This window comes from Winslowiella arboricola (assembly GCF_025527015.1).
Lineage (GTDB): Bacteria > Pseudomonadota > Gammaproteobacteria > Enterobacterales > Enterobacteriaceae > Erwinia > Erwinia arboricola.
Genome location: NZ_JAODIM010000042.1, coordinates 519042 through 575558, shown reverse-complemented (window position 1 = coordinate 575558; position 56517 = coordinate 519042). Strand labels below are relative to the sequence as shown.

Genomic DNA, 56517 nt, shown 5'->3' with positions numbered 1-56517 from the left:
ACGAAATGCCTCAACTAATGCTGAAGGCATAGCAATAACCCCGTCATTTTGACGCTCCTCACCTAACAGGCTTTTAGCTCTTTGATGTTCAAGCGATAACTCAGAGGCAACGCTCACCGTATTTTGTTGAAAAACCTGCATATTGGTTGACGCACCAGGCACACCACTTATATCTGACATAAGTTCTGCTCTCTGAAGATAATTAGAAAACAGAAAATGTCATGATTATTCATCGTATTCTTCTAAATTTTGACTTTTCTGAATGGTTATTGATGAGCAGCACAGTGTTTTTTGGCAATAAAAAAGCCCGGACTTGCGTCCGGGCTTGCGGCTACATACTAACTCAACTAACTATAAGCATGCAGCGTGCGCTGACAGAGCATCGAGCGCACACAATCATCTTTACCAAAACGTACGATTCCAATCATCTCATCTTCCTCGAAGCGCGCTAAGGCATCGCTGAGGCCCGATTGCACATGGGACGGCAAATCACACTGGGTGATATCACCGTTGACGATAACCGTCACATTTTCCCCAAGGCGTGTCAGAAACATCTTCATCTGGGCGGCGGTGACGTTTTGCGCCTCATCAAGGATCACCACGGCGTTTTCAAAGGTGCGTCCGCGCATATAAGCAAAGGGCGCGATTTCGACCTTACCGATTTCAGGTCGCAGACAGTACTGCATAAAGGAAGAACCCAGACGTTTAACCAGAACGTCATACACCGGCCGGAAATAGGGCGCGAATTTCTCTGAGATATCACCTGGCAAAAATCCCAAATCTTCATCCGCCTGCAGTACCGGGCGCGTAACAATAATCCTGTCGACATCCTTATGTATCAGGGCCTCGGCCGCTTTCGCGGCACTGATCCAGGTTTTACCGCAACCTGCTTCGCCGGTCGCGAAGATCAGTTGTTTCTTTTCTATGGCATTGAGATAGTGCGCCTGAGCTTCATTTCTGGCTTCAATCGGCGAATGGTCACGGGTATCACGCGCCATACCAATTGAATCCAACCCACCCATCTGCACCAGCGAGGTGACCGATTCTTCTTCACGCTGACGATGACTGCGTGAATCGCTACGAAGCACACGTTTTGCTTCACGACGCGCTTTGATCACTGCTTTCTGTCTTCCCATAGTGGCACCTTACAGTTGGTTTCATTTCCCGCCGCCCTTAACATTAAGAGAAGCGATTACGTGAACGCTTTAGAGGTCGTGGCTTCCTTTTAAGCCTTGAATAGCCGTTGAGAAAAGTGCGTACAGAGGCCATAGCGTATTACGCACAGGGTAATGCATATCGATTTGAATGAGGCGTTGGAAACGGAAAAGAGAAGGAAATATTGTTGAGGAAGAGACACCCTCGCGAGGAAAAGCGATTAAACACCAGCTAACACTTAATTGTCCTGATACGGCTTTTCCCATTCGCGATCTCCATGGTAATTCATAAACAGATCTGACTACCGCTAAGATTAAAGTGCATCAAACCGCGATCGGATTGCAACAATATTTTCACTTCTTAGTGCAGAAAAAAGCATGGGTTTAATCAGGTAATTAAGCGCTAAATACAATTCTCCCTATAAATCAACGGGTTTAATCAGGCCGGTACCGGGGGAATAAATCAGACGATTCGCAGCAAATAAGCACAGCAGGATCATTAATAGAAATTACGATTAAAATCTGACCGCCAGTTCCACGCCGGAAGCGACGGCCAGAGTGACTATCCCACTTCGAGTAAACTTTGCGCCAGATAATGTTTATCATCCGGCACACCTGGCAAGGCGAAAAAATAACCGCCGCCGACAGGTTTGATATACTCTTCCAGCGCTTCGCCATTTAATCGCTTTTGCACCGTCAGAAAGCCTTTTTCTAAATCATGCTGATAACAGACAAATAACAGCCCCATCTCCAGCTGGCCGGAATTTGACACCCCCAGCGAATAGCTATAGCCACGACGCAGCATCAGGCTATTACTGGTTTCCGTGGTACGCGGATTTGCCAGACGAATATGCGCATCCAGCGGGATCAGATTGCCATCCGGGTCTTTACTGTAATCCGGCACATCATGCTCATGCCGCATTCCCAGCGGCGCACCGCTGTGCTTTTCACGGCCAAAAATGGTTTGCTGCTCACGCAGTGGCGTCCGGTCCCAGAACTCGACGCGGAACTGGATAATGCGCACCGCCTGATAACTGCCGCCCTGCGTCCAGGCGGGTTCGTCCTGGGCGGCGTTAACCCACAGAATGCGATCCATCAGCGGTTGATCGCCGGTATCCGGATTTGCCGTGCCGTCTTTAAAGCCCAGCAGGTTAATCGGCGTCTCTTTACCCCGGCTGCGCGCCGCATGGTCGGAAATAAACCCTTCCCTGCGCCAGCGCACGCTCAGCAGATCCGGCGAGTGCTTAATAATATCGCGCAGCGCGTGGATCACCGTATCGTTGGTATTGGCGCAAATCTGCAACAGCAGGTCGCCATGACACAGTCGGGCATCCAGCGCATCATTGGGAAACCGCGTCATGGTTTGCAGCTTGCTGGGTTTCAGCTGCTGCAAACCAAAACGCTCATCAAATAGCGACGAGCCGAGCGACACGGTGATAGTCAGATTATCGGGACAGATCTCTTCACCCAGGATGCCGGAATCGAGCGGCGGCAGTTGCGGATTGCTGACCAGCGGCGCTTTGCCGCCTTTGGTTAAAAACGCGATGCGCTGAGTCAGCAGGGTAAACAAACGTTGCAGGTCGTTTTTATCCGCCGCCAGCACATCAAAAGCCACCAGCATCATGGCAGCCTGTTGTGGGGTGACGATACCAGCCTGATGCGGGCCGTAGAAAGGCTGCTCTTCCTGCCGCGCATTCGGCGGCAATGCGCCTGGCGAGAAGGATTTTTCCTGCGCAGCACTGGCGGCGGCCACCGGACAGCCGCCTCCCACCACCAGGGCACCGCTGAGGATGCCCATCCCTTTCAATAATCGCCGACGCGACGGCATCGCCGCATTATCCTGTTTTACCATTTCAGCTTAATCCAGGCCTAACGTACCGCGCAGCAGAGAGAGATCTTCAGCCAGGGAAGTAATCGGTCCTTTCAGCGCATTACGGTCGGCAGCAGTGAGTTTATCGTAGGACTCATAGCCCTCTTTGGTACGATACTTATCAAGGATGGTATCCACTTTTTTGAAGTTGCCATCCACTTTCGCCAGCAGTTCAGGATTGGCTTTGACCAGCAACGGACGCAGCAGGTTAACGATTTTCTGCGCACCGTCGACGTTAGCGCGGAAGTCCCACAGGTCGGTACGGCTGTAACGATCTTCTTCGCCGGAAATCTTACTGGATGCCACTTCTTCAATCAGGCCTGCCGCGCCGCCCACCACTTTGCCCGGCGGGAATGCCAGCTCATTGATGCGGGTTTGCAGATCCAGCGTGTCTTTATACAGACGGTCAGCAAACGCTTCCTGCCCTTTGGTGGTGTTGTCAGCAAACAGCGCTTTCTCCAGACGGTGGAAACCGGTGAAGTTAGGATCCTCGGCTTTCTTTTCGAAGTCATCTTCGCGCGCATCAATGCTGCCATCAAGATCGGAGAACAGCTCAGCGATCGGCTCAATGCGCTCATAATGCTGACGGGTTGGCGCGAACAGCGCTTTGGCTTTATCGAGATCGCCCGCTTTCACCGCATCGGTAAAGGCTTTGGTGCCGATCACCAGCTGATCAACTTCTTTAGTGACATACACTTTGTACTCAGCAATCGGGCCGACCAGCTGCAACACATCCGGTTTACCGTCATTCACTTTGCCGCCGGTATCTTTGACGATCAGCTTGCCTTTCGGATTGCTCAGCAGGCCACAGGTCATATCATACTCACCGGCTTCCAGACTGGCGGTCATCTTCTGGGTGAAACCAGGGGCGATATTCTCACGCTCCTCCACCACCATTACCCCTTTCAGGATCTCCCACTCCAGTCCTTTCTGGCTGTCATTTTTGATAATAAACTGGGTTTTACCGGCGTTTACCGTCAGGGTCATCGGCTCACACTGTTTGTCGTTAACGCTAATCTTTACCTGTGGAACATCAGCAGCCTGCGCAGCGGAGGCGGCGGAAATCGCCAGCAGCGCGACGTACAGCGCCTTACGGCGAAAACGTGTAGTCATACAATTTCCCTTTTAGGTCGTTTAAATGCACGTCGTAAGACGCACTGTCACTTAGCTTAACGCGTAGTTTTCGCCGCCGAAGCCGCCGGACGTGATGGCATCACAAACAGCAGCAGCGCCGGTATCAGATAGATAAAGTACACCGCCACTTCACTGACGGTTGGCGTCTCCTGGTAACCCAGAATCCCTTCCAGCAGCGTGCCGAACAGGGTATGGGTGGAGAGTGAATCACTCAGATCGAAGGCGATATCCTGGAAGTGGTTCCACAGACCGGCTTCATGAAATGCGCGGATGGCGCCCGCCGCCAGACCGGCGGCGACAAACAGAATAAACAGGCTGCTCCATTTAAAAAATTTCGCCAGGTTAAGGCGCACACCGCCCCAGTAAAGCAGCATGCCGAGGATCACCGCCAGCGCCAGGCCGAGCATCGCGCCAATCGGCGGTGCCATACCGACATCCTGCTGAAAAGCCGCCAGCAGGAAAAATACCGACTCCAGCCCTTCGCGCGCCACGGCGAGAAACACCATCAGCACCAGCGCCCAGCCATTGTTGTTACCTTTCTGCAGCGCATTGTCGACGGCGTCTTCCAGCTGTGCTTTCACATTGCGCGAGACTTTGCGCATCCAGAACACCATCCAGGTGAGGATTGCTACCGCAATCAGCGCCACAATGCCTTCAAACAGCTCCTGCTCTTTCTGCGGAAATTCACCGGTGGTCTCATTGATAAATACACCGACCGCCAGGCAGAGTGCTACCGCGATAAACACGCCAATCCACATGGCGCCAAACCATTTCGCGCGTTGAGTACGTTTCAGGTAGCTGGCGATCAGGCTGACAATCAGCGCCGCCTCTAATCCTTCACGTAACATAATAAGAAATGGAACGAACATGCCTGACACCTCAAGTGTGAAACGCGGTCAACGGGGGTAAAGAAACGTAAATCAGAACGATATCGATTATCATTATCGCCATTAAAAATACAAGAGGGGGGTGCGGTATTTTGCGCATTTGCCCGCTTTTCAGCGCTAAAAAAAACCGCACGAGGTAATGCTGGTCAGTGAAGAGAAATACCGTTGAAGGTGGCCGTTTACGACCGCGCTTTCATGGTGATATTGGTGATTCAGGGGTGGCGAGAACGCCACCCCTACATAAAGCTATGAATTTTCAGCACGGGCGGCGTTCTCACCGCCCGTGCTGATGATATGCACCATGCCGAGGCGCCAGACGGTCGGAACAGCGTTAATCAGCGTTAAACTCTGCCTCAGCAGCGGCAAAACGCTGCTGTGCAGTCTGCGACGGCGCACGTCCCAGCAGACTGAACAGCACAATCGCGATACTGGCAAAGATAAAGCCAGGGATAATCTCGTACAGTCCCAGCCAGGCGTACTGCTTCCACACCAGCACGGTAACCGCACCAATAATCATCCCGGCCAGCGCACCGTTTCGCGTGGTGCGTGACCAGCAAAGTGAGAACAGCACTACCGGACCAAAGGCGGCGCCAAAACCTGCCCAGGCATAACTGACCAGGCCCAGCACGCGGTTATCCGGGTTAGCGGCCAGCGCAATGGCGATCACCGCCACCAGCAGCACCATCAGGCGCCCTACCCACACCAGCTCACGCTGGCTGGCATTTTTACGCAGGAAGTTTTTATACAGGTCTTCGGTCAGCGCGCTGGAACAGACCAGTAGCTGACAGCTCAGCGTCGACATCACCGCCGCCAGAATCGCCGACAGCAGAATACCGGCAATCCACGGGTTAAACAGAATACGCGCCAGTTCGATAAACACCCGCTCGCCGTTTTCGCTGACCCCCGCCGCCTGATCCGGGTTATTCTGGAAGTAAGCGATACCGAAGAAGCCCACCGCCACCGCGCCCGCCAGACACAGAATCATCCACGCCATCCCGATGCGACGTGCGGTGCGGATAGAACGGTGCGAATCCGCCGCCATAAACCGCGCCAGAATATGTGGCTGACCAAAGTAACCCAGCCCCCAGCCCAGCAGCGAGATCACCGCGACAAAGTTCAGGCCTTTCAGCATATCGAGGTTCTCAAGGCTTTTCGCCTCGATCACCTGTAACGAATCACTGACGCCACCTACCGCAAAGATAACAATCACCGGCGTCAGCAGCAGGGCGAAAATCATCAGACTCGCCTGCACGGTATCGGTCCAGCTTACCGCCAGGAACCCACCGACAAAGGTGTAGATAATCGTGGCAGCCGCGCCGGCCCACAGCGCAGTTTCGTAGCTCATACCAAAGGTGCTTTCGAACAGACGCGCGCCGGCGACAATACCGGAAGCACAGTAGATGGTGAAGAACACCAGAATAATCACTGCAGAGATCACCCGCAGCAACTTGCTCTTATCTTCAAAACGGCTGGAGAAGAAGTCCGGCAGCGTCAGAGCATTGTCATGATGCTCAGTTTGTACCCGCAGGCGTCCGGCAACAACTTTCCAGTTAAGCCAGGCGCCGAGCGTCAGGCCGATGGCAATCCAGCTCTCTGAAATCCCCGAGAGGAAGATCGCCCCTGGCAATCCCATCAGCAGCCAGCCGCTCATATCGGAAGCGCCCGCCGACAGCGCAGTCACTACGCTGCCAAGACTTCGCCCACCTAAAATATAGTCATCAAAGTTTTTGGTCGAACGGTAAGCGAGAAAACCGATCAATACCATGCCAAGAATATAAACCGTAAAGGTCACCATCATCGGTGTACTTATCGTCATCCAGGATCTCCATTTTTTATCAATTTTTATCCGGGGGATACTCCCCCTTTGTTACCGCCGGAACGTAGCGGTATCACCACCTCAACCCCGAGGCGCAGTATCCTGCCGGAAACCGGTTATGCGCACAATGGATTTAACACATTCATTACTGCTACTTCACCTTCGGCATAAGAAAAAAAGCCAACAGGTTGCACCCGATCACAGAACTCGCGGTTACACCTGATAACAACCCGAATAATATTACGGATTTACAGGACATTAAGAACTGGCGAGGATCTTGCAGCAATAACCATGCCGCTTTTATAGCGTTAACATTTAGAGGGATTATCAGCTTGCTAACCCCGTCACAATTAACAGGGTTGCACAAAGTTGCAACATCAGTGATATTGCTGCTGATTATCATCATTTTTCATTTTGAGGAGTGTATCTGGCATGGCAACAACCACGATGGGTGTCAAGCTTGATGAAGCTACGCGCGATCGGATTAAACTGGCCGCACATAAAATCGATCGCACACCGCACTGGCTAATTAAACAGGCCATTTTCAACTATTTAGCCCATCTTGAAGCGGATGATGCCCTGCCGGAACTGGCGTTACTGAGTACCGGAAATGAACAGGATGAGCAGCCGGTTGAAGAGTTCCACCAGCCGTTTCTCGACTTCGCCGAACATATTTTGCCGCAGTCGGTCACCCGGGCAGCGATCACTTCCGCCTGGCGTCGGCCGGAGAGCGAAGCGGTGGCAATGATGCTGGAGCAGGCGCGCCTGCCTGCCCCGCTGGCAGAGAAAACGCATCAGCTGGCGCATAGCCTCGCAGAGAAGCTGCGGCACCAAAAAGGGGCAACCGGACGCGCCGGCATGGTGCAAAGCCTGTTGCAGGAGTTCTCCCTCTCTTCGCAGGAAGGGGTGGCGCTGATGTGTCTGGCGGAAGCGCTGCTGCGTATCCCGGATAAACCGACGCGCGATGCGCTGATCCGCGACAAAATCAGTAACGGTAACTGGCAGTCGCATCTGGGCCGCAGTCCGTCGATGTTTGTCAATGCCGCCACCTGGGGATTGCTGTTTACCGGCCGGCTGGTTTCCACTCATAACGAAGCCAGCCTGTCGCGCTCGCTGAACCGCATTATTGGCAAAAGTGGCGAGCCGCTGATCCGCAAAGGCGTTGATATGGCGATGCGCCTGATGGGCGAACAGTTTGTTACCGGCGAAACCATTGCCGAAGCGCTGGCCAATGCGCGCAAGCTGGAAGAGAAAGGCTTCCGCTACTCGTACGACATGCTGGGTGAAGCGGCGCTGACCGCGGAAGATGCGAAAGCCTACCTGCACGCTTACCAGCAGGCGATTAACGCCATTGGCAAAGCGTCTAACGGTCGCGGCATCTACGAAGGACCGGGTATCTCCATCAAACTGTCGGCACTGCATCCGCGTTACAGCCGCGCGCAGTATGATCGGGTGATGGAGGAGCTCTATCCGATCCTGAAGTCCCTTACCCTGCTGGCGCGCAGTTACGATATCGGCATTAATATCGATGCCGAAGAGGCGGACCGCCTTGAGCTGTCATTAGATCTGCTGGAAAGACTCTGCTTTGAGCCGGAACTGGAAGGCTGGAACGGCATCGGCTTTGTGATTCAGGCCTATCTGAAACGCTGCCCGTTTGTCATCGACTCGCTGATCGATATGGCGCAGCGCAGCCGTCGCCGCCTGATGATCCGTCTGGTCAAAGGCGCTTACTGGGACAGCGAAATCAAACGCGCCCAGATGGAAGGCCTCGAAGGCTATCCGGTGTATACGCGCAAGGTTTACACCGATATCTCCTATATTGCCTGCGCACGTAAGCTGCTGGCAGTGCCAAATCTGATCTACCCGCAGTTCGCCACCCATAACGCCCATACGCTGGCGGCGATTTACCAGCTGGCGGGCAATAACTACTATCCGGGACAGTATGAGTTCCAGTGCCTGCATGGCATGGGCGAACCGCTGTATGAACAGGTGGTCGGCAAAGTCGCCGACGGCAAGCTGAACCGCCCGTGCCGTATTTATGCCCCGGTCGGCACCCACGAAACGCTGCTGGCTTATCTGGTGCGCCGCCTGCTGGAAAATGGCGCCAACACCTCGTTTGTCAACCGCATCGCCGATGCCACGCTGCCACTGGATGAGCTGGTCGCCGATCCGGTGCTGGCGGTGGAAAAACTGGCGGCCACTGAAGGTGCGGTCGGGATGGCGCATCCAAAGATCCCGCTGCCGCGCGATCTGTATGGTGCTAAACGTCAGAACTCTGCCGGGCTGGATCTGGCCAACGAACATCGTCTGGCCTCACTTTCCAGCGCCCTGCTGAACAGCGCCAGTCAGTCATGGCTGGCGCAACCAATGATTGACGGCGAGCTGGCTGGCGGCGCGACGCAACCGGTGATCAACCCGGCAGAACCGAAAGATATTGTCGGTGAAGTGCGCGAAGCCACTGAGCAGGAGGTTTCCGGCGCGCTGGCGGCGGCGGTGCTGGCCGGTTCTATCTGGTTCGCCACGCCGCCGCAAGAGCGCGCAGCGATCCTTGAACGTGCAGCGATGCTGATGGAAGGTCAGATGCAGCAGCTGATGGGTATTCTGGTGCGTGAAGCCGGAAAAACCTTCAGTAATGCGATTGCCGAAGTACGCGAAGCGGTGGATTTCCTGCACTACTATGCCGGTCAGGTACGTGATGACTTCGACAATGAAACCCATCGTCCGCTGGGACCGGTGGTCTGTATCAGCCCGTGGAACTTCCCGCTGGCGATTTTCACCGGCCAGATTGCTGCCGCGCTGGCGGCGGGCAATAGCGTGCTGGCAAAGCCTGCTGAACAGACGCCGCTGATTGCTGCGCAGGCAGTACAGATCCTGCTGGATGCCGGGGTGCCAGCGGGCGTATTGCAATTGCTGCCAGGCCGCGGTGAAACCGTCGGTGCGCAGCTGACTGGCGACGACCGCGTGCGTGGCGTGATGTTTACCGGCTCCACCGCTGTCGCTACCCTGCTGCAACGCAATATTGCCGGACGTCTCGATCCACAGGGCCGCCCGACGCCGTTAATCGCCGAAACCGGCGGGATGAATGCGATGATTGTCGACTCCTCCGCCCTGACCGAGCAGGTGGTGACCGATATCGTCGCCTCGGCGTTCGACAGCGCCGGACAACGTTGCTCTGCGCTGCGTCTGCTGTGTATTCAGGAAGATGTCGCCGGACATACGCTGAAAATGCTGCGCGGCGCGATGGCCGAATGCCGGATGGGTAACCCGGAACGCCTGTCGACCGATATCGGCCCGGTGATTGATGCCGAAGCCAAAGAGAATATCGATCGTCATATTCAGGCGATGCGTGCTAAAGGCCTGAAGGTTTACCAGGCAGCACAGGAGAACCCGCAGGACAGCAAAGAGTGGTCACAGGGCACCTTTGTGATGCCAACGCTGATTGAGCTGAATGCAGTGGGGGATCTGGATAAAGAGGTGTTTGGTCCGGTGCTGCATGTGGTGCGCTTCCAGCGCAGCCAGCTGCCGTCACTGGTGCAGCAGATCAATGCTTCCGGTTATGGTCTGACACTTGGCGTGCATACCCGTATTGATGAAACCATTAACCAGGTTACGCAGAGCGCCAAAGTCGGCAACCTGTATGTGAACCGCAATATGGTCGGCGCGGTAGTCGGCGTGCAGCCATTTGGTGGCGAAGGCCTCTCCGGTACCGGGCCGAAAGCCGGTGGTCCCCTGTATCTCTATCGTCTGTTGTCGCACCGCCCGGATGGCGCGCTGCGTGTAACGCTTGATCGTCAGGATGCTGAACGCCCGGTTGATGCCGCGCTGCGTCCGGCACTGCAGGCGCCGCATCAGGCGCTCAGTGAGTGGGCGGCGGATAAACCGCAACTGGCGGCAATCTGCCAGCGCTATGCCGGGCTGGCGCAGGGTGGCACGTTGCGCCTGTTGCCGGGCCCGACCGGTGAACGCAATAGCTTTGCCCTGCTGCCGCGCGAACGCGTGCTGTGCCTCGCGGACAATGATGACGATCGCCTGGTGCAGCTGGCCGCGGTCACCAGCGTCGGCAGCCGCGTACTGTGGCCGCAGGACAGCGCATACCGCGCGCTGTTTGACACGCTGCCGCCGCTGGTGCAGACGCGTATCGACTTTGCCGCCGATGTGCTGAATGAGGATTTTGATGCGGTGATCCATCACGGCGATGCCGACCAGCTGCGCGAGTTGTGTGGCCGTGTGGCGGCGCGCGACGGCGCGATTGTCTCGGTGCAGGGCTTTGCCCGCGGCGAAAACAATCTGCTGCTGGAACGCCTGCTGATTGAACGTTCGCTCAGTGTTAATACCGCCGCTGCTGGCGGTAATGCCAGTCTGATGACCATCGGTTAGCGCTCATCACTGACCGCCAGCTATCAGGCTGGCGGTCAGCCCCACTCAGTGGTTAAACTTCATACGCAATAATTTCGGGTAGATAAACAGCGATTTCCCCATACCACGATTCAGCAGCGTCCACACCGCCATCGAGCAGGCGGAACAGAGCGCGACCATTGCAACCGGGAAGCCAATCGCCCATACCAGCGAAAACAGATGATGGCTGAACAGCTGATGTTGCAGCGCAAACAGAATGGCCGTCATACCAAAGTATTCAATAAAAATGCGGTGCAGCACGTAAATCTGCAACGTATTCTTGCCCATCCAGTTCAGCAGCGACAGATTAAAATGCTGGTTCAGCTTACGGGTAATGGCGATACAGCAGACGATAGCCAGCACGCAGAGAAAGATACTCTTATCCAGTCCGAGCCAGATATGCACTGCCGCCAGCGCCAGTAGCAGCAACCACGGCAGGATATTGCTGCGATGCCACTCACTGAGGCGGATCATCGCTGAACTGTAAAAGGCACCCAGCAGGAAATAGATAAAATATTGCGACAGACTCTCCGGGCCCCAGCCAGGAATAATATTATCGACCGCGGCATAGTTCAGTAGCAACGCCCCCGCCATTAACGGCAGACGTTGCTGGTGGAACAGTTTAGCCAGCAGGAAAAACAGTCCGAGCGCATACAGATACCAGGAGCTGCTCATCGCCAGCAGCATCAGTTTGATAAATTCCAGCGGCGACTGCGAGTAGGATGAATTAAGGTTCTGCGAAATACGCTGCCCGGTAATACCGGTAGAAATACTGTAGATCGACAACCACTGAATCACGCCCCATAAAATATAGAGATAGAACAGATTGGTGACGCGACTGGTGAACACCTCTTTCCACGGTTTATTGATAATTGCATTAGCTGCCAGCAAGCCGGAAACAAAAAAGAAAGCCGGCATCCGCAACGGCGATAACACCGTATTAAATTCAATCCACAGCCGCGCAGGAATAATTCCCGCCGTCAGATATTGCACTGTGCCCTGATATCCCGGCAATACGACATGATAAAGAACCACCAGTAATATGCAGGCGCCTTTCAGCGTGTTGACCCACAGAATTTCTTCTGTTTTGTTATTATTCATGGTGTTAACTCCGGCTGTGTGTAGAGCAAAGTGCGCAGATAAATGCGCAGTTATTATTTTAATTATTCAGGGGATTATTAGCGAAACGCGAAACAAATAGCTTTAGCGTTTATCTTAAAGAGGATTGACTGGCCCTGAGGATGGAACAAAACGGGCGGCGATAACGCCGCCCCTGCAGCTCGCAGGGGAGCCGTTATCGGCTCCCGCGCAGTGACGGGCGGCGAGTTTTTTCAGATTTACCGGGCGGGCGGCAGACCAGTTAATTATTGAGAAATTTTTCCAGAAACTGACGGGTTCGCGCATGCTGCGGATTGGAGAACAGCGCTTTTGCCGCTCCCTGCTCGACAATCTTACCCTGATCCATAAAGATGGCGCGATCCGCCACATCGCGGGCAAAACTCATTTCATGCGTCACGATCACCATAGTGCGCTTCTCTTCCGCCAGCGCACGGATGGTGCTGAGCACCTCGCCGACCAGCTCCGGGTCCAGTGCTGAAGTCGGTTCATCAAACAGAATCACTTCAGGACGCATCGCCAGCGCCCGGGCAATCGCCACACGCTGCTGCTGGCCACCGGACAGACGGCGCGGATAGCTCTCTTCTTTGCCCTGCAGACCGACCTTTTCCAGCAGCTGGCGCGCACGCGCCACAGCTTCGGCCCGGTTTTCACCTTTAACGATCACCGGCCCTTCAATAATATTCTCCAGCACCGAGCGATGCGGAAACAGATTAAAGCTCTGGAATACAAAGCCCACCTGCTGACGCAGCTGGCGCACTTTCTCTTTCTGCTTGCCGATCGGAAAAGCGGCGTCAATCAGGATATTGCCGACCTTAATGGTGCCGCTGTCGGGCACTTCCAGCAGATTGATGCTGCGCAGCAAGGTGGTTTTACCGGAACCGCTCGGGCCGATAATCGCCACCACTTCGCCGGAACTGACTTCCAGATCGATGCCATGCAACACCGTCTGACCATTAAACTGCTTCACCAGTTTACTGACTTCGATGGCGCTCATTTTGACTCCCGATCCTGACGATTAACATGATCTTCCAGCTTGTTTTGCAATGCCGACAGCAGTGTCGCCATCACCCAATAGATCAGCGAGGCCGCAAGATACATGGTGAACACTTCCAGCGTACGCGAGGTGATTAACTGCGCCTGACGGAACAGTTCCGGCACCTGAATAGTGGCCGCCAGCGAAGTATCTTTCACCAGACTGATAAAACTGTTGCCCAGCGGTGGTAACGCAGTGCGCGCCGCCTGCGGCAGGATAACCCGGCGCAGGGTTTGCCACGGCGACATGCCGATACTGGCCGCGGCTTCCCACTGACCGCGCTCAATAGCGGCAATCGCGCCACGCAGCGACTCGGAAGCATAAGCGGCGGTATTCAGCGACAGGCCGATCATCGCCGAGGGAATCGGATCCAGCTCAATGCCAAACTGCGGCAGGCCGTAATAGATCATAAACAGCTGGGCGATAAGCGGTGTACCACGGAAAATCGAGACGTAAAAACGTGCCAGCCAGGAGACGGGCCAGAAGGCCGACAGCCGCATTAATGCCAGAATAAAGCCGAGGATCAGGCCAAAGAACATGCCGCCAATACTCAGTTGCAGGGTAAAGACGGCGCCTTTCAATAAAAAAGGTGCTGAATCCAGCACCAGTTGAATACTCTCTTGCATTATTTAGTGACGTCCGCGCCAAACCACTTATCAGAAAGTTTAGTGAGGGTTCCGTCTTTTTGCATATCCGCAATCGCGCCATCAATGGCTTTCACCAGATCTTCATTGCCTTTGCGTACCGCTACGCCCGCTTCCTGACGCGAGAAGGCCGGACCCGCAACCGCCAGCGTCGCACCGGTTTTCTTCACCAGATCCAGCGCCGCAAGGCGATCCACCAGAATGGCGTCAATACGGCCAACACGCAGATCCTGATATTTGGTTGGATCATCATCATAGGTGCGAATATCGGCATCTTTCACGTTTTCACGCAGCCACTGCTCGTAGTTAGAGCCAAGGCCTACGCCGACTTTCTTACCGTTCAGATCTTCCGGTTTGGTGATGCTGCCCGCCTGATCTTTTTTGGTCAGCGCCTGAATCCCGGAGACGGTATATGGCGTGGAGAAATCATATTTCTTTTTACGCTCGTCAGAGATGGTGACCTGGTTGATCACCACATCAATACGTTTTGAATCTAATGACGCCAGCATACCGTCCCATTTGGTCGGTTTCAGGTTCGCTTTCACCCCCAGATGCTGCGCCAGCGCATTGGCGAAATCGACCTCAAAACCGGCCAGTTTGCCATTTTCGTCCTGGAAGCTGAATGGCGGATAAGTGCCTTCCAGCCCTACCAGCAGCGAACCGCGCTGTTTAACTTTATTCAGCAGATCTTCAGCAGCAAACGTTTTCGCCTGAAAACCTGCCAGCAATGCAACCGCCATCACCCCCATCGCCAGCTGGCGACGTACCAGAGAAAATTTCATAGCAACCCCATTAATTATCAGTATAAGCGTGCGGATTATATTCCGTTTTTCGCCCTGACCTTAGACCGAAGGATGATAAGCAAATAACGCCGGTGATCCACCGGTATGCACAAACACAATCGGGCCTTCGCGGCGGAAACGTCGCTGGGCAAGACCATCAATCAATCCTGCCATTGCCTTACCAGTGTAGACCGGGTCGAGCATAATGCCCTCCAGCCGCGCCAGCAGTTTTACCGCTTCCATGCCCTCTTCATTCGGCACGCCATATTGCGGGGCAAAGTAGTCATCCCACAGGGTAATGGGCGCGCTGGCGGTCAGTTCCAGCGACTGCGCCAGCGACTGTTGCAGCTGCTGCACTTTCGGTAACTGATCGGCGACTTTGCGCGAGACGGTGACGCCAACCAGCTCGGTATCCGGCAGCAGCTGCTCCAGACCGACCGCCAGCCCGGCATGGGTACCGGCGCTGCCTGAAGCCACCACCACCGCCGCGATATCAATAATACCTTCACACTGATGGACAATTTCCTGCGCGCATTCGACATACCCCAACGCGCCAAGTGCATTCGAACCGCCAACCGGAATCACATAGGGACGGAAGCCCTGCGCTTCCAGCAGTACTGCCTGCTCTTCCATCTGGCGATCCGGTGCATCAAGCGCGTCGACCATCACCACTTCGCAGTCCATTAATGACAGCAGCAGGCGATTACCGTTGCTCAGGTAGTTTTCGGCGTGGGTGGCAATCGGATTTTCCAGCAGCGCAACGCATTTTAAGCCGAGTTTGGCGGCGACGGCGGCGGTCTGACGCACATGGTTGGACTGAATCGCACCGGCGGTGACCAGTACATCGGCTCCCTGACGCAATGCGTCGGCAGCGAGAAATTCCAGTTTTCTCAGCTTATTACCGCCAAGCGCCAGCGGCGTGACATCGTCACGTTTGATAAAAATATCGCGGCCAAGGTAGTCAGAAAGACGAGGAAGGTGCTCTAACGGCGTCGGGGCGCCAATAAATTCAAGACGGGGAAATTGCATTAAATGATGTAAGGACAACGGAGCCTCCGCAGAAACGGTTTCAGTTATCCTTACAGTTTTACAGAAGATCACCTGATGGTCATCTTCCATTTACGCACAATGCTAACTAAGCACTCTGCCAGCCGAGAAATTGATCGTATTTGCGCAGCGCGATGCGATAGTTGTCATGACCCGCATCCGGCAGGTCGTTTTCCAGACATTCACGCCAGCTATTGCCCCGTAGTTTATCCACCGGGAAATTACGTTTCGACAGCATATCGTCGAGGCGGCGCAAGCGCACCACATACTCGCGAATCGTGCTGTGGCTCATTTCGGTCTGCTCAAACAGGTACTGTTTGAACGCCATGATGTCAAAGTAATTAGGATGAGTATTGCAATAAATATCACTACAAAAACGACATAACGCCGTAAGTTCATTTTGCAATTTCAGCCAGACCTGATCGTCTATCAGCTGGTCCATCCGGGCGATGGCCTCTTTATTTATTATCTGACCACGAAACACCAGTGCCATTCTGTCTAACACTTTACTGCAATGGGAACAATGGCTCTGGCTGTGCTTGTAGTCTTTCAAATAGCGGCTTAAAGGCCTTGTTTTAGTTTTGGATCCCATTAGGAATTCCCCGGTTGGTGTTTGAAAGCGAGAACTGACTCTGTCAGCGCGCTCCCGACAACCGGGCGCGCAGGCGTTTGATCGCCTGACTGTGCAGCTGGCTGACCCGGGATTCCCCGACCTCCAATACCGCGCCAATCTCTTTCAAGTTCAGTTCTTCCTGGTAATACAGTGTCAGCACCATCTTTTCGCGATCGGGCAAGGCCTCGATGGCTTCAATGACACGTTCACGCAGATTCCCTTCCATCAACTGATGCAGCGGGTTAGCCTCTTCGTGCCCCTCTGTCACCAGTTCCGCGCTGTCGCCATGCTCTTCACGATATTCGTCGTAGGAAAAAAGCTGGCTATTATTGGTATCCAGCAGTATCTGTCGATACTCTTCCATCGATAAATTCAGCTGCGCGGCAACTTCCTGCTCGGTGGCTGTTCTGCCCAACTGCTGCTCCACCTGATGCATGGCACCGGCAACTTCGCGTGCATTACGACGGACGCTACGCGGCGCCCAGTCGCGACTGCGCAGCTCATCCAGCATCGCGCCACGAATCCTCTGCACGGCATAAGTGGTAAAGGCTGTCCCCTGCAACGCATCGAAGCGTTCCACGGCGTTTAACAGGCCGATACCCCCCGCTTGTAGCAGATCGTCCAGTTCGACGCTGGCTGGCAGCCGCACCTGCAGGCGCAATGCTTCATGGCGCACTAGCGGTACGTATCGCTGCCACAGCGAATGTTTATCCATCACGCCTTCGGCGGTATACAGATCGTTCACTCTGACTTTCCTGCGTTAATTAAGTTATCGGCATGATTATCCGATTCTGTAGGGATATCGATTGGCGGAATAGGGATAAAAAAGGCGGGTTATTTCGTTTTATTGCATTTTGGATCCCGCCATTACCAACCAGCAACAGCGGGATCCGGGTAAAACCAGCAATCAGGGTTTACGCCCTAAACGCTGGCGGGTATTGTCCGGCACCTGTGACCACAGCGCGCAGACTTTGCCTTCCAGCTCACGATAAAACGGCAGCAGCATTTGATCTTCCAGCAATGTCTGGCGCAAATGTACCGTTCCGCTTAGCGGATCGATAGACAGGCGCTGACTGGCGAACAGGCGCTGCAAGTCGCTGCGTAAAAACAGCCCGTTGTCAGTGCTGTTATCCTGCAGAAAGCCCAGATCGTTTTCACTTGTATCGATATGGCAGGCTTCAACCCAGGGCCATGCCTGTTCATCGGACAACCGCGTTCCGGTGATCACACAAGCGCCATAACGCGCGCGCACCGCCTGGTTAAACTCCGAATGGCTGGCGCGCTGCCATAACCGCGCCTTGACCCGTCGTCCCACCTGCGTACCGGCGATTACCGCGCCTGGCGGCGGCAGCAATGCCGAAGAGAGCACCACAATAAACTGCAACTGACGCGAGAACTCAAAGCAGGGTTTCGACTGACGGTCATACAACTGCCAGTATTCATCCTCATCATCACTGCGGATCAGCGTTAGCGTATAGCCGCGCTGTTGCAACAATGACTGCGCCATGATCGATGCCGGATCCAACATCGCCAGCACTTTACTCTCCCCCATCACCTTCCAGCTATTCCAGGGTGCAGGAGCCTGGGCACGGCGGAAGTAGAGGAACGGCTCCTGATTGTGTAAGTAGTGTTCAAAACGCGAAAGATAATTTTTGCGTTCGTTATCACCACTTATAAACAACAGGTCTTCCAGCGGAATATGACCATCCTTGCTGGCGAATACCGCGCGGATGGTGACACTCTTACTGGTGGTGGAAGGACTCAGCAATCCACGGGTGGTCAGTAATTTGTCATCAGGGTATTTCTGGCTATAGCGTTCGCTGATCTCATCGAACGACAGCACATCCCCAGGTAACAAGTCATAATTGAAGCGCATAGCACACTCCACAACAAATAAGAAAAAAGGAAAAATAACGCAATAACTTCACTGGTTGTTATCGGCAAAAAGTGGTTGAACTGTAGGCAACGGCGCGGTTTAAAATGGGGAATGTGCAGTAACGCGCCGGAGATGGCGCGTTATGGATACGGGGCGGACAGATGGCGATCAGGTTATGGCATAACGCTTACGGATCTCTTTTAACTCGCGATTGATTTCAGCGCCGGTTTTAACCGGTAATTCAGGCGGCAGACAGCCATATTTTTCACCAAAATGGCTTACCGCCACCATACTGATTGCGCGCGAGGAGAGTTTGCCGGAGATATTGGACTGCTGCGGGCTCCAGCTTTCATCACCGAGATAAGCGGCGGAATTCTCCAGATCGGCAAAATAGTGATAAGAAGGATGCATCCCGGCCAGACCTACCCGGTAAGTGTGCTCCAGATGCTCTACCGCATTGTAATAGATTTCATCCATCAGCCCGACTTTCTCCAGGCAGAGTCTGGAGTAATAACAGAACGCGCCGACGCAGGCGGGATAAAGCACCAGTGTCTGCTCGTCATATTTGACCTGCATCATAATGCGCTGCGTGCCATCTTCACGAACATTTTTCGGTCCATGCTGGCTAAAATTGAAGTGCTGGATCCCGGTCTTTGCCGACAGGGCGATATAACGGGCAAACACCGTCGGATCTTTAACGAAGATATCATCCTCAATCAGGAAAAAATGATCCACTTCGCGTGCCTGCAAATAACGCAACGCGGTATTTTTACTGCGGCCGACACCTTCATTATTCTCATTGTGGTGCACTTCACAGTCCAGTTCATCCAGTTGCGGATAACGCTGACCATCGTTGACCACAATTAACGCATCAATCAGCTCTCGCGGCAGCGACTGGTAAAGCTTCAGCAGGCCATGCTGGCGGTTATAAGTGACAATACCGACGCCGACCTTTTTTCCATCGATCATTCAATTCTCTCAACATAAAGCATGCGCATACTATTATGTTAGCCGGGCAGCACGGCGCTCAATCGCACTATAAACGACAAAAATAGCCCGCTAATCTGCAAAATAAACGACCCGCCGTAGCGGGTCGTTTCAGCATTAGCGCGGTAGCCAGGCCTGTCTCCAGTCATTCAGCCCTTCACCCTGTAGCATCCAGTCACGGTGCACCGCTTCACGCAGCGCATCGCCACGCGCCGCCAGCGCATCAGGATCGGCGATATGCTCGCGGATGGCATTCATCCAGTCGCGGTAGCGGTTCTGCACCCGGGCGACGGGCAAGCCACAGCGATAAGGTTCAATATCGGTGCAGATCACTGGCACACCGAGCGCACCGAATTCCAGCAAGCGTAAGTTACTCTTACACTCGTTGAAGTGGTTCATTTCCAGCGGCACCAGCGCTAAATCAATATTCAGCATGGCGAATTTTTCCGCGTAGTAGTCAAAGGGTACGCCAACATGAAATTCACACTTCACATTTTTCGGCTGCATCCCCATAAATACCCACTCGACGTCGTTTTCCAGCTCTTTCATAAACGGCAGCAGGATCTCAAGGTCACCGGTATGGCTACTGCCACCGACCCAGCCCACACGCAGCTTTTTCCCCTGACGACGGGCCGATTGCAGCGATCCCCATTGATTGACGTCCAGACGGTTCTTCGCCACGCGAATATCATGGTGGTAAGGCGCGTACGCTTCCGCCAGCGGCTGTGTAGATACCACCAGCCAGTCAGCCTGCTCCACCGAACGGCGTAAACGGCTAATCGCATCTTTCGGCACCTTGGAGCGAAACGCGCTCTTTAGTGGCAAGTTAGGAATATAGTCATCATATTCCATAAAGATTTTCACATCAGAGACCTGGCGATACTGCTTAATACGCTCGCCAACATCCGGATCGATAATCAGTTCTAACAACATGATATCCGGTTGTACCTCAGCCACTTCCATCACCGATGGGTAACCATGCGTCAGCCCGCCCTCCACTATCAGCTCACGCTCCAGCGCTTTAAACGGGGTAATAACACGATACTGGCCACAACCAGTAAAGTTTTTGTTGCAAGCCATCATCACCGGCAAAGGACGGCCGGGCAACGGCTGCTGATAAGACGCCTGACGTGTGCCAAGGCGGAAGTTGCTGCCGACTTTGGCCAGTTGCGGGTTATAACTGATATCCGCGCTCAGCGCGCCGCGCCATTTCTCACGCAACACATCGTACATCTCCCCGCTCAGGGAAGCCTGAACGCCAATTTGCTCACCTAATACCCGCGTGGCACCGCCCATATGTTGCAGACGGGCATACGGTGTCCAGACCGTCAGATAACCGGCAGTGCGCGCTTTCAGCGCAAAATCGACATCCCCCAGATAAACCGGGAACTGCTCAGCGTCAAAGCCACTCAGCTCCTGCCAGACCGATTTGCGCACCATCATACAGGCGGCGCTGACCGCAGTAACATTGTGCACCGACTTCAGGCGTTGCAGATAGCCATCGCTGTCACCGGCTACGCCCTCATAGACCGGCGAGGTACCCAGCCCGACACCGGCGGTAATACCGGCATGCTGAATACGTCCATCATGAAATTCCAGACGTGCGCCGACAATCCCCACTTCAGGACGCAGCGCATGTTCCACCATCGTCTCCAGCCAGTCGCCGTCGACGATTTCAATATCATTATTCAGCAACAGCAGCAGATCGCCGCGCGCCTGCTCAGCGGCAAAATTGTTAATTGCTGAGAAATTGAACGGCTGCGGCCAGCGCAGTACCCGTACCTGCGCCAGATTCAGCGCCGCCAGCTGATCGAGATACTCGCAGGCATCAACGTCTTGCGAACCGTTATCGACAATCAGCAGCTCATACTGTTGCCAGCGCGTCTTTTCCATCAGGCTTTCAATGCAACGACGCAGCAATGGCAGACGATCGCGCGTGGGGATAATAATCGACACCAGCGGCTGTTGCGCATGGTGGAAACGTATCCGCTGCAACCCTGGCGCCAGTCCCGCATCCACCTCGGCCGGCAGGCCACAGCGCGCCAGATGAGCAGCCGTCAGCTGCAGGTTTTCGGCAACAACCTGCGGATCGGTCAGCCAGCTTTCGTAAGAACCCGGCACCTGCATCAGCACATCGGCAATATGGCCGATATGGCTGGTGCCATGCGTTTCAATAATCTTCCAGGCTACGTCCAGCAGCGCCAGCTGTGGCAGCAAGGCGTCCAGCCCACCCACGGCGCGGGCAGCCTCCAGATTAATCAGCAGCTGGTTACCGATATAAGGCTGGCTACGCAGCAGATCGAGATTGAGGTCAGGTTTTAACAGCGTTTCCGCATTTTTCAGTTTGACGCCGTTGACGGTATCGCAATACCACAACGCCACCTCTGGCTGGCGCAGGCAGTGTTCAGCAAACACCAGTAACGCCTGTGGTTGCAGAAGGGTGCCGGCGTTAATCACTAACAGTGAAGTCTGGGTACTTTGCGTCACCAGTGCAGGCAAATCGCTCGCTTCTGCCAGCAACACCTGTTGCGGCGCGAGATGCTGGTTTTGCAGCGAAGTCACTGTCGCCTCAACGGCTTCACTGTCGCCAGGCTGCTGGACAATCACCACAATTATATCGGCGGCAGCAGGAGACTGCTGCAGGAATGACTGCAATACCGCAATACGGGTCGGCGACGGCTCGCGGGTTTTCAACCAGTTGGCCAGCACCTGCAATTTCTCGACGTCATCACTGATAACTTTGCGGTGCAATGTCAGGCTGGCGGCATCCGCCGCGCTGATGGTTAATGGCTGGGGTTCAGGCAGTTGCTGGACAATCTGCTCCAGCTGCGGGCTTAACCCCCACTGTGCGATGGCTTCCGCGCGGAAGGCGCGTGTCCACTGCTGAGCCTCGGCAAAGTTCGCAATAATGTCCGTCGCCCAGGCATCCGGGCTGACCACCGTGGTTTCCGGGTTAGCCAGAAAGTGACGATCCAGATTACTGTCCAGATTCAGCTCACTAACGTAACCACCACCATAAGTCGCATCCGTGGTGTAGGCCGGGATACCCAGCGCGATCGCCTCAGCAATCACCCGGGTCTGCCCCATCACCACCTGATAGCCATTTAATAATTCCGGCGTCACCTCGTCATCGACCCGCTGGGTACTGAGATGATCCAGCGTAATTCCCTGCTCGGCCAATAAAGAGGTTAACGTGGTAATTTCATTATTCTGCTCTTCGGAGACCAGCAAAACGCGCGTGAGCGCCTGCGGTTCGTCAGTCGCGGGTTGTCGGCAAATTGCCTCACTAACAGATAAAGGAAAGATCTTGAGTTTGCGCTGATCAATCCCCTTTAACGCCATTTTGGCGTAGGAGAATGTCGAGACCGCCAGACTGCGCCAGGCGAGGTGGTTTTCCAGTGCCACGCCATACGGCAAATCCTGGTCGGCATAGTTGTGGTAGTGGTGAAAAACGCAAACGCCAGAGAGTTCCCCAGCCAGCATCGAGGAGATCATCCTTGCGCTCATATAACCCTGGCAAATCCAGATAAGTTGATAACTTTGCGCCAGCGGATGTTCGTCTTCGTGATAACAGTGGATGCGTCCACTCTCCTCCAGCTGTCTGAAGCGCTGAAGGTAGGATCCTTCTATCAGGCGGGTAACAATATCCACCTGCCAGCCCTGCCGATGAAAGTGCTCGACAATATCAAAGAAGGTCGTTTCACAATCATTAAACCGGTTAATTTTATCAATCGTTAACAGAATCCGTTTCATCTATTTTCTCCGCACCATCGAATGTGGGCTTTTTGAGGAAAAAAAACCCGGCCATGGCCGGGTTGGTTTTTTAACTTTAGAACAATTACTGCAGCAGAGACAGTACGTTCTGAGTAGTCTGGTTCGCTTTGGACAGTACTGAGGTACCAGCCTGCTGCAGAATCTGCGCACGAGACATGTTAGAAACTTCAGTAGAGTAGTCAGCATCCTGGATACGGGACTGAGACGCAGACAGGTTGGTCACAGTGGTGTTCAGGTTGTTGATGGTAGATTCAAAACGGTTCTGAATCGCACCCAGGTCGCTACGTGCGCTGTCAACGTTCTTGATGCGCTCATCCAGAGTAGACAGGTCGCCGCCAGTTACGTCGAAGCTGGTGCCCAGAGCAGAAGCCTGGAAGCCTGAACCAGACAGAGCGATAGAGATAACGTTCGCGCCAGATGCATCGTCAGCACCAACCTGAATGTTAACGCTGTCAGTACCGTTAAAGATTGAGGTGCCGTTGAACTTGCTTGCTTCACCGATACGGGTGATTTCAGACAGACGTGCATCAACTTCAGCCTGGATAGAAGTGATATCGTCAGCGCTGTTAGTGCCGTTTTTCGCCTGAACAGTCAGCTCACGGATACGCTGTAAGTTGGTGTTGATTTCGTTCAGTGAACCTTCAGCAGTCTGCGACAGAGAGATACCGTCGTTAGCGTTACGTGCTGCCTGAGTCAGACCTTTGATGTTTGAGCTCATACGGTTAGAAATCGCCTGGCCTGCTGCGTCGTCTTTAGCGCTGTTGATACGCAGACCAGAAGACAGACGTTCGATGGCGGTGCTCAGAGAAGCCTGTGATTTGTTCAGGTTGTTCTGAGTAGTCAGGGACATGATGTTAGTATTGATAACGGCCATGGTAATATCCTTTAAATTCAGTTGGGTTTAGGTATGAGCCTGTAAGCTCACGGCGTCTCTCACCGTCAAACAAGTTATCGGATGCCCCTTTCTGAACTTTAGAAAAAAAACGCAGAAAATGATAACTTATTGAATCTAAACAACTTTAAAATTGAAGTTATTTACCAGCCGGTTTTTTATTACCAATATCAACTGCGGACAGATATTAAATTAAAGAAGGATTTCTCACAAGCCATGGCATTTTTCTTTTTTTCCTGTAAATGCTATCGCGCTAATTACCTATAAACAGACGCTTTATTCCGCCCATCATTTTTAGCAGACACCTCTAAACTTTTCCCCATCAAGGCCGATATGCCTCTCGTACATCTGTTTAACCTGAGGATTAATTATGGCGAGTGTAAGTAGTCTTGGTGTAGGGACCAGCCTCGATCTGGATACTCTTTATACCTCTTTAGAAACAGCTGAAAAAACCAAATTAACTGCGATCACTACGCAGCAGTCCAGTTATTCATCGAAACTGACTGCTTACGGTAAGCTGTCAAGCTCGTTGACGTCATTGCAGACAGCGGTCGCCGCGCTAACCAAAGCCAGCGCGTTTACCGCTACCTCGGTGACCAGCAGCAATACTGCGTTTACCGCCACCACTGACGCAACCGCCAGCACCGGTGATTACAGTGTCTATGTTGAGCAGATTGCCAAAGCGCAGTCACTGATTTCTGGTTCTTTCAGCAGTAAAAGCACTCAGTTAGGTGAAACCACCACTGACGGCACCCGCACAATTTCAATCAGCCAGGGTAGCGGCGATCCGCTGACTATTACGCTGAAAGACAGCCAGACCACGCTGAGTGGTATTGTCAGCGCGATTAACAGCAGCGCGGGCAACGTCAGCGCCTCTATTATTACCGCCAGCAACGGCGACTACCGTCTGCTGCTGAGTTCGAAAACCAGCGGTACTGATGGCGATATCACCCTTGCGGTCAGCGGTGATGACACGCTGCAAGGCCTGATTGGCTATGACTCGACGGCCACCGGCACGCAAAACATGTCGGTACAGACCGCTTCCCAGAACGCCAAGTTAAGTGTTAATGGCGTATCAATGGAGCGCAGCAGCAATACCATTACCGATGCATTAACCGGTGTCACCCTGAACCTGAAATCCGCCAGCAGCAGTACCGATGGCGAAACCCTGAGCGTGGGCGCATCAACGGATACCACGCTGACGGCGATTAAAGCGTTTGTGACGGCGTATAACTCACTGCAGTCCACCATCGCCTCCGCCACCAAATATACGGCAGTGGCTTCTGGCGCGGATCAGTCGAGCACCAACGGCGCCCTGTTGGGCGACAATGTGGTACGTACGGTACAGACCCGTCTGGCGAGTATGCTGACCACGGTGCAAAGCGGCGGGTCTTACTCGATTCTGGCGCAGATGGGCATCAGCATTGATCCAACGACCCAGAGTGATGGTTCTACCGGTGCGTTAACCATTGACGAAACCAAGCTGACCACTGCGCTGACTAATAATCCACAGGCAGTAAGCAGCTTCTTTATCGGTGACGGCTCCACCACGGGCTTCGCCACCACCATGAATACCAAGCTGACCGATATGCTCAGCACCACGGTGGGTAAAGAAGGCATTATCAAAAATGCCAAAGATGGTATTCAGTCGACCATCGATGATTTAAGCGATCGTTACGATTCAATGGAAGCCAGTATCGAAGCGACCATGGCACGTTACAAGACGCAGTTTACCAATTTAAGTACATTGATTAGCTCGTTAACTAACACGTCGTCCTATCTGACAAGTCAGTTCGCGACTACGTCATCTTCAAGCTAAGGATTGAAAAGGTTGTTACATGTATAAAAATTCGGGAGCGCAGCTCTACCAGAAAGTAGAGCTGGAAAGTGGCGTCATGGAAGCAAGCCAGCATCAACTAAACGTTATGTTGTTTGACGGGGCGCTCAGCTCGCTGGTGCGCGCCCGTCTGTTTATGCAGGATGGTCAGATTGAGGGCAAGGGAAACGCCATTTCTAAAGCCATCAATATTATTCAAAATGGTTTGCAGGTTGGGCTGATTAAAGAGGCGGGTGATGAGCTCGCCGATAACCTGCTCGCTTTATACGATTACATGGTGCGTCGCCTGCTCCACGCGAATCTGCGCAACGATATTTCCGCCATCGAAGAAGTTGAAGAACTGCTGCGTGGCATTGCCGACGCCTGGAAAGAGGCGTCAACTCTTCCTAGCCCCGTTCAGGATGTTTCATAATGAGTCATTTGCCGCACGTGTTTGAAACCTATCAGCATTTACTGAGTCTTAGCCAGAATATGCTCCGTCTGGCGAATGATGGCGAATGGGATGCGCTGATCGCGACCGAAGTTGACTATGTCAGCGCAGTGGAAAAAATGGCTCTTGTGACGCAGAAGCATTCATTGTCTGACCGTACGCTGCAACAAATTCGTCCGGTGTTGCGCCATCTGATAGACAACGAAACAGAAGTAAAAAGATTGCTGCAACAGCGCCAGGATGAATTAAGCAGATTGATCGCTGGCTCGACGACGCAGAGAAATGTGCTGCATGCTTACGGTAATTTATCCGGGCAACTGCTGATGCCGCACGACCATAATTAATCTTCTCTCTTCCTGAACCCGAGCCGGTTGTCACTCCCCTGACAGCCGGCTTTCTTTTTATCCGCCTTGCACCATACTTCATTCTCCCTGCGGTGGAAAATGGAACCAGAAGATGCGCAATCCCACGCTGTTGCAGTTCTTTCACTGGTATTACCCGGATGGTGGCAAACTCTGGCCAGAAGCGGCTGAACGCGCAGCCTGGCTGGCAGAAATTGGCTTTACCGTTGTCTGGCTGCCGCCGGCCTGCAAAGGTGACGCAGGCGGCTATTCAGTCGGTTACGACAGCTATGACCTGTTCGATCTCGGTGAATTTGATGCCAAAGGCAGCCGGGCGACCAAATATGGTGACAAACAGCAGCTGCTGGCGGCAGTCGGGGCGCTCAAATCCCACAACCTTGGCGTGCTGCTGGATGTAGTGCTGAACCATAAAATGGGCGCCGATGAAAAAGAGACGGTGCAGGTTAACCGGGTCAATGCGGATAATCGTGAAGAGATCGATGAAGAAGTGGTAACGGCGGAAGCCTGGACGCGCTTTACCTTTCCGGTGCGTAATGGCAAATACTCGAAATTTATCTGGGATTACAAATGTTTCAGCGGTGTTGATCATATCGAAAACCCCGATGAAAACGGCGTATTTAAGATTGTAAATGATTACACTGGCGATGGCTGGAATGATCAGGTCGATGACGAGCTAGGTAATTTCGACTATCTGATGGGTGCAAATATCGACTTCCGCAACCGTGCAGTCACCGAAGAGCTGAAATACTGGGCGCGCTGGGTGATGAATGAAGTTCACTGCACCGGTTTCCGGCTGGATGCGGTAAAACATATTCCCGCCTGGTTTTACAAAGAGTGGATCGACCATATTCAGGACGTAGCCGAACAGCCGATGTTTATTGTGGCGGAATACTGGTCCCATGAAGTGGATAAACTGCAGCAATATATTCATCAGGTGGCAGGCAAAACTATGCTGTTTGATGCGCCACTGCAGATGAACTTCCATATCGCCTCAAAACAAGGGGCCGAATACGATCTCAGTCAGATCTTTAACGACACGCTGGTCGCCGCAGATGCTTTTCATGCCGTAACGATTGTCGCCAATCACGACACTCAGCCGTTGCAGGCGCTGGAAGCGCCGGTGGAAAGCTGGTTCAAACCCCTCGCCTATGCGCTGATTCTGTTGCGCGAACAGGGTGTACCGACAGTATTCTATCCCGACCTGTTTGGCGCCAGTTACAGCGATAAGGGCGGTGATGGTGAAGAGTACGCAATTGAGATGCCGGCTATCACCGAACTTGAAGCGTTAATCCGCGCGCGTCAGCAGTTCGCTCATGGCGTGCAAACCGATTACTTTGACCATCCGAACTGCGTCGCCTTTAGTCGCAGCGGCACCGAACAGCAACCCGGCTGTGTCGTGGTCATGTCTAATGGCGAGGAAGGTGAGAAAAATGTGGCGCTGGGCGAGCATGGCGCGGATTCGCAGTGGTATGACTGGCTTGGCCATCGCGACCAGATTATTACCTGCGATAAGCAAGGGAATGGGCAGTTTTACTGCAATGCCGGCAGTGTCAGCGTCTGGGTAATGCAGCAGGATTAACACCACTGGCCCGGAGAGCCTCTCTCCGGGCGTGAGCTGCGGCGGTGTTACGGTGTGGTTTTTTTCACTTTCATCAGCGCCGGTTCAATATTTTGCAATGTGGTGGCAGTTGGCTGATTCGGCAGTTCATCCAGTGCCTGCTGGCACTCAGCCGTCGGGTGATTCATTTTCTGCATTTCCAGTTTGTCATACAGCAGCGTCGTGCCTTTTCTCTCCAGCGGCATCACACGTAACGCCCGGTTGACGTTAACATAATCCCCACTGCGCACCGTCAGTTTGCCCGGTTTGGCAATCACACGCTGCCACTGGCGACAATCCAGCGTATCACCCTGCGGGGTGATAATCAGACTGGCCACCGCCTGCTCGCTGATCAACCCCGACTGCGGCGTTACCGTTTGCCAGACTCCCTGCAAATCGGCCGGAGCCGGTGTCTTAACCGCCTGATCATAACTGGTAATCTGCGTACAACCGCTCAGTGCTAACGCACAAAGTACAATCCACTTCTTCATTTTTATTCCCTGTCTTCGATGCGTACGCCGGTACGGTATAATTTTTCCGGTAATTTCTGCAAGAAACATTCGCCAAATTTCCTCCAGAGCTGGCCCCGGGGGAGAATCTGTGGTGCATCAAGTGTAAACTATCCCGATTGAGTCAAAAGGATAATTACCATGAAAACCCCAGAAGAGTATTACACCCTCGCCCGCGCCATGTTCTTACAGGCGCATCCCGATTTTCACGCTGCGATGGAGAAAATCTCGCCACAAGACGCGCAGTCGATGGGCGTATCACTGGAAAAACTGAAAGAGATTCAGGCCGATCGTATCTACGCCGCCTTTCTGCGCGCGAAAAAACAGGATGCGATGCTGTTCTCGATCCAGCTGGCTGAGCCCGACAAAGAAGTGGCGGCGCAGGCGATTGAAAAATATCTGCGCTCGCATGCCAAAGCGCTGGGTATGAGCTGGGAAGAGTTCTGTATTAAAAATGAGCTATAACGCCACATTTATAAACAATTGATCCGGCAGCCTTTGCCACTGATGGTCTACCCTTAATGGTGTCTCGCAATGACGACTCAATAGTTTATTAAGGAGAAATTATGTTTGACCAGGCTAAAGACAAAGTTGATGAAGCTATCGGTGCAGGTCAGGAACAGTTCGGCAAAGCGACGCGCTCACCGGAACACGAAGCGAAAGGCTCGGTGCGTAAGCAGCTGGCGCGCGGCAGCTATGCGGTAGACGATCTGGTTGATTCAGTAAAACAGCAAACTAAAAGTTCGCCGCTTGGCGCGCTGGCAATTGCTGCGGGAATCGGATTTGTTCTCGGCAAAGTGATTGGCCGTAAATAAATCGCTATTGAGCTCGCTGCGGCGAGCTCAACACGCGTCGACAGGATTATGCTTCTGATTTCTCATCAACATAACGCGTCACCGCCAGCAGGCGATTAACATGGGTCAGCAGCAAATCGACATCGGATTGCAAAAAAGCCGCCGGAGATTCGGTCGCCATCTGCACAGCATTCTGAATATTTTGCGAGATATTATTCGAACCCTCTTTACCGGCGGTCAACAACAGCGCCGCGATCAACAAAGATTGCGCTTCAACCTGAGCCGTCAGCTCTTTGCTATCCACATCCATCTTCGCCAGCTTCATTAAAATATCGATAACCAGTTGCTTCATAGGTATTCCCCTGTGTATTAACCCTAAACCCCGACCTTGATCAGGTGGCGCTCATCGCCTTAATCCGCGAATAACCATAACTGAAGGTCTGATCACCAGGGCAAACCAGCACTAACACATCACCGGATTGTGCCTCGCCAAGCATCTCATCAAGTTCGCTATCAAACTCTTTACTCAGATTGGGTAACGCCATAAACATTTCACCGGGATAATCCTCGTTATCATCTGGCGGCATATCTTCAATGCGCGCACCTTTAACCACATAGATAAGCAGTTGCTTACCTTCATGCAACACTTCCGCCCTCAGGTGCTTACCCGTTGGATGCTTAGCCATACTTACTCCAAATCTGTTTTGTACCCGCAGGTACGCCATTCTTACTGACCGAGAGAGAGGAAGCTACCACTGTCTCACATATTTAAGAAAGACTGTTGCACGCAGAAACGATAATTTTTGCGACAATCGCCGTATAAATCACCTGTTGTGTGCCGATAGCCATTGATACTGTATTATTATCCAGTATTATTGGCGAGCAAAATAAACACCCCAGGGATCCCTGACCAGAGAGGTTTTCAGTAATGTTCGTCGAGTTGATTTACGATAAGCGCAATGTGGCAGGATTGAACAATGCCAATGAAATGATCCTTGAAGAGCTGGAAAAGCGAATTCATCGCGCATTTCCTCAGGCTCTGGTGAAAGTGAAGCCAATGCAGCGTAATGCTATCGACACTGACGCCAGTAAAAGCGATAAGGCGATTATGGCGCGGATTATTGAAGAGATGTTTGAAGAAGCGGATATGTGGCTGGTTGCGGATATGTAAGCAGATTACGCCTGAAATTTTGCGGGCGTCAGCACTCTTTCCGGCGGATAAAAAGCGAGCTATTGCCCGGAACCGGGCGTAAACTGAGCTACCTGTAACGAATGAGATAACCCCTATGATAAATCTCGACAGTTTACTTTTCTTTCGTTCCGGCACGCGGCAGATAAAATGCCCCGCCTGCGCGCATCCTCATAAGCAGCTTTCGGCGAAAGTCAGCAAAAATCTGACGCTGATCTGCCCGCATTGTGGCCATTATTTCACAGCTGTACAGCGCAATAGCGAAAAAACGCCGTAATATAATCATGAAAATAATATTGTAAGCGGCAATATTATTTTTTATCTGCGTTTTAATTTTGGCAGGCGGGCGCCAGCAATGCTTTGCCGAAATTCAGACGCAAAAAAACCCGCACAAGGCGGGCTTTTTATTACAGGCTATTTACACTACTCCGGCCGGGGCCATCATCGCTATGGTAAATAAGCCTGTGGCGTTATTGCTTAGCGTGCAACAACGTTGGTCGCTGAAGGACCTTTAGCGCCGTTCTCTACAGAGAACTCTACGCTCTGACCTTCGTCGAGGGTCTTGAAGTTATCACCCTGGATTGCAGAGAAATGTACGAATACATCTTTGCTGCCATCGGTAGGAGAAATAAAGCCGAAACCTTTCTCAGCGTTGAACCATTTTACTAAACCAGTCATTTTGTTAGACATAATACTTTCCTCTGAATTTCAAAGCCCGTAAACAGGCGGACAGGATTGCTTTGCAGATAATACTTATGAGCAAGGTAATAAGAAGATTCAGGAAAAGAGATATCTAAGATAACGCTCGAACTGAGAACTGCTTTAATAAAACCGCTTGGCATAAATAGGTCTGTACCACAAACCGATGCGCTATTTACACATGGAACACTTTTTTAAGCAAGCACTATCATCGATTTATTTTTAACAGACGTAACCTGGCTGCAACAATTACTGGCCGTTACCGGCAAAAAAAAAGACCCGCAATATGCGGGCCACGGCAGTTTATCAGGCTTCATTTTCGATGCGGTTGGCTTCGATTTCAAGATCCTGCACGGTTTTTTCCAGCGTCTCAAGCACGGCGCCTTGCTGGGTAAGCAGATCATTTATCGCCGCGGCGAACGCCTGATTTTTGTATTCGCCAGCATCAAATGCCAGCCAGTGTGCTGACAGCGTTTCAGTATTGGACTGGGCATAGTGACGCATTTCTTTCAACTGCGAAGTCACATCGCGTAAATAATCGGTCTGCGTTTTCGGGGTTTCATTATCACTCATGCTGTTCCCTTTCTGGTTAATTAGCGTAAAGAAATCACACTACCCAGTTAAATGTAGTGGAAAATCGCCAGTTAACCTTAGGATTAATCGGAAGATGCTTTTGGCAACCGTTAAAGGCCAAAAAGGCCGTCTGCTAATACAGACAGCCTTACATAAAAGGGGTGACCTTTCTCCGGCGCTTATCTCCGGCGCTCACATCGCTGTGGCGTTAGCTCTGCGAAAGGATCAGCATAGCGTAACAGCCCATTTCTCAACGGCAGTGAAACCATTTTAAATCAGCAGGATCAGCGCGACGCTTCATCCATAACACGATGCAGAACCGCAGACAGCTCATTGATCTCAAATTTCGCCACGTAACCATTGGCGCCAACTTTACGCACATGGTCTTCATTGGCGCTGCCCGACAGCGACGAATGGATCACTACCGGTAGCTGTCTTAATACCGTATCGGTTTTAATATTGCGCGTCAGAGTAAAACCATCCATCTCCGGCATTTCCAGATCGGTCAGCACCAGCGAAATCTTATCGCTAACAGGCCGCCCTTCCGACTGCGCCTCTTTCGCCAGCAGTTTGATTCGGTTCCAGGCTTCCAGTCCGGTGTTATGTAACTCTGCAGGAATACCCATAATCTTCAGGCCCTGCTCCAGCATATTACGCGCAACTTTGGAATCTTCCGCCACGATAGCCACCGCGCCGGGGGTGAATTTGAAGAATTTTTCCTGAATCTGCTCAGCCGGCACATCGCGCACGGAAGGAATAATGTCATGCAGAATCTGCTCAACATCCAGCACCAGCGCCATATTATTGCCGTTGCCCTGCTCTTCATTATCAAGCAGCGCAATGCTGGTGACATTACGGCTACTGACGCTGGCATCTGCCGGATGCACCTGGCTCCAGTTCAGCCGGACAATATTATCCACGGACTCCACGGCAAACGCCTGCGTGCTGCGGGCATACTCAGTCACTAACAGCAGGTTCAGACCGGTAGTGGGTTCACAACCCACAACCGCTGGCATATCGATCACCGGGATCAGCTGGCCACGAATATTGGCCATTCCCAGCAGCGGGGAGCGCATCCCCGCTGCACGGGTAATCGGTGGCATAGGGACAATTTCACGCAGCTTAAAGACATTAAGGCCGAACAGCTCCGATTTCTCTTCCTGATTCGCATTACCCAGGCGAAATAATAAAAGTTCGAATTTATTTGATAATGTGAGATTCGCTCTTTCATCGATTTCTTTCTGAAAGTTATCCATCTTTAACCTCTAAGCTATTATTTATTAATGTAAACTTACATGTGATATCGATGATGAGCCAAAGCAGTAAAGCCTGCGCCTTCTCACGAGCATGCGTGCTGTTGTTATTGCTGTTAAAGGTTATCGGCAGAGGTTAGAAAAAATAGAGGTCTGAAAGAGGAGAATAAGAATTAATTTTGTAAAACAGTGCGAGGCGGTTTGACGGACTCAGAACAGCAGTTTAGCCAGCGCCACGGTCAGACCGGCGGTGCCAATAATGATCGACGCGATCCATTTGGTCTGCTTGTTAATCTCTTCGTGCAGGTCAGCTTTAGTGCAGTAGTTGGCTTTGATTATCGCAATATCCATCTCAAGCTGGGTGATTCTTTGTTCCATATGCTCTTCTCCCTGAACTTATCGTGTTGTAAACCATCCTCGCATCGTTAAAAGCTATTTTATCACCAGCATTGCCACCAATGAATCACTTTTTTGTCAAGGTTACCAAAGATATGTCAGGCAAGACGAGGAGGAAAAGCAGATAAAGAGAGCAGAGCCGGGGGCACAGATGTTACCCCCAATAGTGTTAGCTGATACCCACTACACCTGCATATTCATAATGTCCTGATACGCCGACACCAGTTTATTACGCACCTGGATACCCATCTGCATTGAAATCGAGGATTTCTGCAGATCGACCATCACATCATTTAGCGCCACACCGGGTTTACCCATTTCGAAGTCCTGAGCCTGGCTGCGAGCCGCATTCTGCGTTTCACTGATTTTACCTAATGCCGCTTTTAACTGACCGGCGAAATCTGCATGCGAGGTGCTGTCACTGCTTTGATTGCTGGCCTGTAACATCGCGGTCTGCATCTGCTGAACAACACTTTCAATACCCTGAATTGCCATCTTTTTACCCCGGTATAGATGATGGTGATTTTTTGATGTCTGCAAACTTATCACAGTGTCAATAAGACAAAGCCCCTAAATAGCAGCAAAAAACACAGCTTATTCACCCATCGAATTTTACGATTCAGAAAATAATGGCAATCCATTGAGGTGGAACTTTATTTATTGCAAGCCGCATCAGGGAGTCAGTTTTGCTACCACACAACGTGAAACCGTCAGGTCAACTGTCAGGCAGGAACCGGTCATGAATGCTACCACACAGGATTCAGCAGAAAAGAAAGGCTTTAGTGACCTTTTGGTTCGCCTGCGCGCAAACCCTCGCATTCCTTTAATTATTGCCTCCGCGTTTGTTATCGCGGTGGTCATTGCCATGGTTCTGTGGGCGAAAGCGCCAGATTATCGTGTCCTTTATAACAACCTCACCGACGAAGACGGTGGCGCAATTGTTACGCAGTTAACCCAGATGAACGTCCCTTATCGTTTTGAAGAAAACGGCGGCGCGTTAATGGTGCCAGCAGAGAAAGTTCACGAACTGCGTCTGCGCCTGGCGCAACAGGGTTTGCCGAAAGGCGGCGCAGTTGGCTTTGAACTGCTGGATAAAGAGAAGTTCGGTATCAGCCAGTTCAGTGAACAGGTTAACTATCAGCGCGCTCTTGAAGGCGAGCTGGCCCGCACCATCGAAACCTTTGGTCCGGTCAAAACCGCACGCGTCCATCTGGCGATGCCAAAACCGACCTTATTTGTCCGTGAGCAAAAGTCACCTTCTGCTTCCGTTACGCTGAACCTGCAGCCGGGCCGTGCGCTCGATGAAGGCCAGATCAGCGCCGTGGTACATATGGTCTCCAGCAGCGTCGCCGGCTTACCGCCAGGCAACGTGACGGTGGTCGACCAGGCCGGACGTCTGCTGACCCGTGCTGAAGCTGCAGGCCGTGACCTGAACGATGCACAGCTGAAATACACCACCGACGTTGAAAGCCGTTACCAGCAGCGTATTGAAGCGATTCTGGGTCCGATTGTCGGCCAGGCTAACGTTCACGCTCAGGTTACCGCGCAGATTGATTTCGACAGCCGTGAGCAGACCGACGAGCAGTACAAACCGAATACCGACCCGCGTAACTCCGCGATTCGCTCTCGTCAGAGCAGCGTCAGCGAGCAGCTGGGTGGACAGAGTGCAGGTGGTGTACCAGGGGCGTTATCGAATCAACCGGCGCCGGCGAATACCGCTCCGATTTCAACCGAGAACACCACGGCAGGCGCGAACGGCGCGGCTAACGCGAATGGCAACAACGCGAATAACGCAAACGCTGCGGCAACCGCCAACGCTAACAGCGCGCGTACTCTGCCGTCGAACACCCGTAAGGATGACACCACTAACTACGAAGTCGACCGCACCATCCTGCACACCAGGATGAATGTCGGCAACGTTAAACGCCTGTCGGTGGCTGTGGTAGTGAACTACCGCGCCGACGATAAAGGCAAAGAGATCGCGCTTAATGAGCAGCAGATTAAGCAGATTGAAGACCTGACGCGTGAAGCAATGGGCTTCTCCACCGATCGCGGTGATAGCGTCAACGTCGTCAACTCACCGTTTACCCAGAGTGATGTTAGCGCGGGTGAACTGCCGTTCTGGCAACAACAGTCGTTCTTTGAACAGCTGATGACCGCCGGACGCTGGTTGCTGATTGCGCTGGTCGCCTTTGTCCTCTATCGCAAACTGGTTCGTCCGCACCTGGTACGTAAGCAGAAGCTGGAGAAAGCCGCCGAAGAAGCTGCCGCTGCCAAAGCCCTGCAGCCAGAGGAAGAAGATTATAAGGTCTCGCTCAGTAAAGATGAGCAGGACCAGGAACGTAAGTCTCAGCATCGTATGAGCGCTGAGGTCCTGAGCCAACGTATTCGCGATATGTCTGAAAACGACCCGCGTGTGGTGGCCCTGGTTATTCGCCAATGGATGAGTAACGAACTATGAGTCTGACCGGTACTGAAAAAAGCGCCATCCTGATGATGACAATTGGCGAAGAGCGCGCAGCTGAGGTGTTTAAACACCTTGGCACCCGCGAAGTGCAGCATCTGAGTGCGGCGATGGCCAATATGAAGCAGGTGTCGCACAAACAGCTGACTGACGTGCTGCGTGAGTTCGAATCCGATGCTGAGCAGTATGCGGCGCTGAGCCTCAACTCAAATGATTACCTGCGTTCGGTGCTGACCAAAGCGCTGGGTGAAGAGCGTGCCGCCACCCTGCTGGAGGACATTCTCGAAACCCGCGAAACCACGACCGGCATGGAAACGCTGAACTTTATGGAACCGCAGGCGGCGGCAGATCTGATTCGCGACGAGCATCCGCAAATCATCGCCACCATTCTGGTGCATCTGAAACGTGGTCAGGCGGCCGATATTCTGGCGCAGTTCGACGATCGTCTGCGTCACGATGTGATGCTGCGTATCGCCACCTTCGGCGGAGTACAGCCAGCGGCGCTGGCGGAACTGACAGAAGTGCTGAACGGCCTGCTCGATGGCCAGAACCTCAAGCGCGCGAAGATGGGCGGCGTAAGAACCGCAGCCGAGATTATCAACCTGATGAAAACGCAGCAGGAAGAAGCGGTTATCGAAGCGGTACGCGAATTCGATGGCGAGCTGGCACAGAAAATTATCGACGAAATGTTCCTGTTCGAAAACCTGGTGGAAGTGGACGACCGCAGTATCCAGCGCCTGTTGCAGGAAGTGGAGTCCGAGCAGTTGCTGGTCGCACTGAAAGGTTCCGAACAGCCGCTGCGCGAGAAGTTCCTCAAGAACATGTCTGCCCGTGCAGCCGATATCCTGCGCGACGACCTGGCCAACCGTGGTCCGGTCCGTATGTCCGCAGTGGAAAACGAACAGAAAGCGATCCTGCTGATTGTTCGTCGTCTGGCGGAAAGCGGCGAGATGGTCATTGGCGGCGGCGAGGAAACTTATGTCTGATGCCTTTTCTTCCCGGCCGTGGAAAGCCTGGCAGCCTGATGATTTAGCGCAGCCAGAGAAGCCGTTAATCGAAGAGTTTGTGCTGCCACAGATGGCTACCGACGATATCGATGAAGCCGATGAACAGCAGAGCCAGCTGGAAATGTTACAGGCGCAGATCCGCAGTGAAGCGCAGAATCTGGGCTACGCCGAAGGGCATAAAAAAGGCTTAAGTGAAGGCCAGCAGGCTGGCTATGAAGCGGGTTTTCAACAGGGTCTGGCTGAAGCCCAGCAGCAGCAGGCGCCATTGCAGGCGCGTATGCAGCAGCTGGTTGCCGAATTCCAGCATACGCTGGAAGCGCTCGACAGCGTGATCGCTGCGCGCCTGATGCAGATGGCGCTGGAAGCTGCGCGTACGGTAATTGGCCAGGCCACCGCCGTCGACGGCACTGCCCTGCTGCGTCAGATCCAGCAGATGATTCAGCAGGAGCCGATGTTTAGCGGCAAGCCGCAGCTGCGCGTGCATCCGGACGATTTACAGCGCGTTGAGCAGACGCTGGGCGCGACGCTGGATCTGCATGGCTGGCGTTTGCTGGCTGACAGCTCGCTGCATCCAGGTGGCTGTAAAGTCAGTGCGGAAGATGGCGATCTTGATGCCAGCATTGCCACCCGCTGGCATGAGTTATGCCGCCTGGCCGCACCGGGAGAATTGTAATGACAACACGTCTTTCACGCTGGCTTGGCACGCTTGACTCCTTCGAGCAGCGTATGGCCCAGGTCCCTGCAGTACGCCGCTATGGCCGTCTGGTACGTGCCACCGGTCTGGTACTGGAAGCGACCGGCCTGCAACTGCCACTGGGCGCGACTTGCGTTATTGAACGTCATGACGGCAACGACGTTTCCGAAGTGGAAAGCGAAGTGGTGGGTTTTAACGGTCAACGGCTGTTTCTGATGCCGCTGGAAGAAGTCGAAGGCATTCTGCCCGGCGCGCGCGTATACGCCCGCGTGGTTGGTGATAACCAGCACAGCGGTAAACAGCTGCTGCTGGGACCAGAACTGCTGGGTCGCGTGCTGGATGGCGCAGGTCGTCCGCTGGATGGTTTGCCGGCACCGGACACCGGCTATCGCGCCCCGCTTATCACGCCACCGTTTAACCCGTTGCAGCGCACGCCAATTACCGATGTGCTGGATACCGGTGTGCGGGCGATTAACGCCCTGCTTACTGTTGGCCGTGGTCAGCGTATGGGACTGTTCGCCGGTTCCGGCGTCGGTAAAAGCGTGCTGCTCGGCATGATGGCGCGCTACACCAAAGCGGATGTGATTGTGGTCGGGCTGATCGGTGAGCGTGGCCGTGAAGTAAAAGACTTTATTGAAAATATTCTTGGGGTTGAGGGGCGTTCCCGTGCGGTGGTGATTGCCGCGCCCGCCGACGTCTCTCCCCTGCTGCGTATGCAGGGTGCCGCCTATGCCACGCGTATCGCCGAAGATTTCCGCGATCGCGGTCAGCATGTGCTGCTGATTATGGACTCCCTGACGCGTTATGCGATGGCGCAGCGTGAAATTGCGCTGGCAATTGGCGAGCCACCGGCAACCAAAGGCTATCCACCTTCGGTGTTTGCCAAACTGCCGGCGCTGGTTGAGCGCGCCGGTAACGGTATTGACGGTGGCGGATCGATCACCGCTTTTTACACCGTCCTCACCGAAGGCGATGATCAGCAGGACCCGATTGCCGACTCGGCGCGCGCCATCCTTGATGGCCATATTGTGTTATCACGTCGCCTGGCGGAAGCCGGTCATTATCCGGCGATTGATATCGAAGCCTCGATTAGCCGTGCAATGACCTCGTTAATCGACGAAACACATTATGCCCGCGTAAGGCAATTTAAACAGTTGTTGTCGAGCTACCAGCGCAACCGCGATCTGGTCAGTGTCGGCGCCTATGCCGCCGGGAGCGATCCGACGCTGGACAGAGCGATTAAGCTCTATCCGGAACTGGAAGCGTTCCTGCAACAGGGCATTTTTGAGCGCAGTCAATATGATGACGCCAGCCTGCATCTGCAGGCCATTTTCGGTTAATAACAACCGCAGATAACATCCGTTGAGACCAGCATGGCGAAACAGAATACACCGATAGAGACGCTGCGCGACCTGGCACAAAAAGACGTCGAGAAAGCCGCCGTGCAGCTGGGCGATGTGCGCCGCGCGCACAAGCAGGCTGACGAACAGCTCTCCATGCTGCTCAACTATCAGGATGAATATCGCAATAAATTAAATACCGATATGTCGGGCGGTATCGCCAGCACCCGCTGGCATAACTATCACCAGTTTATTCTGACGCTGGAAAAAGCCATTGAGCAGCATCGTAATCAACTGGCGCAGTGGAACCTCAAACTGGAACAGGCTTTACAGCTGTGGCGCAACAAACAGCAGCGGCTGCATGCCTACGAAACGCTGCAGGCGCGTGCCGAAGCTAACGAATTGCTACAAGAAAACCGTCTCGATCAGAAACGGATGGATGAATTTGCCCAACGGGCATCATTGAGGAAAGGCGAATGATAACGCTGCCAACACTTCCCACTTCAGTCACCTCTGACACCAGCACAGATACCTCAACCAGTGGCGAAAGCCTGCTGGCCGCTGGCGATACGCCAAAAGAATTTTTAACCCTGCTGGGCAATCGCCTTCTGACCCTGGCGCAGCAATCAGGCGGCACCGCGGTCGCCAGCGCACAGCTGGGTAAAGGCGAAGCCAAAGGCCAGCAGCAGCCGGTGACCGAACTGAGCGAGCTGATGGCGGCGCTGGATAAACCGGAGACCTTAAATGCCTTGTTGCAGACCGAAAATGTTAAAGGCAACAGTAAATCCGCCGATGATAAAGATAAGTTAGCCGCAACGGACTTAAGTGACAGTGACATGCAGACGTTACAGGCTCTGTTTGCCATGCTGCCACAGGCGCCGGTGCAACAACTGGCCACCGCCCCTGCCGCTGCGCAGAGTGCGCTGATCGGTAGCGGAACCGGTACTGGCACTGGCGGTAGCGCGGATAAAAACGGCGTGCTGGCGGCGGCGCTGAGCAGCCTGAGCGCGAAAACTGCGGCTGGCGATGATGTCAGCAACAGTGCGACAACCCCGCTGACCACCAGCAGCGCCACTGATGGCAAAAACCCGGCGACTGCGCTGCACAGCCTGTTCAGTGCTAACAGCAGTAATAATCAGACAGCAACCGACACATCGGCCAGCAGCGCCTTCCAGCAGGCATTAAGCAGCTTCACTAAAGAGGAGCCGCTGGATCAGAGTCCACAACAGGCCAGCAGCGTTAATCTGAGCGCAGTGGTCTCCAGTGCCAGCATGGTGACTACCACGCCGACCGCATCAGCCACCAGTCTGACACCGGCCACGCCACAGCTGAATTCACAGCTTGGTAGCCCGGAGTGGCAGCAGGCGTTAAGCCAGCAGGTACTGATGTTTAGCCGTAATGGTCAGCAGACCGCTGAGTTACGCCTGCATCCACAGGATCTTGGCAGTATTCAAATCAGTCTGAAACTGGATAACGACCAGGCGCAGCTGAATATGGTTTCCGGGCACAGCCAGGTGCGCGCCGCGCTTGAAGCCGCCCTGCCGCAACTGCGCACTGCGCTGGCGGAGAGCGGTATCAACCTCGGACAGACTAACGTCAGCAGCGATGCCTTCCCACAGAGCCAGTCGTTCAGTGGTCAGCAGGAATCGCGGCGTGATGGCGGTCATGGCAGTTTTGCCCAGGCAATGGACAACGATAGCGAAATAACGCCAATCGCCGTTCCGGCCGCTTTGCAGGCGCGCGCGGCAGGCAGTAATGCCGTCGATATTTTCGCCTGATAGCAACAAACGCAGAAGGTAGTAGCAAAACGCGTGTCTTTTCCCGCCATTGAACGGCGAGAGACGCGGCATAATCTGACCTGGCTCGCCGGCTGGCGTCGCTCAAATAATTCACAGGAAGTTATTGCAACATGTCTGATAACGCGAAAGCCAAAGGCCGCAAACGTTCATTTATGATCCCGCTGTTACTGGTCGTAACACTGGCCGCTTGTAGTGCAGGTGGCTACGCAGTGTGGCGCATGATGCATAAACCGGCTGGAACAGCTGATGCTGCTGAAAAGCAGGAACCGCCGGCCGCGCCTATATTTTTAGCTCTTGATACTTTTACGGTTAACCTGGTCAATGCTGACAACGATACCGATCGCGTGCTGTACGTAGGCTTTACCCTGCGTGTGCCCGATGAGGAGACCCGTCGTCGCATGAACGACTATCTGCCTGAGGTCCGCAGTCGTTTGCTGTTACTGCTGTCTCGTCAGAACGCTACGGCGCTGGCGGTTGAACAGGGTAAACAGGATCTGATGACGCAGATCAAACAGGTGCTGGCGCCTCCGCTGGTGAAAGGTCAACCACCGCAGGTGGTAAACGACGTACTGTTTACTGCCTTCATTTTGAGGTAAGTCGATGGGCGATAGCATTCTTTCCCAGGCTGAGATCGATGCGCTGCTTAACGGCGACAGCGACAGCGCGGAAGACGAAAATATTAAAAATAAGGGCGAAAGCGATATTCGTCCTTACGATCCCAATACCCAGCGTCGCGTGGTGCGCGAGCGTTTGCAGGCGCTGGAAATTATCAATGAGCGCTTTGCGCGTGCATTTCGTATGGGGTTATTTAACCTGTTACGTCGTAGCCCGGATATCAGCGTTGGCGGCATTAAGATTCAGCCTTACCATGAATTTGCCCGCAACCTGCCAGTACCGACTAACCTTAACCTGATACATCTGAAACCTTTACGCGGTACGGCGCTGTTTGTGTTCTCGCCAGGACTGGTATTTATCGCGGTGGATAACCTGTTTGGTGGTGATGGTCGCTTCCCGACTAAAGTTGAAGGCCGCGAATTTACCCATACCGAACAGCGAGTGATTCGTCGCATGCTGAAACTGGCGCTGGAGAGCTACAGTGACGCATGGAAGGCGATTTATCCGCTCGACGTTGAGTATGTGCGTTCGGAGATGCAGGTTAAGTTCACCAATATCACCACGTCACCGAACGATATCGTGGTCACCACCCCCTTCCAGGTGGAAATTGGCAACCTGATCGGCGAATTCAATATCTGTATTCCGTTCAGCATGATTGAACCGCTGCGCGAACTGCTGGTTAACCCGCCGCTGGAGAACTCGCGTCAGGAAGATCAAAGCTGGCGTCAGACGCTGGTGAAGCAGGTGCAGCACTCAGAACTGGAACTGGTAGCCAATTTTGCCGACGTCTCACTGCAGATCTCGCGCATTCTGAAGCTGCAACCCGGTGATGTGCTGCCGATTGAAAAGCCCGACCGAATTATTGCGCACGTCGATGGCGTGCCGGTATTAACCAGTCAATATGGCACGCTGAATGGCCAATATGCGCTGCGTGTAGAACATTTGATTAACCCGATTTTGAATTCGCTGAACGAGGAACAGCCCCATGACTGACAATAAACCGTCCGACGATAACGGGTCCGCGGACGATCTGTGGGCTGAAGCGATGAACGAGCAGGCGTCGTCATCCAGCGCGCCATCACCGGAGTCGGTGTTTAAGTCGCTGGAAAGCAACGATGTTGTCAGTTCAATGCAGGACATCGACCTGATTATGGATATTCCGGTCAAGCTCACCGTTGAGCTGGGCCGCACCAAGATGACCATCAAAGAGCTGCTGCGCCTGTCGCAGGGTTCCGTGGTGGCGCTGGATGGCCTGGCCGGTGAGCCGCTGGATATCCTGATCAACGGTTACCTGATTGCCCAGGGTGAAGTAGTGGTAGTGGCGGATAAATACGGCGTACGTATTACCGACATCATTACCCCGTCTGAACGTATGCGTCGACTGAGCCGTTAAATGAAAAGCAGCACCCAGCAGCTTCAACAGATTCCTTCAACTCAACCCGCAACATCTGCGGGTTCTGTGCTGACCCAGGTCAGTTCAGTACTGGCGTTTATCGTCTTACTGATCCTGCTCTGCGCCTGGCTGGCGCGCCGTTTTGGTTTTGCACCGAAAAAGGTGGGTTCGCAGTCGCTGAATATCAGCGCCAGTGTCAGTGTCGGCCAGCGTGAACGCGTGGTGATTGTCGATGTTGACGATGCGCGGCTGGTGCTGGGTGTAACTGCACAAACTATTACGCATCTGCATACGCTGCCGCCAAAGGACGAGGACGAAAATCCGATGCCCGCGGCCAAAGTTGATTTCCGCCAGATGTTGCAGACGCTGACCAAACGCCCGGGAAAACCGCAATGATTCGTCGCCTGTTAACCCTGTTGCCCCTGCTGCTGCTGGTGCTGGTTCCTGAGGTTCACGCACAATTACCCGGTCTGGTGAGTAAACCACTGGCCAACGGCGGTCAGAGCTGGTCACTGCCGGTGCAGACGCTGGTATTTATTACCTCGCTGACTTTTTTACCGGCCATGCTGCTGATGATGACCAGCTTTACCCGCATCATCATCGTCTTTGGTCTGTTACGTAACGCCCTCGGCACGCCGTCGGCGCCACCTAACCAGGTGATGCTCGGCCTGGCGCTGTTTCTGACCTTTTTTATTATGGCGCCGGTGTTCGACAAAATTTATCAGGATGCTTATCTGCCTTTTAGCGAGGATAAGATCAGCATGGAAGTGGCGATCGACAAAGGTGCGCAGCCGCTACGTGAATTTATGCTGCGTCAGACCCGTGAAGCTGATCTGGCGTTATTTGCCCGTCTGGCGAATACGCCGCCGATTGCCGGCCCGGAAGCCGTACCGATGCGTATCTTGCTGCCCGCTTATGTGACCAGCGAGCTGAAAACCGCGTTCCAGATTGGTTTTACGGTATTTATTCCGTTTTTGATTATCGATTTAGTGGTCGCCAGCGTACTGATGGCGCTGGGAATGATGATGGTGCCACCGGCAAGCATCGCCCTGCCCTTTAAGCTGATGCTGTTTGTGCTGGTCGATGGCTGGCAACTGCTGGTCAGCTCGCTGGCGCAGAGTTTCTACTCCTGAGCGGGCGGCGATAACGCCGCCCCTACGAAATACCTGGAAAACACAATATGACACCTGAATCGGTAATGGTCCTCGGCCAGGAGGCGATGAAAGTGGCGCTGGCACTGGCTGCCCCGCTGCTGCTGGCAGCGTTAATTAGCGGTTTGCTGATTAGCCTGTTACAGGCGGCGACCCAGGTTAACGAACAGACCCTCTCTTTTATTCCGAAAATCCTCGCCGTGGCGTCTACCGTGGTGATCGCTGGTCCGTGGATGCTGAGCCTGGTGCTGGACTATATGCGCACCCTGTTTAGCAACCTGCCTTACATCATCGGCTAATGCTGACCTTCGATAGCAGTCAGCTGCTCACCTGGATCGGTCAATTCTTCTGGCCAATGGTACGTATTCTGGCCCTGATTGCCACCGCGCCGATCCTCAGTGAGCGTTCGGTAAACCGTAAAGTGAAAGTCGGCCTTGCAGCAATGATCACCTGGCTGCTGGTGCCAACCCTGCCGCCAACTGACGTCACGCTGTTTTCCGTCGGTGGGTTCTGGCTGTTGATCCAGCAGATGCTGATTGGCATTGCCCTTGGCTTAACCATGCAGTTTGCTTTTGCTGCGGTGCGTACCGCCGGGGAAGTGATTGGTTTACAGATGGGAATTTCATTTGCGACCTTCTTTGATCCGGGTAGCCGTCTGAATATGCCGGTGCTGGCGCGTTTTCTCGATATGCTGGCGATGCTGCTGTTTCTCACCTTCAACGGGCACTTATGGTTGATTTCGTTGCTGGCGGACAGTTTTCATACCCTGCCGATAGGCGGCGATCCGCTTAACGCGAATGCCTTTCTGGCCCTGACCAAAGCCGGTGGATTAATTTTCCTTAATGGCATGATGTTAGCGTTACCACTTATCACTTTGCTGCTCACCTTAAATATGGCACTGGGTTTGTTAAACCGTGTTTCACCACAGCTATCGGTTTTCGCCATTGGCTTCCCTATTACCTTATCGATTGGAATTTTGACCCTCGGCATCATGATGCCGCTGCTGGCCCCCTTCTGCGAACATTTGTTCAGTGAAGTGTTTGATTTACTATCCAACCTCCTGACCGAGATGCCAGGAAAGTAAACATTAGCCCGACAAACACAACACCATCCCGATACTTAAGCATCTAAAATCAATGTGTGCATTTTTCGAACCATTTTTATCAGAATTCAACTAAGGAAATTCTGATAAATGCATTTCTCCGATGAAAATTATTCTTATTAAATGGCGCTTCGCGTATTTTAAAAATGAAAACCCAAACTGAGCGGGCTCAGGTTTACTGCAGCTATACAGCGTAAATGGGTGTTTTAAAAGGAATTTTTATTTAGTTTTTTTTCCTTGTCTAAAATTGTTTTTTGCGGCATTGTCAACACTCCTCGGGGTGCAAAACATTCGGAGAGTAAATGAATTTAAGAATTGTCCTATCAGCAACAGACTAGTTCTGCGCGATAGTGGCAGCGCTTTCAAAAAATTGCAGTGGGTACTTTGAAATGGCGGGCTGCCAGCTGGTCGTTCTGATCAGCACGATTTCACTGCGTTTAGACAGAGCACTACGTCTCCCAAACCCAACTATGCAGCAATCAGCAAGGATAAAAAGAGGGTCCAGGCAGAACATCGCTAAGGAATCCTGTCAGCTGAGAAACAATAAAAACTAGTGATAACAATCTTTCTCGTACCGCGATACGCGTAATTCATCGTTGATTTAACGGATAACAATTTGGTGAGGGTCGCTAACATGCCAACGATTATTATGGATTCATGCAGCTATACACGACTTGGTTTAATGGACTACATGGCGTTAAAAGGAGTTAAGAAAAAAAATATCTCCTCTGCCAGTGATATCGACCAGCTTCATAATAAATGCCAACAGGTAAAACCTGGCATTGTATTTATTAATGAAGAATGTTTTATTCACGAAGCAGATGCCAGCCAGCGGATCCGTAGTATTATTATGCAGCATCCGGATACGTTATTTTTCATCTTTATGGCAATTTCTAATATCCATTTTGAGGAATACCTCTACGTTCGTAAGAACCTGATTATTACATCAAAATCGATAAAGCCATCAACTTTAGATAATCTGCTGAGCACCTATTTACAAAAAAAATTCAGCACCACAACGCGTATTTCATCTGGTCTCGATGTGCACCCACTGACATTAAGCCAGACTGAATCAAATATGCTAAAAATGTGGATGTCAGGTCATGATACCATTCAGATCTCTGACAAGATGCAAATCAAAGCCAAGACAGTTTCATCGCATAAAGGCAATATTAAACGCAAAATTAAAACACACAACAAACAAGTTATTTATCATGTGGTTCGTTTAACTGATAATGTCACCTCGGGCATTTATGTTAACGTGAGATAATCACGTTGTGAAAAGGTCGGCGCCTGCCGGCCTTTTTATTGACTTTTTTTCGCTGATTTTGCGACGCAGATCCCACTTACCCCCCTAATGTTTCTCCCCTGCTGGCCGATGTCTGGATCGATTACCGGAGCTATGCTTCGCCCTTCATCTGACAGAGAGCTACAGGATATGAAAGCTAACCAACAACCCGCACAGGGTGGGATACGTTTCTGGCAGAATCTGCGACTGGTTCCTTTGTTCGCAGTGATCTTCAGTGGAATTCTGCTGTTGTTTGCATTGTGTATTGGTCTTTCCAGCTATTTTTTGGTTAAAAGTAATCAGTCATTAAATGACGCCACGGGCGAAATTCAAATTCGCATGGGGCTGTCTAACAGCTCCAACCATTTGCGCACTGCCCGTCTGCTGGTGATTCATGCTGGCGCAGCAGCGCGCATTGGTGAAATGGATGAGTTTAAAGCCAACCTCGCGGCCGCCGAAAAAAGAATTAAACAGGCGCAGGATAACTTTCTTATCTATATCAACCGCGGCAATAAAACTGCCGATGGCATTAACCTTGATGGCCCTTTAAAAGAGAAATTTGATCACTACGTCAGTGATGGGTTACAGCCAATGTTAAGTTCGGCCAGCCAGGGCAGTTTTGAAGGTGTTATTGCCCATGAAACCGATGTCACCCGCAAACTCGATAATGAATATAATGACGTACTGCTAAAGGCGATTAAGATCCGCACCGACCGCGCGGAAGAGATTAATATTGTCGCGCAGCAACAATCGCGCATGGGCTTTATTATGATGGGCAGCGCATTTGCCGTAGCGCTGATTATTACCTTGGTAACCTTTATCTTCCTGCGTCGCGTCATCATCAATCCACTGCATAAAGCCGTTAGCCGTATTGAGCTGATCGCCAGCGGCGATTTAACCGCGCCAATGCAGCCATGGGGACGCAGTGAAATCGGCACGCTCAGCCATAACCTGCAAATTATGCAGCAGGCGCTGATGAAAACCGTCGGCACAGTGCGCGAAGGCGCAGTGGCTATTTATCAGGGTTCAAGTGAAATTTCAGCCGGCAACACCGACCTCTCCTCACGTACCGAGCAACAGGCGGCAGCGCTGGAGCAAACCGCAGCCAGTATGGAACAGCTCACCGCGACGGTAAAACAGAACGCCGAAAACGCCCATCACGCCAGCCAGCTGGCGGCAGATGCCTCCGGTAAAGCGCGTCAGGGCGGCGATATTGTGACCGGAGTGGTCAGCACCATGAATAATATCTCTGACAGTTCAAAGAAAATCGCCGAAATTACCACCGTAATTAACAGCATCGCCTTCCAGACCAATATCCTCGCGCTTAATGCCGCGGTGGAAGCCGCTCGTGCCGGTGAGCAGGGACGCGGCTTTGCGGTGGTAGCCAGCGAAGTCCGCAGTCTGGCGCAGCGCAGTGCGCAGGCGGCAAAAGAGATTGAAGGTTTGATCTCGGAGTCGGTGGATCTGATTGGCCGGGGTTCATCACAGGTTGGACAAGCGGGCGATACCATGGGCGAAATTGTCGATGCCGTACGCCGCGTAACCGACATTATGGCGGAAATAGCCGCTGCCTCAGATGAGCAGAGCCGGGGTATTGAGCAGGTCAGCCAGGCCGTTACCGAAATGGATAACGTTACTCAGCAGAACGCGTCGCTGGTTGAACAAGCCTCTGCCGCGGCCTCATCACTGGAAGAGCAGGCGGGTCGTCTGACGCAGGCGGTTGCCGCCTTCCGGCTGAGCGATCAGCAGCATCTCAGTGATAAAAGGGTGCCATCAGCAGCGCCAGCCAAAACATCACTGGCGGTTGCCGCAAGGCCAGCGCTAAGCAATGGTGATAACTGGGAAACCTTCTAGCAACCATCAGGGAGCCGAAAACGGCTCCCCTACATGTAGGGGCGGGGTTCTCGCCGCCCGGGGTTCTCGCCGCCCGGGGTTCTCGCCGCCCTTAAAAACCGTTAATCGTCGTACGGCACGACAAAGATACCCTCTTCATGGCCCTGCTCATTAAAGAACCAGATGCCCAGCGGATAATCATCCAGCGCTACCAGATACATGGTGCCTTCGCTAAACTCTTCCACCGCCAGCACATTACCTGTGCGGCGTGGACCGCCATCCGTCTTAACCGTCACCCGATCATTAACCTTCATGCGTTTCCTCCCACTGGATTACCCGCTGAAGTTTAACTGAAAACGCCGCGACTTTCCTGACCTGGCGCAATCACTTAGCGACGCGCGATCACCCAGACGGCATGCACGATACCCGGAATATAACCACACAGCGTAAGCAAAATATTCAGCCAGAACGCGCCGCCAAAACCTACCTGCAGAAAAACACCCAGTGGTGGTAACAAAATAGCGATAACAATACGCAAAAAATCCATAATGACTCCTGTTGGATAAATAATCAGTACAACATTTTTAATCTGACCGCTAAAGATAGCAGTTATCCCGGCTCTCGCTATCTCAGCCGTGTAAAACATCGTAAGTACGTATCCGCATAGCGATATTTTCGATTTCTTAACAGTTCGCAACGAGATTTTTGACACCGGCTGGCGCTACAATTTCCTTACTGCACCAACCCCAAAGGCGCAGTCAACCTAAAAGTAACAAGGATTTTTGCCCGCGCAGCGCGGGCTTTTTTTTATCCTTTTTCACCCTGCCCCCTGCTGTCGACCACGACTATACTTACAGGACAGTTGCTCTGTGAGGGTATTGCTATGACTACGGCGAAAGAGTACAGCGATAACATTCAGCGAGAAGTAGGGATCGATGTTGAGGCGTTGCTGGAGGCGATTCAGCGTCGTGCTACCGGTGAGGTGCAGGATTTTATGGAAAATGATGATGCCCACCACTTTCAGGTGGATGGTAAGCAGTATCACTCCTGTACCGAACTGGCGGAAGCTTTTGAGCTGGATATCCGCGACTTTTCCATCAGCGAAGTGAACCGATGAAATCGATTTCAAAAAAAATCCCGGCCACTGGCCGGGATGAAAATAGTATTCAATGAAATTTGTTACACCAGGGACTTCCTTTACAAAATCAGCTTACGCTTTAACCAAACTAAGACAAGTCTGATGTTGCAGCCAAAATACGACAATTGCCACAACCTTCATATCAGGCCGTGCAGACAAGTCACAGACATCGCGGCTTGCAGGGCGATCATGCCTGTTGAGTGCCGCTTCAGCCCCCGTCTCGCTTTAAGATAAATCCTAACCATTTTACCTCTCCCTCGGCCCGCAGCAACAAATCCTGGCGGCTAAATTCCGCCTTGTGCAGAGTCCGTTATACTTAACGGTTAATCAGGAAGTTATCTTTGTTATTTGGCTGACAGTTGAGGTACGTAACATGCCCGGTTTGCATGACTCGTTAATGATAGTGACGGATTTAGATGGTTCGCTGCTGGATCACCATAGCTACAGCTGGCAACCGGCGCAGCCATGGCTGGATAAAATTCTTCAGCATCAGATTCCACTGGTGATCTGCTCCAGCAAAACCGCATCAGAAATCATCCCGCTGCAACAGCAGCTGGGACTTAGTGGTGCGCCCTTTATTGCTGAAAACGGCGCGCTGGTGCAACTGGACCACGTCGATGGCGACAATCTGCGCCATCACGCCGGTAAAGATTACAGTGAAATCTGTCACTGCCTGCGTCGTTTGCGCCAGCAATATCAGTTTCGTTTCAGCGGCTTCGCTGATTTTACCGATCAGGAAGTGGCCGATATTACCGGTCTGACGGTGCGCAATGCCGCCCTTGCCCGCCGCCGTGAGGCCTCGGAATCTCTGGTATGGCGCGACAGCGAGCAGCAGTTCGCCGCTTTTTCCCGGGCGCTGGAGCAGGAGGGATTATCACTGACCCAGGGCGGGCGCTTCTGGCATGTGATGGCCAGCGGCAGTGGCAAAGGTGCAGCCCTGGCATGGCTGTTGCAAGCATACAAACAGGATAAGCGGTTCAGTCAGCACAATTTTATTACCATCGGCCTCGGCGACGGCCCCAATGATGCGCCGATGCTCGACAGTGTTGACTACGCGGTGGTGATTAAAGGCCACAGCAAAACGCCTGTCACTTTAACGCGTCAGGATCAGCAAAATATCTATCACACTTCAGCTTATGGCCCCGAAGGCTGGCAGGAAGGGCTGCAACATTTTATCGCGCAAGATTAGCCAAAATGCTGGCAAGCCGTACGCTGTTTAAAGGGGAATGCTATGAGTGATTTTTACCAGAATGGTGTTATTACCAATTTCCACAATCTGACCGGTCGGCGCGTCAGCGAACTGGAACAGGATCTGATCGCGTTTTCACATAAACGTAAAATGGGGCTGATACTGCCCTCGCTGTATTCCGAGCTGGAAGGCCCGGCGCTGAGTCATATTGTTGATGAACTGGCGAAAGTGCCCTATCTGGAAGAGATTGTTATCGGACTGGATCGCGCCGACCGCGATCAATTTCTGCATGCGCGTGAATTCTTTTCGCGTTTACCGCAGCGACATCGCATCCTGTGGAATGACGGCCCGCGTCTGAAGGCGCTGGATGCAGAGCTGGATAAAGAGGGATTGTCACCGGCCCAGCCAGGTAAAGGGCGGAATGTGTGGTTCTGTACCGGTTACACGCTGGCATCCGATCGCACCACCTGCGTTGCGCTGCATGACTGCGATATCGTTACCTATGAGCGCGGCATGCTGGCGCGCCTGCTTTATCCACTGGCGAACCCCTCATTCCAGTATGAGTTCTGTAAAGGCTTCTACGCGCGCGTGGCGGATAACAAACTCAATGGTCGTGTCGGTCGCCTGCTGGTCGGGCCGCTGCTGCGTTCGTTACAGAAAGTGTATGGCCATTCCGATTACCTCGACTATCTCAGCAGCTTCCGCTATCCGCTCTCCGGTGAATTCGCCATGCGTACCCATGTGCTGAATGGCATCAAAATCCCCGGCGACTGGGGGCTGGAAATTGGTGTGCTGTCAGAAATTTATCGCAACTACACCACGCGTCAGAGCTGTCAGGTGGAAATTGCCGACAACTACGACCACAAACATCAGCCATTATCGGAAGAGGATGGCACTGGCGGTTTGCGCCGTATGAGTAATGATATTGTGCAGTCGCTGCTGCGCAAAATGGCCACCATGGGAGTGAATATCACCAGTGACTCTTTCCGCGTACTGAAAGCCACTTACTACCGTAACGCGCTGGATATGATGGAAGTGTATAACCATGAAGCGGCGATGAACGGCCTGAAATTCGATCAGCACGCCGAAGAAGCGGCTGTGGAGATGTTTACCCAGTCGATTCTCGAAGCGGGCCAGTCGTTTATTGAACGCCCGAACGAAAAGCCCTTTATTCCCAGCTGGAGCCGCGTACAGTCCGCTTTCCCGGATATCCTGCAACGCATCTATCAGGCGGTGGAAGAGGATAACACTGGCGAAGTTTAACTCTGCCAGCAGATGCGGTTACGGCCGCTCTGCTTGGCGATATACAGCCTGCTGTCCGCCAGCGATTGCAGGCTTTCAACCTCATACTCACCCTGCTCTTCACTGCTGGCGACCCCCAGTGAAGCCGTCAGCTTCAGGGTTTGATCATTATGAATAAGCAGCTCTTTCTGCGCCAGTTTTTGCCGGATACGTTCGGCAATCGCGACCGCATCCTGCAGTGACGTTTCCGGCAATAACAGACAAAACTCTTCGCCGCCCACCCGCCCGGCGATATCCATGGCACGCAACGCGCGTCTGATCACCCCGGCGACATGCGCCAGCGCCACATCTCCGGCATGATGACCCCAGTTATCGTTAACCATTTTAAAGAAATCAATATCCAGCTGAATCACGGACAGCGGGCGCTGATTGCGCTGACACAGTGCCGCGCTATGGCTGCTGAGATCGAAAAATGCGCTGCGGTTATACAGACGGGTTAAACCATCGTAATTGGCACGCCACGCCAGCCGCGTTTGCAACTCCATCATGCGGCGAATTAAGCGGGTAATCGCATACCACGCAGCCAGCAACATCAGGCTAAACAGCAGCCACATCAGCAGTAACACCAGCGCTACCCGACCGGTTTCATCATGCAGGCCCTCGCGCAGCGTCTGGATATTAACGATCACACCATCAAAACCACGCAATCTGTCCCAGGTGATAAAACGGCTGCCAAGCCGCAATTCTCCTCTGGCACCCCGTTGCACCGCCGCCTGCAAGCGGGCGACTTCTGCCTGGCTGAAGTTGTGTCTGCCGGGCTGTCTGTCGCTGCTCGCCAGCTGATTAAACTGGCTATCCATCAGCATCACAATGCCCTGTTGCGGCTGCTGGAAACTGCGTTGCAGCAGTTTCTGGATGCTGTCACGGGTAAAGTCCATTGCCAGCACCCCATACCAGTACCCTTTGCTGTCAACCGGGGCGATGACGGTGATCATCGGCACCTCATCCAGTAATCCCTGATAGATGCTGGTCCAGTACAGACGGCGCTGGGGATTCTGTTGCAGACTCATGGCGCGAAAGTAATCGCGCGAAATCATGCCACGATAGCTCTCCAGCGTTTCCCGGTCATTTAGCGGCGGCGTGGAGCTGACATAAAAACCGCCGCGTGAGATATACCAGAGACGCGTCTGAAAATCGTGCTCGGGGTCGCTGAATTGCAGGATAAAGCTGAACTCCAGCGCCGCACTTAACTCATTTTTCAGCCGCTCAGGATCGTCACGATTCAGCAGCGGGTAATCGCGCAGCCAGCGGTCAGATACGCCATTAAGCGGCATGCTGCGCTGTGTATTCAGATTCAGTCGCCAGACCGGGCTGTCGCGCTGCGTGGCAAACAGCGCTATCGCCCGACGGGTATTGTCCGACTCTATTGGGCTGGTCAGCGCATAGCTGAGCATTGAGCGGTAAAAACTGAGCGCATCAAGGCCAAACTGGAACTGACGATCCAGCGCCACCGCCACGTTGGTCAGGTGGATCTGCTGGTTCACCTTCCAGGTATTTTTCAGCACCAGCCCTTCCCGCCAGGTGAGAAAAGTGGAGAACAGAAATACCGCTATAAAGCAGAAATGCACAAGGCTGCCGGGACGATGTTCTGCACCTGATAAACGGATAAAAGCATGACTCTTCAAGCGACAGCGCTCCCGATACTCAGCCGCAACAGTGAGTTGAGTGTAGACGGTGGTTAAACTCAGCGACAGGTTGCGGCAATGGCTTGCGCATACGCCATTGCCGGTGTCAGTTAATAACGGATCGAAAACGCCATTCAGTGCGGTTGCTCTTTATCCGCTGGCGGTAAACTGTTGTTCACTTTTTGCAGCGCATCGGCATCCAGCCGCTGCGCCAGTTGTTGCAGAATGGCGGTGCGTTTACGCTGTTCAGTGCGGTTATCACGCCAGATTATCAGCCCACGCAACAGGGTAAAAAACAGCCCCAATAAATAGCCCCACTCCTGCAGGCTCAGCCGGGTTAAGGCGCTTCTGGCAATCCCAATCAGCAACAGCAACGTATTCATTATCATCTCCATAAGCTTCTCCTGTCGGATAAGAGACAGATCGATAATGAACTTAAAGTTCATTTACAGCAATTGCGATTACGCATTTTGTTAAGCGGATCGCTTAACCTAAATTTTCCCATTTCGCTTCCACCACTACGCCTATAATGCGGCAGTTATGGCTGATTTCCTGCATTTTATACTCAGGGTTAAGCGGTTTCAGATACTTACGTCCGCCATCTTCAATATATTTTTTAAACGTGGCTTCATTCGCATCCGTCAGACGTGCAATTACCAGCTTGCCGGAGGTGGCGGCCACCTCCGGATCAACCAGAATCAGCATCCCTTCCGGGATACTCAGCCCCACCGGCGCGGTCATTGAATCACCTTTCACCTCCAGCCAGAAGCTGCTCTCACTCACATGACGGGTGGTGGCGGGCCAGCGATCGATTTCGTCACGCGTCCAGGGTTCAATCGCCTCACTCCAGAGTCCGGCGCTGACCCAGCTAATCAGCGGATAACCGTTATAACCCGAAGGCGGCACTACGGTTTTAACGTTGTTATCCCACTCGCCGCTGCCGAGCTGCAGCCACTCCAGACTGACATCGAGAAAACCTGCCAGCGCCTGCAGCTTCGCCTGGCGCGGTATCGCTTCACCGTTTAGCCATTTGCCCACCGCCCGCGGCGTGACCTTCAGCGCACGCGCCAGCAGCACACCGCGACCATGGGTATCAAGGGATTTTAGCCGGCAGGCTTCGTTAAGGCGGGCGGAGAACGCTTTACGCTGCTGAAGTTCATCCAACATAAGTTCACCTGGTTCATATCACAGCCATAATGAACTTAAAGTCTATACTGAATCAGCGCAACTGGAAAGGTGCGCCGCCTGCGAGGGGATAAATTTGCAGGCGGCACAGGGTTTAGCTGGCGAGCTGACGGCCGGAGGAGAGCGCAAACAGTTCATCTTCTTTAAATGCCTCACGCCTGACGCTGAATCCATCATACCAGCGGCATTCAACCATCCCACTGGCGTAACCGGTAACAATCATGCGGGGTCCGCCATTTTTAAGCTGTACTTCATCACTGACAAAAAAGAACATCATGCGCCTCCATATCAGGGTGAGAAAAACATACTTGCAAAAATATAGCAGCCCGGTCTGATTCCCGCCTGCGACCAGCGACACAAAAATGGACTTAGAATGAATTAGTAGAAGAAAATATCGATATTGCAGGGGTTTAGTGAGATATACGATTTTATGATGACTATTTGCGTAAATTATCAAAAAAACACGGGCAAAAAAAACGGACAACCGTAGTTATCCGTTTTTAATGAAACCGTTATGCCTGGAATCAGATTTTGCAGCCTTCACAATCGGCTTCATCGCCCAGATCGGCGGGCACTTCACTGGCTTTCTTTTCGGCTTTTGCTTCAGCCTGTTCCAGCTGTGCATCAATATCAAATTCGAAAATATCGTCGTTCATGGTTTACTCCAGGTATTGGTCTTAAAGATACTCGCACTCTTTATACTGATTTAGTGCGCGCTTTCGCAATCATATTTACGACAAACAGCACAATCGAACCAATGATAAAGCCAATCACTAAATTAGCGCCATTGCTAATCAGCGCGGCCACCAGTCCGTTAAATCCGGCGCTAAAGGCTTCGATATGATGATGCAGCCATGCGATGCCGTGCACCACAATACCGCCACCGACCAGAAACATCGCCAGCGTACCCACCACCGACAGGATCTTCATCAGCCATGGGGCGGCCACCAGCAGACCACGGCCCGTCGCCTGCGCCAGCGCACCGCTTTGCTGCGTCAGCCACAGCCCCAGATCGTCGAGCTTCACAATCCCGGCGACGATGCCATACACCCCGACCGTCACCAGAATGGCAATACCGGAAAGGATCAGCACCTGATTCAGCAACGGCGCATCAGAAACGATTCCCAGCGTAATGGCGACAATTTCCGCCGACAGAATAAAGTCGGTGCGCACCGCACCTTTAACCTTATCCTTCTCAAATTGCGCCGGATTTTTCTCTGCGGCTTTCAGCAAGCGTTGCTGACGTGCTTCCGGCGACTCCTGCGATTTATCGCGATGCAGGCTATGCATCACTTTTTCCACCCCTTCATAGCAGAGGTAAGCACCGCCAACCATTAACAACGGCGTAATCGCCCAGGGGGCAAAAGCACTGATCACCAGCGCCAGCGGCACCAGAATCAGCTTATTAAGGAACGACCCTTTCGCTACGCTCCAGACTACCGGAATTTCCCGATTGGCTTTAACCCCACTCACCTGTTGTGCATTCAGTGATAAATCATCACCCAGTACGCCAGCGGTCTTTTTCGCCGCCAGCTTGCCCATAACAGAAATATCATCGAGCAACGTGGCAATATCATCTAATAACGTCAGTAAGCTACTTCCAGCCAAAATGGATTCCTTGATTAATGTTCGTGGTGCTGACAACAGGGACAGATCTGCACTTCCGCGACAGCCATATCAGCGATGCCATCACAATCCCATTCCACCCGCACCGGCTGCCCCTCGGCCTG

At 52.9% G+C, this 56517-nt stretch carries 61 protein-coding genes (2 of these 61 running past the window's edge); 27 read left to right on the top strand and 34 right to left on the bottom strand.

All coding sequences use genetic code 11. The annotated features are described in order from the left end of the window. From N5923_RS17080 to putP, 6 genes are all read right to left on the bottom strand, one after another. Nucleotides 1-180: the 5' portion of a hypothetical protein gene (locus N5923_RS17080; protein WP_267142669.1), read on the bottom strand. The gene continues 294 nt to the left of window position 1, outside the view; 180 of the gene's 474 nt are visible here — the first part of the coding sequence; it begins with the start codon at nt 178-180; the stop codon falls past the left edge of the window. A 167-nt stretch (nt 181-347) separates the two neighbouring features. Then, nucleotides 348-1136 carry a phosphate starvation-inducible protein PhoH gene (gene phoH / locus N5923_RS17075; RefSeq protein WP_017800028.1) on the bottom strand — a complete coding sequence of 263 codons (789 nt, stop codon included), beginning with the start codon at nt 1134-1136 and terminating at the stop codon, nt 348-350. Between the two features lie 580 nt (nt 1137-1716). Beyond that, nucleotides 1717-3006, bottom strand: a complete 1290-nt coding sequence (gene efeB, locus N5923_RS17070) for an iron uptake transporter deferrochelatase/peroxidase subunit (RefSeq protein ID WP_267142668.1) — start codon at nt 3004-3006, stop codon at nt 1717-1719. Nucleotides 3007-3012: 6 nt separating this feature from the next. After that, on the bottom strand, nt 3013-4137 hold the full coding sequence (gene efeO, locus N5923_RS17065) for an iron uptake system protein EfeO (RefSeq protein WP_267142667.1): 1125 nt from the start codon (nt 4135-4137) through the stop codon (nt 3013-3015). Nucleotides 4138-4193: 56 nt separating this feature from the next. Further along, nucleotides 4194-5027, bottom strand: a complete 834-nt coding sequence (gene efeU / locus N5923_RS17060) for an iron uptake transporter permease EfeU (RefSeq protein WP_267142666.1) — start codon at nt 5025-5027, stop codon at nt 4194-4196. Between the two features lie 349 nt (nt 5028-5376). Beyond that, nucleotides 5377-6861 (bottom strand): sodium/proline symporter PutP, encoded by a 1485-nt coding sequence (gene putP / locus N5923_RS17055; protein WP_267142665.1) that lies wholly within the window; start codon nt 6859-6861, stop codon nt 5377-5379. Nucleotides 6862-7293: 432 nt separating this feature from the next. Here putP and putA point away from each other — a divergent pair, with 432 nt between their 5' ends. Beyond that, nucleotides 7294-11238, top strand: coding sequence for a trifunctional transcriptional regulator/proline dehydrogenase/L-glutamate gamma-semialdehyde dehydrogenase (putA, locus tag N5923_RS17050; protein ID WP_267145249.1), 3945 nt, complete (start codon nt 7294-7296; stop codon nt 11236-11238). A gap of 45 nt (nt 11239-11283) precedes the next feature. Here putA and N5923_RS17045 read toward each other — a convergent pair whose 3' ends face one another. From N5923_RS17045 to N5923_RS16995, 11 genes are all read right to left on the bottom strand, one after another. Next, the gene (locus N5923_RS17045) at nt 11284-12357 is read right to left on the bottom strand and encodes an acyltransferase family protein (protein ID WP_267142663.1); all 1074 of its coding nucleotides are present in this window, start codon (nt 12355-12357) and stop codon (nt 11284-11286) included. Between the two features lie 259 nt (nt 12358-12616). Beyond that, the gene (gene tcyN, locus N5923_RS17040) at nt 12617-13369 is read right to left on the bottom strand and encodes an L-cystine ABC transporter ATP-binding protein TcyN (protein WP_267142662.1); all 753 of its coding nucleotides are present in this window, start codon (nt 13367-13369) and stop codon (nt 12617-12619) included. After that, nucleotides 13366-14034 (bottom strand): cystine ABC transporter permease, encoded by a 669-nt coding sequence (gene tcyL / locus N5923_RS17035; protein WP_267142661.1) that lies wholly within the window; start codon nt 14032-14034, stop codon nt 13366-13368. Before tcyL ends, tcyN begins: the two co-directional genes overlap by 4 nt. Further along, nucleotides 14034-14834 (bottom strand): cystine ABC transporter substrate-binding protein, encoded by an 801-nt coding sequence (gene tcyJ / locus N5923_RS17030; protein ID WP_267142660.1) that lies wholly within the window; start codon nt 14832-14834, stop codon nt 14034-14036. Before tcyJ ends, tcyL begins: the two co-directional genes overlap by 1 nt. A 60-nt stretch (nt 14835-14894) precedes the next feature. Beyond that, nucleotides 14895-15881, bottom strand: a complete 987-nt coding sequence (locus N5923_RS17025; protein ID WP_267142659.1) for a D-cysteine desulfhydrase — start codon at nt 15879-15881, stop codon at nt 14895-14897. Nucleotides 15882-15969: 88 nt separating this feature from the next. Then, the gene (gene fliZ, locus N5923_RS17020) at nt 15970-16473 is read right to left on the bottom strand and encodes a flagella biosynthesis regulatory protein FliZ (protein ID WP_267142658.1); all 504 of its coding nucleotides are present in this window, start codon (nt 16471-16473) and stop codon (nt 15970-15972) included. Nucleotides 16474-16516: 43 nt separating this feature from the next. Then, nucleotides 16517-17239 carry an RNA polymerase sigma factor FliA gene (locus N5923_RS17015; protein ID WP_267142657.1) on the bottom strand — a complete coding sequence of 241 codons (723 nt, stop codon included), beginning with the start codon at nt 17237-17239 and terminating at the stop codon, nt 16517-16519. Between the two features lie 162 nt (nt 17240-17401). Continuing rightward, nucleotides 17402-18370 carry an HNH endonuclease signature motif containing protein gene (locus tag N5923_RS17010; RefSeq protein ID WP_267142656.1) on the bottom strand — a complete coding sequence of 323 codons (969 nt, stop codon included), beginning with the start codon at nt 18368-18370 and terminating at the stop codon, nt 17402-17404. Between the two features lie 168 nt (nt 18371-18538). Beyond that, the gene (locus N5923_RS17005) at nt 18539-19339 is read right to left on the bottom strand and encodes a glycosyltransferase family 2 protein (protein ID WP_267142655.1); all 801 of its coding nucleotides are present in this window, start codon (nt 19337-19339) and stop codon (nt 18539-18541) included. Between the two features lie 135 nt (nt 19340-19474). Beyond that, entirely contained in the window at nt 19475-23110 is a 3636-nt protein-coding gene (locus tag N5923_RS17000; RefSeq protein WP_267142654.1) for a glycosyltransferase, read from the bottom strand. An 85-nt stretch (nt 23111-23195) separates the two neighbouring features. Continuing rightward, complete coding sequence (locus tag N5923_RS16995; RefSeq protein WP_267142653.1) at nt 23196-24005, bottom strand: flagellin N-terminal helical domain-containing protein; 810 nt, start codon at nt 24003-24005, stop codon at nt 23196-23198. A 388-nt stretch (nt 24006-24393) separates the two neighbouring features. On the opposite strand from N5923_RS16995, the gene fliD reads away from it, so the two are divergent. From fliD to amyA, 4 genes are all read left to right on the top strand, one after another. Then, the gene (fliD, locus tag N5923_RS16990; RefSeq protein ID WP_267142652.1) at nt 24394-25842 is read left to right on the top strand and encodes a flagellar filament capping protein FliD; all 1449 of its coding nucleotides are present in this window, start codon (nt 24394-24396) and stop codon (nt 25840-25842) included. A 19-nt stretch (nt 25843-25861) separates the two neighbouring features. Further along, entirely contained in the window at nt 25862-26272 is a 411-nt protein-coding gene (gene fliS, locus N5923_RS16985) for a flagellar export chaperone FliS (RefSeq protein ID WP_267142651.1), read from the top strand. Beyond that, nucleotides 26272-26634: a flagella biosynthesis regulatory protein FliT gene (fliT, locus tag N5923_RS16980; protein WP_267142650.1), complete on the top strand. Its 363-nt coding sequence runs from the start codon at nt 26272-26274 to the stop codon at nt 26632-26634. The genes fliS and fliT overlap by 1 nt, the downstream gene beginning before the upstream one ends. A gap of 112 nt (nt 26635-26746) precedes the next feature. Then, entirely contained in the window at nt 26747-28231 is a 1485-nt protein-coding gene (gene amyA, locus N5923_RS16975) for an alpha-amylase (RefSeq protein WP_267142649.1), read from the top strand. A gap of 47 nt (nt 28232-28278) precedes the next feature. Here the strand turns inward: amyA and yedD are convergent, their stop codons facing one another. Continuing rightward, nucleotides 28279-28740, bottom strand: coding sequence for a lipoprotein YedD (yedD, locus tag N5923_RS16970; RefSeq protein ID WP_267142648.1), 462 nt, complete (start codon nt 28738-28740; stop codon nt 28279-28281). A gap of 159 nt (nt 28741-28899) precedes the next feature. Between yedD and N5923_RS16965 the strand changes: the two genes are divergently transcribed. Then, nucleotides 28900-29223, top strand: coding sequence for a DUF6388 family protein (locus N5923_RS16965; protein WP_267142647.1), 324 nt, complete (start codon nt 28900-28902; stop codon nt 29221-29223). Between the two features lie 101 nt (nt 29224-29324). Next, nucleotides 29325-29573 (top strand): CsbD family protein, encoded by a 249-nt coding sequence (locus N5923_RS16960; RefSeq protein ID WP_267142646.1) that lies wholly within the window; start codon nt 29325-29327, stop codon nt 29571-29573. Nucleotides 29574-29619: 46 nt separating this feature from the next. On the opposite strand, the gene iraP is transcribed toward N5923_RS16960, so the two are convergent. After that, entirely contained in the window at nt 29620-29904 is a 285-nt protein-coding gene (gene iraP, locus N5923_RS16955) for an anti-adapter protein IraP (protein WP_267142645.1), read from the bottom strand. 40 nt (nt 29905-29944) lie between these two features. Continuing rightward, complete coding sequence (locus N5923_RS16950; RefSeq protein WP_267142644.1) at nt 29945-30238, bottom strand: hypothetical protein; 294 nt, start codon at nt 30236-30238, stop codon at nt 29945-29947. Between the two features lie 242 nt (nt 30239-30480). Between N5923_RS16950 and N5923_RS16945 the strand changes: the two genes are divergently transcribed. Together N5923_RS16945 and N5923_RS16940 are read left to right on the top strand one after the other, a co-directional pair. Further along, nucleotides 30481-30723, top strand: coding sequence for a DinI-like family protein (locus tag N5923_RS16945; RefSeq protein WP_267142643.1), 243 nt, complete (start codon nt 30481-30483; stop codon nt 30721-30723). A gap of 115 nt (nt 30724-30838) precedes the next feature. After that, entirely contained in the window at nt 30839-31018 is a 180-nt protein-coding gene (locus N5923_RS16940; protein ID WP_267142642.1) for a YnfU family zinc-binding protein, read from the top strand. 200 nt (nt 31019-31218) lie between these two features. Here the strand turns inward: N5923_RS16940 and cspE are convergent, their stop codons facing one another. From cspE to fliE, 5 genes are all read right to left on the bottom strand, one after another. After that, nucleotides 31219-31431 (bottom strand): transcription antiterminator/RNA stability regulator CspE, encoded by a 213-nt coding sequence (cspE, locus tag N5923_RS16935; protein WP_017800059.1) that lies wholly within the window; start codon nt 31429-31431, stop codon nt 31219-31221. A 315-nt stretch (nt 31432-31746) separates the two neighbouring features. After that, nucleotides 31747-32013 (bottom strand): hypothetical protein, encoded by a 267-nt coding sequence (locus N5923_RS16930; protein ID WP_267142641.1) that lies wholly within the window; start codon nt 32011-32013, stop codon nt 31747-31749. A gap of 284 nt (nt 32014-32297) precedes the next feature. After that, nucleotides 32298-33269 carry a chemotaxis protein gene (locus N5923_RS16925; protein WP_267142640.1) on the bottom strand — a complete coding sequence of 324 codons (972 nt, stop codon included), beginning with the start codon at nt 33267-33269 and terminating at the stop codon, nt 32298-32300. 207 nt (nt 33270-33476) lie between these two features. Next, nucleotides 33477-33644 (bottom strand): hypothetical protein, encoded by a 168-nt coding sequence (locus N5923_RS16920; RefSeq protein WP_267142639.1) that lies wholly within the window; start codon nt 33642-33644, stop codon nt 33477-33479. A gap of 201 nt (nt 33645-33845) precedes the next feature. After that, entirely contained in the window at nt 33846-34157 is a 312-nt protein-coding gene (gene fliE / locus N5923_RS16915; RefSeq protein WP_267142638.1) for a flagellar hook-basal body complex protein FliE, read from the bottom strand. A 244-nt stretch (nt 34158-34401) separates the two neighbouring features. On the opposite strand from fliE, the gene fliF reads away from it, so the two are divergent. The 15 genes from fliF to N5923_RS16840 all read left to right on the top strand — a co-directional run bounded on the left by fliF (nt 34402) and on the right by N5923_RS16840 (nt 48369). Continuing rightward, nucleotides 34402-36123, top strand: coding sequence for a flagellar basal-body MS-ring/collar protein FliF (gene fliF / locus N5923_RS16910; RefSeq protein ID WP_267142637.1), 1722 nt, complete (start codon nt 34402-34404; stop codon nt 36121-36123). Continuing rightward, nucleotides 36120-37112, top strand: coding sequence for a flagellar motor switch protein FliG (fliG, locus tag N5923_RS16905; RefSeq protein WP_267142636.1), 993 nt, complete (start codon nt 36120-36122; stop codon nt 37110-37112). Before fliF ends, fliG begins: the two co-directional genes overlap by 4 nt. Further along, on the top strand, nt 37105-37806 hold the full coding sequence (gene fliH, locus N5923_RS16900) for a flagellar assembly protein FliH (protein WP_267142635.1): 702 nt from the start codon (nt 37105-37107) through the stop codon (nt 37804-37806). Before fliG ends, fliH begins: the two co-directional genes overlap by 8 nt. Further along, nucleotides 37806-39167 carry a flagellar protein export ATPase FliI gene (gene fliI / locus N5923_RS16895; protein WP_267142634.1) on the top strand — a complete coding sequence of 454 codons (1362 nt, stop codon included), beginning with the start codon at nt 37806-37808 and terminating at the stop codon, nt 39165-39167. The genes fliH and fliI overlap by 1 nt, the downstream gene beginning before the upstream one ends. Before the next feature lie 33 nt (nt 39168-39200). Next, a complete protein-coding gene (fliJ, locus tag N5923_RS16890) occupies nt 39201-39647 on the top strand; it encodes a flagellar export protein FliJ (protein WP_267142633.1) in 447 nt (148 codons plus the stop codon). Continuing rightward, nucleotides 39644-40945: a flagellar hook-length control protein FliK gene (locus N5923_RS16885; protein WP_267142632.1), complete on the top strand. Its 1302-nt coding sequence runs from the start codon at nt 39644-39646 to the stop codon at nt 40943-40945. Before fliJ ends, N5923_RS16885 begins: the two co-directional genes overlap by 4 nt. 131 nt (nt 40946-41076) lie before the next feature. Then, nucleotides 41077-41562, top strand: a complete 486-nt coding sequence (fliL, locus tag N5923_RS16880) for a flagellar basal body-associated protein FliL (RefSeq protein WP_267142631.1) — start codon at nt 41077-41079, stop codon at nt 41560-41562. 4 nt (nt 41563-41566) lie between these two features. Next, nucleotides 41567-42574, top strand: a complete 1008-nt coding sequence (fliM, locus tag N5923_RS16875) for a flagellar motor switch protein FliM (RefSeq protein WP_267142630.1) — start codon at nt 41567-41569, stop codon at nt 42572-42574. Next, nucleotides 42567-42974 (top strand): flagellar motor switch protein FliN, encoded by a 408-nt coding sequence (gene fliN, locus N5923_RS16870; protein WP_267142629.1) that lies wholly within the window; start codon nt 42567-42569, stop codon nt 42972-42974. Before fliM ends, fliN begins: the two co-directional genes overlap by 8 nt. Beyond that, entirely contained in the window at nt 42975-43370 is a 396-nt protein-coding gene (gene fliO, locus N5923_RS16865; protein WP_267142628.1) for a flagellar biosynthetic protein FliO, read from the top strand. Further along, nucleotides 43370-44107, top strand: a complete 738-nt coding sequence (fliP, locus tag N5923_RS16860) for a flagellar type III secretion system pore protein FliP (RefSeq protein WP_407704487.1) — start codon at nt 43370-43372, stop codon at nt 44105-44107. The genes fliO and fliP overlap by 1 nt, the downstream gene beginning before the upstream one ends. Nucleotides 44108-44154: 47 nt before the next feature. Next, nucleotides 44155-44424: a flagellar biosynthesis protein FliQ gene (fliQ, locus tag N5923_RS16855; RefSeq protein WP_267142626.1), complete on the top strand. Its 270-nt coding sequence runs from the start codon at nt 44155-44157 to the stop codon at nt 44422-44424. Continuing rightward, on the top strand, nt 44424-45209 hold the full coding sequence (gene fliR / locus N5923_RS16850) for a flagellar biosynthetic protein FliR (RefSeq protein WP_267142625.1): 786 nt from the start codon (nt 44424-44426) through the stop codon (nt 45207-45209). The genes fliQ and fliR overlap by 1 nt, the downstream gene beginning before the upstream one ends. Nucleotides 45210-45861: 652 nt before the next feature. Then, nucleotides 45862-46497, top strand: a complete 636-nt coding sequence (gene rcsA, locus N5923_RS16845; RefSeq protein ID WP_017800077.1) for a transcriptional regulator RcsA — start codon at nt 45862-45864, stop codon at nt 46495-46497. A gap of 168 nt (nt 46498-46665) precedes the next feature. Continuing rightward, nucleotides 46666-48369 carry a methyl-accepting chemotaxis protein gene (locus N5923_RS16840; protein WP_267142624.1) on the top strand — a complete coding sequence of 568 codons (1704 nt, stop codon included), beginning with the start codon at nt 46666-46668 and terminating at the stop codon, nt 48367-48369. 101 nt (nt 48370-48470) lie between these two features. Here N5923_RS16840 and dsrB read toward each other — a convergent pair whose 3' ends face one another. Together dsrB and N5923_RS16830 are read right to left on the bottom strand one after the other, a co-directional pair. Further along, entirely contained in the window at nt 48471-48662 is a 192-nt protein-coding gene (dsrB, locus tag N5923_RS16835; protein WP_267142623.1) for a protein DsrB, read from the bottom strand. Between the two features lie 74 nt (nt 48663-48736). After that, nucleotides 48737-48895 carry a YqaE/Pmp3 family membrane protein gene (locus tag N5923_RS16830; protein WP_097096922.1) on the bottom strand — a complete coding sequence of 53 codons (159 nt, stop codon included), beginning with the start codon at nt 48893-48895 and terminating at the stop codon, nt 48737-48739. 336 nt (nt 48896-49231) lie between these two features. Between N5923_RS16830 and yodD the strand changes: the two genes are divergently transcribed. From yodD to N5923_RS16815, 3 genes are all read left to right on the top strand, one after another. Beyond that, nucleotides 49232-49465, top strand: coding sequence for a YodD family peroxide/acid resistance protein (gene yodD / locus N5923_RS16825; protein WP_267142622.1), 234 nt, complete (start codon nt 49232-49234; stop codon nt 49463-49465). 394 nt (nt 49466-49859) lie between these two features. Beyond that, nucleotides 49860-50675: a mannosyl-3-phosphoglycerate phosphatase-related protein gene (locus tag N5923_RS16820; protein WP_267142621.1), complete on the top strand. Its 816-nt coding sequence runs from the start codon at nt 49860-49862 to the stop codon at nt 50673-50675. Between the two features lie 42 nt (nt 50676-50717). Then, complete coding sequence (locus tag N5923_RS16815) at nt 50718-51938, top strand: glycosyltransferase family protein (RefSeq protein WP_267142620.1); 1221 nt, start codon at nt 50718-50720, stop codon at nt 51936-51938. Here N5923_RS16815 and dgcQ read toward each other — a convergent pair. The 7 genes from dgcQ to N5923_RS16780 all read right to left on the bottom strand — a co-directional run. Then, nucleotides 51935-53602, bottom strand: a complete 1668-nt coding sequence (dgcQ, locus tag N5923_RS16810; RefSeq protein ID WP_267142619.1) for a cellulose biosynthesis regulator diguanylate cyclase DgcQ — start codon at nt 53600-53602, stop codon at nt 51935-51937. The two genes, N5923_RS16815 and dgcQ, sit on opposite strands and share 4 nt — an antisense overlap. Nucleotides 53603-53736: 134 nt before the next feature. Then, complete coding sequence (locus tag N5923_RS16805) at nt 53737-53997, bottom strand: hypothetical protein (protein WP_267142618.1); 261 nt, start codon at nt 53995-53997, stop codon at nt 53737-53739. A 91-nt stretch (nt 53998-54088) separates the two neighbouring features. Then, nucleotides 54089-54769, bottom strand: a complete 681-nt coding sequence (locus N5923_RS16800) for a LexA family protein (RefSeq protein WP_267142617.1) — start codon at nt 54767-54769, stop codon at nt 54089-54091. A 112-nt stretch (nt 54770-54881) separates the two neighbouring features. Beyond that, entirely contained in the window at nt 54882-55061 is a 180-nt protein-coding gene (locus N5923_RS16795) for a YodC family protein (protein ID WP_267142700.1), read from the bottom strand. 250 nt (nt 55062-55311) lie between these two features. Next, a complete protein-coding gene (locus N5923_RS16790) occupies nt 55312-55443 on the bottom strand; it encodes a hypothetical protein (RefSeq protein WP_267142616.1) in 132 nt (43 codons plus the stop codon). A gap of 40 nt (nt 55444-55483) precedes the next feature. After that, nucleotides 55484-56395 carry a DUF808 domain-containing protein gene (locus N5923_RS16785; protein ID WP_267142615.1) on the bottom strand — a complete coding sequence of 304 codons (912 nt, stop codon included), beginning with the start codon at nt 56393-56395 and terminating at the stop codon, nt 55484-55486. A gap of 14 nt (nt 56396-56409) precedes the next feature. Continuing rightward, nucleotides 56410-56517, bottom strand: the end of a protein-coding gene (locus tag N5923_RS16780; RefSeq protein WP_267142614.1) for a hypothetical protein. 165 nt of this gene lie beyond the right edge of the window; the window shows 108 of its 273 coding nt (coding positions 166-273); the start codon falls outside the window, past its right edge — the gene reads right to left on this strand; the stop codon is at nt 56410-56412.

Bases quoted from the DNA above. Each gene is read 5' to 3' on its own strand.
- phoH (WP_017800028.1), bottom strand. From the start codon at position 1,136: ATGGGAAGACAGAAAGCAGTGATCAAAGCGCGTCGTGAAGCAAAACGT.
- efeB (WP_267142668.1), bottom strand. From the start codon at position 3,006: ATGGTAAAACAGGATAATGCGGCGATGCCGTCGCGTCGGCGATTATTG.
- efeO (WP_267142667.1), bottom strand. From the start codon at position 4,137: ATGACTACACGTTTTCGCCGTAAGGCGCTGTACGTCGCGCTGCTGGCG.
- efeU (WP_267142666.1), bottom strand. From the start codon at position 5,027: ATGTTCGTTCCATTTCTTATTATGTTACGTGAAGGATTAGAGGCGGCG.
- putP (WP_267142665.1), bottom strand. From the start codon at position 6,861: ATGACGATAAGTACACCGATGATGGTGACCTTTACGGTTTATATTCTT.
- putA (WP_267145249.1), top strand. From the start codon at position 7,294: ATGGCAACAACCACGATGGGTGTCAAGCTTGATGAAGCTACGCGCGAT.
- N5923_RS17045 (WP_267142663.1), bottom strand. From the start codon at position 12,357: ATGAATAATAACAAAACAGAAGAAATTCTGTGGGTCAACACGCTGAAA.
- tcyN (WP_267142662.1), bottom strand. From the start codon at position 13,369: ATGAGCGCCATCGAAGTCAGTAAACTGGTGAAGCAGTTTAATGGTCAG.
- tcyL (WP_267142661.1), bottom strand. From the start codon at position 14,034: ATGCAAGAGAGTATTCAACTGGTGCTGGATTCAGCACCTTTTTTATTG.
- tcyJ (WP_267142660.1), bottom strand. From the start codon at position 14,834: ATGAAATTTTCTCTGGTACGTCGCCAGCTGGCGATGGGGGTGATGGCG.
- fliZ (WP_267142658.1), bottom strand. From the start codon at position 16,473: ATGGGATCCAAAACTAAAACAAGGCCTTTAAGCCGCTATTTGAAAGAC.
- N5923_RS17010 (WP_267142656.1), bottom strand. From the start codon at position 18,370: ATGCGCTTCAATTATGACTTGTTACCTGGGGATGTGCTGTCGTTCGAT.
- N5923_RS17005 (WP_267142655.1), bottom strand. From the start codon at position 19,339: ATGATCGATGGAAAAAAGGTCGGCGTCGGTATTGTCACTTATAACCGC.
- N5923_RS17000 (WP_267142654.1), bottom strand. From the start codon at position 23,110: ATGAAACGGATTCTGTTAACGATTGATAAAATTAACCGGTTTAATGAT.
- N5923_RS16995 (WP_267142653.1), bottom strand. From the start codon at position 24,005: ATGGCCGTTATCAATACTAACATCATGTCCCTGACTACTCAGAACAAC.
- fliD (WP_267142652.1), top strand. From the start codon at position 24,394: ATGGCGAGTGTAAGTAGTCTTGGTGTAGGGACCAGCCTCGATCTGGAT.
- fliS (WP_267142651.1), top strand. From the start codon at position 25,862: ATGTATAAAAATTCGGGAGCGCAGCTCTACCAGAAAGTAGAGCTGGAA.
- fliT (WP_267142650.1), top strand. From the start codon at position 26,272: ATGAGTCATTTGCCGCACGTGTTTGAAACCTATCAGCATTTACTGAGT.
- amyA (WP_267142649.1), top strand. From the start codon at position 26,747: ATGCGCAATCCCACGCTGTTGCAGTTCTTTCACTGGTATTACCCGGAT.
- yedD (WP_267142648.1), bottom strand. From the start codon at position 28,740: ATGAAGAAGTGGATTGTACTTTGTGCGTTAGCACTGAGCGGTTGTACG.
- N5923_RS16965 (WP_267142647.1), top strand. From the start codon at position 28,900: ATGAAAACCCCAGAAGAGTATTACACCCTCGCCCGCGCCATGTTCTTA.
- N5923_RS16960 (WP_267142646.1), top strand. From the start codon at position 29,325: ATGTTTGACCAGGCTAAAGACAAAGTTGATGAAGCTATCGGTGCAGGT.
- iraP (WP_267142645.1), bottom strand. From the start codon at position 29,904: ATGAAGCAACTGGTTATCGATATTTTAATGAAGCTGGCGAAGATGGAT.
- N5923_RS16950 (WP_267142644.1), bottom strand. From the start codon at position 30,238: ATGGCTAAGCATCCAACGGGTAAGCACCTGAGGGCGGAAGTGTTGCAT.
- N5923_RS16945 (WP_267142643.1), top strand. From the start codon at position 30,481: ATGTTCGTCGAGTTGATTTACGATAAGCGCAATGTGGCAGGATTGAAC.
- N5923_RS16940 (WP_267142642.1), top strand. From the start codon at position 30,839: ATGATAAATCTCGACAGTTTACTTTTCTTTCGTTCCGGCACGCGGCAG.
- cspE (WP_017800059.1), bottom strand. From the start codon at position 31,431: ATGTCTAACAAAATGACTGGTTTAGTAAAATGGTTCAACGCTGAGAAA.
- N5923_RS16930 (WP_267142641.1), bottom strand. From the start codon at position 32,013: ATGAGTGATAATGAAACCCCGAAAACGCAGACCGATTATTTACGCGAT.
- N5923_RS16925 (WP_267142640.1), bottom strand. From the start codon at position 33,269: ATGGATAACTTTCAGAAAGAAATCGATGAAAGAGCGAATCTCACATTA.
- N5923_RS16920 (WP_267142639.1), bottom strand. From the start codon at position 33,644: ATGGAACAAAGAATCACCCAGCTTGAGATGGATATTGCGATAATCAAA.
- fliE (WP_267142638.1), bottom strand. From the start codon at position 34,157: ATGGCAATTCAGGGTATTGAAAGTGTTGTTCAGCAGATGCAGACCGCG.
- fliF (WP_267142637.1), top strand. From the start codon at position 34,402: ATGAATGCTACCACACAGGATTCAGCAGAAAAGAAAGGCTTTAGTGAC.
- fliG (WP_267142636.1), top strand. From the start codon at position 36,120: ATGAGTCTGACCGGTACTGAAAAAAGCGCCATCCTGATGATGACAATT.
- fliH (WP_267142635.1), top strand. From the start codon at position 37,105: ATGTCTGATGCCTTTTCTTCCCGGCCGTGGAAAGCCTGGCAGCCTGAT.
- fliI (WP_267142634.1), top strand. From the start codon at position 37,806: ATGACAACACGTCTTTCACGCTGGCTTGGCACGCTTGACTCCTTCGAG.
- fliJ (WP_267142633.1), top strand. From the start codon at position 39,201: ATGGCGAAACAGAATACACCGATAGAGACGCTGCGCGACCTGGCACAA.
- N5923_RS16885 (WP_267142632.1), top strand. From the start codon at position 39,644: ATGATAACGCTGCCAACACTTCCCACTTCAGTCACCTCTGACACCAGC.
- fliL (WP_267142631.1), top strand. From the start codon at position 41,077: ATGTCTGATAACGCGAAAGCCAAAGGCCGCAAACGTTCATTTATGATC.
- fliM (WP_267142630.1), top strand. From the start codon at position 41,567: ATGGGCGATAGCATTCTTTCCCAGGCTGAGATCGATGCGCTGCTTAAC.
- fliN (WP_267142629.1), top strand. From the start codon at position 42,567: ATGACTGACAATAAACCGTCCGACGATAACGGGTCCGCGGACGATCTG.
- fliO (WP_267142628.1), top strand. From the start codon at position 42,975: ATGAAAAGCAGCACCCAGCAGCTTCAACAGATTCCTTCAACTCAACCC.
- fliQ (WP_267142626.1), top strand. From the start codon at position 44,155: ATGACACCTGAATCGGTAATGGTCCTCGGCCAGGAGGCGATGAAAGTG.
- fliR (WP_267142625.1), top strand. From the start codon at position 44,424: ATGCTGACCTTCGATAGCAGTCAGCTGCTCACCTGGATCGGTCAATTC.
- rcsA (WP_017800077.1), top strand. From the start codon at position 45,862: ATGCCAACGATTATTATGGATTCATGCAGCTATACACGACTTGGTTTA.
- N5923_RS16840 (WP_267142624.1), top strand. From the start codon at position 46,666: ATGAAAGCTAACCAACAACCCGCACAGGGTGGGATACGTTTCTGGCAG.
- dsrB (WP_267142623.1), bottom strand. From the start codon at position 48,662: ATGAAGGTTAATGATCGGGTGACGGTTAAGACGGATGGCGGTCCACGC.
- N5923_RS16830 (WP_097096922.1), bottom strand. From the start codon at position 48,895: ATGGATTTTTTGCGTATTGTTATCGCTATTTTGTTACCACCACTGGGT.
- yodD (WP_267142622.1), top strand. From the start codon at position 49,232: ATGACTACGGCGAAAGAGTACAGCGATAACATTCAGCGAGAAGTAGGG.
- N5923_RS16820 (WP_267142621.1), top strand. From the start codon at position 49,860: ATGCCCGGTTTGCATGACTCGTTAATGATAGTGACGGATTTAGATGGT.
- N5923_RS16815 (WP_267142620.1), top strand. From the start codon at position 50,718: ATGAGTGATTTTTACCAGAATGGTGTTATTACCAATTTCCACAATCTG.
- N5923_RS16805 (WP_267142618.1), bottom strand. From the start codon at position 53,997: ATGGAGATGATAATGAATACGTTGCTGTTGCTGATTGGGATTGCCAGA.
- N5923_RS16800 (WP_267142617.1), bottom strand. From the start codon at position 54,769: ATGTTGGATGAACTTCAGCAGCGTAAAGCGTTCTCCGCCCGCCTTAAC.
- N5923_RS16795 (WP_267142700.1), bottom strand. From the start codon at position 55,061: ATGTTCTTTTTTGTCAGTGATGAAGTACAGCTTAAAAATGGCGGACCC.
- N5923_RS16790 (WP_267142616.1), bottom strand. From the start codon at position 55,443: ATGAACGACGATATTTTCGAATTTGATATTGATGCACAGCTGGAACAG.